This window comes from Pseudarthrobacter sp. 05T312, from assembly GCF_056396685.1.
Genome location: NZ_JBFTLY010000022.1, coordinates 113,695 through 169,076 on the forward strand (window position 1 = coordinate 113,695; position 55,382 = coordinate 169,076).

The window sequence follows — 55,382 nt, forward strand, 5'->3', positions numbered from 1 at the left end:
CGGCGGAGACACCGATCAGGGACAGCTGGTGGTAGGCGTCGGCCTCGTCGGCTTCGGTCAGTTCGGCGCGCTGGATGTTCTCCACTACCTGCGTGACGATGCGTTCGGCTTCCTCGGGTGAGTCGATGATCATTACCGGGATCAGGGGCCGTCCGGCTTCGACGGCGGCGCGGGTGCGGCGCTGGCCCATCAGGACGTGCACGGTGCCGTCGTCCTTGCGGTGGGCGATCACGGGTTCCATCACGCCGTGTTCCTTGATGCTGGCGATGAAATCGGCGGTCAGGGCGGCATCCTTGCGGACGTTGATGTCAACGGTGAGGGTTGCCGGGTCGAGCATTTCGAGCGTGGGTGTTGCGTTCATGGTTTTGTCCTTGCAGAGACGTGGGTGGGTTGGGGCGATCAAGGCGACCGGCCAGCTCCCCCTCTCCCTCCGACGCTTCTATGTCTGTCAAGCGGCTGGGAACGGGTGCGGGCGCGGACCAATTCGGTGCCGGGGGCGGCTTTGGTGACCGGCCAGCTTCCCTTCCCCCACCGTTGTTTTGGCTGCTGGCGAAGCTTGCGGAGCTGTGGCCGACGGAGGCCTGTCTACCCGCAGGGCAAGGGGTGGGAAATTCCCGGAGGAAATCAGCGACGAAGGAGCGCGGTTTAAAGGGCTGAGGCCGGCCCCTTGGGGCCGGCCTCAGTTTTCCCTCAGCAAAAGGAAAACCAGTGCTGCAGCGCCATTGCTGCATCAAGTTACAGGTCCAGAGGGGATTTCTCCCAGGAGATATCAACGATGGGGGCGCCTGGCTGCGGCATGGTCAACATCGAGAGCTCGAGGATGTCCTGGGCATGCGTGGCGTCGGCAGGTGCTGCGTCGTCGTCCGTCAGGATGTACTCGTGGCTCATGTGCTGCCCCCAGGCTCTTAGTGGATCGTGTTCCTTTTCCACTGTAGCCCGGCGTCCGTCCCGTTTCCGGCTTTGGGGCTGCGCCCGCGGCAGCGTGATCGGCGGCCGGAGGAGCGCATGCGGGGGAGGCCGCCACCGCACCCGAGGGGGCCGAACCGTTTTCCCGGCCCGGCCCCATCCGTTTAGCGGTGCCGCTTGTAGGCGGTTGCCTGGTTCTTTGCGACGGGGGCGATGGTTCCTCGGCTCACCAGCTGGTCCATGAGTTCCGCGAGCCGGTAGCCCGGCGTGTCAGTCAGGGCGAGCTTGAAGTGGTCTCCGGCTACCGACGACTGGCCTTTGAGGTACGCCAGCCAGCCGATCAGGGTCAGCAGGGGCGCCCGGTACCCTTCCGGCGCGGCGTCGATGAGGTCGCGGGCGGTTTCCTGCGCCCGGTCCACGCGGTCCCAGTCCGGGGCGATCCCCTCCCCCACGAGCAGATTCCCGCTTCCCTCGGCGTCTGGGGCCTCCGGGTCGATCACGTTGCAGAACAATGTGTCGCGCAGGTCCGGACGCTGGAAGCACGCCAGCAGCTCCACCGCGGTCTGCGGGTCCAACCAGCCGCCCCGGGTCAGGGTCCGGGCCCACAGTTCCCGGCCCGGAGTCAGCTCTGCGCCGAGCACTCCCGGGAGCGCGTGACGGATCTGCTCCTCCCTGTCTGCCGGGCCTGCGAACGGTGCGTAGCTGGTGCCGGGAGTCTTCTGGTAGCTGCTGCCACGGAACACCAGTTCCGCATTCAGTTGTCCGTCGGTGATGGATTCGAGCGGTTCGGGCGGGCAGCACCCGGCTTCGCTGTCACACAGCAGGTTTTGCCAGTGCGACGGTGTGACCAGCCAGGCGTCCTGCAGCGGGGTACCTGCGCTGTCCAGCGCCTCGATGACGGCCTCGACGTGGTCGTGGAAGGGGCGCTCCTTCCCGGGCTCGGGGATGGTGGCCGTGTAGATCGCCAGCAGCACCGCCGTGGCCTGCGTGTCCAGTGCGAGGTACTCCGTCATGGAGGCGGCGAACCCGGCAGGCTCCGCGGACGCGGGAGCGTCGACGCGCAGTGTCGCGCCCAGCGTCTTGCCCCGCATGGTCAGGAACACGAAGGATTCACGCGGTACGAACCCGAGGGAGTGCGGGATGAAACCGAGGATGTCGGCGGGGCTGGAAATGCGGATTGCATCAGTCATGGTTTTGAGAGTCCTTTGCTGAGGATGATCGTGGGTGGGGCGGCTTTGGTGACCGGCCAGCTTCCCTTCCCCCACCGTTGTTTTGGCTGCTGGCGAAGCTTGCGGAGCTGTGGCCGACGGAGGCCTGTCTACCCGCAGGGCAAGGGGTGGGAAATTCCCGGAGGAAATCAGCGACGAAGGAGCGCCAGCGGACGCCCTTTCCTGTGAGCCCTGCGAACCCTTCCTCAGCACCCCGGATCTGCTAACCGGTGTCCCAGACTTCGCCGGCCGCGCGCCCCCGGGCCGCCGGCACTACCTGTGCGAAACGGCGGTCCGGCGGCGCCAACCCACGGCGCAACCCGGCCATGACGGCGGACCGCCCGCGGTGACCGCCCCCTTAAAGGGGACGGCCACCTTCAAAGGAACTAGCCTGCGAGGAGTTCGGCCAGTTCGGCCGCATCGGCCACCAGCACCGCCGCCCCTTCTCTCAGGAGCCGGTGGCATCCTGCCGAGTTGGCGCTGTGCACGCTCCCGGGGACTGCCGCGACATGCCGGGCGATAGTCTCCGCGTGATGGGCCGTGTTCAGCGCCCCTGAGCGCCAGCGGGCTTCCACGACACAGGTCACCCCGGCGAGGGCGGCAATGATGCGGTTCCGCTGCAGGAACCTGTACCGGGTGGGGGCGGAACCGGGCGGCAGTTCTGAGAGCGTCAGGCCGTTGCCGCGGATCGCGGCCGCGAGGTCAGCGTTGCCGGACGGGTAGTCCCGGTCAAGGCCTCCGGCCAGCACCGCAAGCGTCGCAGGTCCGTCTCCCTGACTTCCGGCCAAAGCGGCCCTGTGCGCGTTCGCATCGATGCCGTAGGCAAGGCCCGAGACGATGCAGATTCCACGCTGCGCCAACCCGTATGCCATGTCCCCTGTCACGGAGGCGCCGTAGCTGGTGGAGTCCCGGGACCCGGTCAGGGCCACACACTTCGAAGGTGCTGGGATGCCGTTGTCGATGTTGCCCCTGTACCAGAGCCCGTATGGGGCGTCGGGCAGGTCGTCCAGGCCTTCCGGCCAGTGTTCATCCCCCGGGATAAGGAACCCTCCGCCCAGCCGTTCGATGGTGGCCAGGTCCTTCTCCGGGTCCAGGTCAGGCACGCGGGGCGCCCAGCGCTTCAACGCACCTGACAGTTCTTCGGCCGAGATGTCCGGGAGGGTGTGGGCGGGTTGGGCGCCGGTGGCAAGCCGCAGTGCGGCGTACGCGCCGAGCCTGCCCACGAGGGCAAGACCGACACGGTCGCCGGGTTCGAAGAGGCGGGTCAGGGCGGCGCGTGCAATGCGATCGTTCATGGTTTCTCTCGTCCTTTGCTGAGGATCCGGTGAGCGGGCGGCCTTGGTGACCGGCCAGCGTCCCCTCTCCCCCGGGCGTTTTTTGCCTGCTGGCGGAGCAACGCGTAGCTGTGCCCGACGGAACCGGGGCAACCCGAAGGGCAAGCAGCTGATGGCTTGTGGGAGGAAATAAGCGAAGCGCCGACACAAGGCATCGGCTGCGCAGCCGTCCGCAGGACGGTTGAGCCGGTGGAGCGGGCACGTACGATCCGCAGGACAGCAGCAAAAACAGAAAAACGCCTTTACAGCCCGAGCGAAGCGAGGTCCGAGCAGTAGACCCAGGCGCTGGCTAAGGAGGCCGAAAACCGGAACCTTCAGCGCGTGGACCCCGGTCTAGGTCGTGGTGCTCTCGCGTGCAGCATGGGCTTGCTGGTGGCGGTAGAGCGTTGCGCGGCTCCAGCCAACGAGACAGGCGGCGTCCTCGGCGGTGCGGCCCTTGGCGCGGGCATCCTGGGCGACCGCGAGTTTGTCCGCGATGACGGTGGGGTCGGACAACGGCCGACCAAAGCGGGTTCCGTTCTGCCGGGCGGCCGCGATGCCGGCGTTGACCCGCTCGGTGATCAGCTCGCGCTCATACTCGGCAAGGGTTGCGAGCAAGTTCAACATCAACCGGCCGGTCGAGCTCGCAGGGTCGATGCCATCGGAGATGGACCGGATCTGGACACCGCGGCCGCGGAGCAGGGCGACGGTGTTCAGGACGTCGATCAGAGACCTACCCAGCCGGTCGACCCGCCACACGACAACGGTGTCGCCTTCCTCGGCGTACTCGAGGAGCCTTTTCATTCCGGGCCGTTCGATCGCTGTCTTGCTTCCGGAGGTCACATCGGCGAAGACATCACGTTTCTGCACACCAGCGGCGACCAGTGCATCCAGCTGCAGCTGGGCGTCCTGGCTGGAAGTACTCACGCGGGTGTAACCCAATTGCCTCACAAAGAAATTCTGACTCGAAAAGCCCCCAATGCACCCGCGGCGGGACGATTTACCGCGAGACGCCTTTACGAGACGCCGGGTACCCGGTCATTCCGCCCGCTTGCGCGGCCGGCGCTGGCCCTCCCGAGACTCGGGGTCAGTGTCTTGAAAAGCTGTTGTTTTTCGAGACGTCGTCAGCTCTTCCCTCGGCCAGCACATGGCCACAACCGCAACTGAAGTTCTGAAAAAATGTGCGGGGCCAAGCACTGGAACCACGCTCGGCCCCGCCAGCAGGCCGCACGATCTGGCCTTTGGCCTACGCTTGGCTCATGAATAACTCCAAGAGAGCTACGCTCATTTGGTCGCTGGGGGCAGTTATTTTTTCTCTCCTAGGCGTCTATACCGCGATGGCTTCCGCCGGCACCTGGTATCTCGTGCTTTCGGCCGTCATTCTTCTTCTGGCAGGCGTTGTCTTTGCTTCAAAAGCAGTCCTGACCAACCGCGCGGCTGAAAAGCCCAGCCCTTCATAGTCAGGTAAGTCTTCACGGTCACTGCCGATTGTTGCCGTCATGTTTCCCTTCGCTGCCTTGGGCGTGCCAGCTTCGGTTGTCGTTGCGTCAGGCATCGAGACTGTTTAACCACTCCGAGAAGGAGAACTGTGCTTGCCAGCGACACCTGGAAGAAGATCCGAACGACGACCGCCTACAAAGGCTTTGTGACGATCAACCGTCAAACCTATGAAGAACCAAGTGGAGCCGTGACCGACTGGGACGTCATTGCCGGCCGTGACTCTGCAGCGACACTTGCATTCACACCCGCAGCAAGCCACGTCGTCCTTTCGAACAGTTCCGCGTTGGACCCGAGAAGTCACTCCTCGAACTCCCCGGGGGATACCTCAATAGCGACGAGCAACCCATGGATGCAGCGCTTCGAGAGCTAAGAGAAGAAACCGGCTACCACCCAGAATCAGCCTTCTACGCTGGTTCAGAATGGTTTGCTGCAAACTCGTCACGACGTAAGCATCTTGTAATCGCGGCTAACGCATCCGAAGAATTTGTAACGACTTGGGATGAGTCTGAATCCGGCCACGTGCACCTTCTTCCTATCTCGGAACTCATGGATTTTCTTGTCAGCGGAGAACTCACCGACGCTGGTCTTGCTTGCCGCGGCCTTGCAGCTCTCGCACGCAGCAATCCCAAAACGGAAGTTCTTGCAGATCTACGTGATTGCATCCGCCAACTTCTAGTGGCACCTTAGTAGCTGCGGCGCATCAGCCCTAACGTGCTCCGGCCCCAAAGAGGAAGCGTCCCGCGACCATTAACTGAAGGATCGGCTAACGGGCGCTTGAGATCGTTCGTGTTTTGCGGAGCTGGGCGATACCGAAGATTGTCATTGCCGCTGTGCCGAGCAGAACCAGGATCAGCAGCCCCAGGAGGGGTAGCTCATGGATGGCGAGCTGGGGAATGCGGCGCGATGGCACTGCGAGAACGCCCACGAAGGCTCCAAGCAGGCCAAAGTAGCTTCCGGTCATGAACCCCCGGTGGGCCCTGATGTTTCTCTTCCAGATGGCCCACAGTCCTGCCGTCAGTGTGCAGAACGTCAGCGCTGAGAGTGCGTGAAGCCAATTAAACCCACCGTCGATGGTCCTGATTCCGAACGAGGTCAGAACTACGACGTACATAGCTACAACCCAGATTCGACCCACGGTCCTATGAACGCTGTCTCCTTTCGTCCGTCGTAGCAGGTTCACGGCTCCGAAGATCAGCGCGTAGCTGGCGGCAATGGCGTGTAGAGAGATCAGAATAGTCCAGGGGGAAGGCATGCCCGGAGCCTAGCGGATCCCGATTCCTTTCACCGCCGACCTGACTCTTCTGAGGGTCCCCTGTTTCGCGACCTCCGCACCCACCCCGCAACAACGATGCGACAAACATCGCCGCGAAAACACCGCCACTTATCGCCGCGAGTCACAACCATGCGCGACAGAGCGAGTGGGACTTCTCATATCCCATGCGTTTCGAGACGGAGCCATGTGTTCGAGGCACCCGCTAGGTCTAGCGAGGGGGGAGCGTGGAGTCCACTCGAGTGACCTGGCGCTGGACGATGATGGCAGCGGCGACTAGGGCCAGGAATGCTGCTGTTGGGATTATGGGCGTCAGGTGGGTTAGTGCCAAGGTCAGAGTGCCGCTCAGCGAGAGTATCCACGAGAGGCGAACCATGACCGGCGCCATTTTGAGGTGCATCTGACGCCAGTTCGAGTCCGAAGCGAGGCTCTTAGTGGTCCGGAATCCGACCGAAGGACTAAGTGGAAGGCTCTGACGCCTGCCTGCTGCTGCAATACGTCCGAAGATTATCCCCAGAACAATGCAGGAAATCCCAACGACATAGCCGATCCAGTCCACACGGTCTCCCTACTAGGCCCTGGTGTCGGGCGCGTTCCCAATCCTATCGGGATGAAGCAGGCGTTTCCCTCCGTCGCGGAGGACTGCCTCTATCCCGTCGAGAGCATTCTGGGTTTTTACGTCGTCACGGGATCCTATATCCCCTACATCGGTGTCGTGAGTCGCAAGGCTTATGAGATACCGCTCTGTGAGCGTTTGTGCGCTTTACCGGCCAGTTTTCCGACAAGGATGGCGGTGAGGACTGTCGATTCGACTGCCTGCACGCCGGAGAAGAACGGCAGCACGGCCAAGGCCGCGGGAAGGATCAGCAACTGACCGGGCCTGACAGACCAAGTAAACCGGCAGTGGGTAACGGCAGCGACGGCAACGGCCATGCCGGCAAGCAAGAGAACCCCGGCGAGCCGGCGATAGAGGCTGCCTCATCCGGTGAAGTCATCCAGGGCAAGTGCGGCGGCCAGATTCACAGCCGCCGCAAGGAGGACCAGTGACAGCCCAGCTGCAAAGGACTCAGTCGCGCAGTTAACCTGCCGGCCTTAATGAAAAGGTTTCTGCCGGCACTGCTGCTCCTAAATTGAAGAGGCCTGCTGACATGGCGCAGGTGCCCCAAAGCTGTCCAGACCATCAGGAGCTCAACAGGGTCCAACGGCCTGATGGAATACGGCTTCACGGGGCCAGAGGAGTGCGACTGCCGTGTAGGCGCCGCCGCAGGAAAGCAAGCCGCCGAATGGGGGCAGGCATGCCTGCCCGCCCGTAGGGTGCCTTAGCGTGGACTGGTTGCTGCGTTCGTTGGCCCCGTAATGCGCGAGGTGATGAGGGAAACGAGTTCCTCGGGCGCAGCGCATGAGGCAATGATCGTGGTGTTGCCGCTTCGAATGCGGATAGACGGGCCGCCAACCAGGTAGCCCGTGCCTTCACCCGGGAGTAAGCGCAAACCCATGCCCTGGACAATTCCTGTGGTTGGTCCCACGGAGACGGCAGATATGTCCCTATAGGGGATGGTGGTTCCGAATACGGCGGCGACCCGGATCGACAGGCACGTTTGCTCCAGCCGAATCCGAACAGTCATCATCATGGCAGCAGCAAGGGCAGTGGCGATCACCACGGCCAACCCGGGCCACGGAGTCATGGTCACCAGAACCGACACGGCCGCGAGGCCAACTGCGGCCAGCAAGGCACGGTATCGGGCGGGCATCAGAGTCCGGACCAGTAAAGGTTTCGAGGTTGCCTCGGGCATAATTCCTGCAATCCTTCCCGGCACTTTCGTAGGAGGACAGCCCACATCCTGACGTAGAGGTTAGTAGCTGACCTCGACGTCGAATTCCGAAGCGGGCTTGCCCGTTATTTTGGCCGCGGCTTCCCTCACTGCTTCCGGAATGTCCTCAACCCTGTGGGCGGTGGCCTGCAACTCCGACAGCTCAAGCGTCCGAAGATCAAACCACCCATCTGCGGCGTCTTTGATGTAGGCAGTGAGTTTCATGTGCCTCCAGTTTCCGCAGTCATGGCTGCCGTTGCACCAGCATCCTCATGGAGGAAACTGGCTCCGGTTGGGCGGTGCCCGGAAGTAATCTTGAGCATGGAGTGGACCAAATATGCGCAGGAGATCGCCAGGGAGTTCGTGGCAATGCGCCCCGAAAACTTTGTGGACCTCTGGCGCAAGTACCAGGACTACGGAGGCCGTGCCGGGCCGTCGGAGTTTCACGCCCTGATCCACGGGGAGGGTGAAGCATTTGAAAAAGACCTCTTCCTGTTGAAAGCGGCGTTTGAAGACATTTCAAAGTAGTCCCCCAACGACCCATACCGCCGATAGAGGGAACGCGATCCCCATAGCTGCCGGTAAGGGCTTGGGGCCGTGTACCAGCCTTTGGGCAGCCAACCCCTTTTTCGGGCCTCAGGTGGTGGCCAGGTCTTTGCGGCGGAAGGTCCCGGCGATGGAGAGCTTGCGGCCGTACTCAATGGACCCGTACCGGAACAGGTGCACGGCCAGGCGCAGGATGAGGATCCCAACGACGAACAACTCGACGATGACGATCCCTGCCTCGAGCGGGCTGAGGGTGCCGAAGCCGTTGCGGAGCAGGGCGGTGACCGGGGCGGTGAGCGGGAAGTAGGTGAAGACCTGCACGATGAGAGCTTCCGGGTTGGAGATGACCATGCTGAATGTGTAGAAGGGGATGAACATCATGGCCATCAGCGGCCCGAAGATCGTGCCGGCTTCCTTGGCGGTCGGCATGATCGCCCCAATGGCCACGAGTACCCCGGTGAAGACGGTGAACCCGCCAATGAGCAGCAGCGCCCCGATAAGCATGGGCCCCGGCTCGAAGACCAGGGATGACAGGTTCATCTCCGGCAGGGCCAGGGAGTCGCGGAAGAACAGGTAGGCCAGCCCGACCGGGGCGAGGAACACCAGGATCTGCACGAGCCCGACCATGAATAGGGAGATGATCTTGCCCGTGATCAGGGTCGTCGGGTTCAGGGTGGTCAGGATCATCTCGGTGACCCTGTTTTCCTTCTCCTCCAGCGTGGAGTTCAGCATCAGGTTCGAGAGCAGGATCATCGACAGGTAGAACACGACCAGGAACAGCAGCGGCGGGATCACTCCCCCAACCCCGGCGGCAATCTGCCCATTTTTGTAGGTCTCCGAGTCGAACTTCACCGTCCCGGTCAGGGCAGCGGCCAGGCCCGGGTTCTTGACCTGGTACTGGGCCGAGGCCTCCAGCAGCTGCTTCGCCACCGCCTCGTATTTGCCGTTCTCGAACATGCCCTTGTCCGCCCCGTAGACCTTCACCGGTTCTTTGGCGGGGTCGGCCGGGTAGGCGAAGTAAGCCTCACTCGTTCCGCTCTTCACCGCCTCAATCGCCGCCGCCGAATCAGAGGCCAGAGTCCCGCCTGCAGCCTGGGCGCCGGCTGCGGGAATGATCCCTGAGGCGTCGGTGTAGGTGAAGGAGAACTTGGCGTTCTTCTGCGCGTCCGCGGTGGCGTGAGTGCTGGTGTTGGAAGCGTAGATGAGGGCGAACACCACGATCAGCAGGACCGGGATCGCCAGGGTCGCGATGGCGAAGCCGCGCTTCTTGATGGTCCTGACGAATTCGAACCCTATGACGGTTCCGAGGTTGTGCCGTGCCAGTGCCATTACTTTGCCTCCGCCAGTTCGTGCTGCTCGCCGTAAACCTTGATGAAGATCTCGTCCAGGGAGATCCGCGCCGGGGTGAAGGACCGTAGACTGACGCCTGCCTCGACGAGCTCGCGCAGGACCTTCTCCTCGGACGCCCCCTGCCCGGGTGTCAGTTCCGCCCGGCCGTCACTGGCGGCCATGACCTCGTACAGGTCAGAGGCGGGCAGGACGCCGTCGTAGCTCACCCGGTAGACGGTTCCGCCGAACTCTTCTTGGACTTCTTCGACGGTGCCGTAGGCGCGGGAGACGCCGTCCTTAAGCAGGATCACCCGGTCACAGAGCCGCTCTACCTCTTCCATCTGGTGGGTGACCATGATAACGGTCGCTCCGGCCCGTTTGTGCTCTTCAATGATGTCCATCAGCAGCCGCCGGTTCACCGGGTCAAAGCCCTTGGTGGGCTCGTCCAGGATCAGCAGCTCCGGGTTGTTCATGATGGTCACGCCCAGCTGGACCTTCTGCTGCTGCCCGCCGGAGAGCTTGTCCAAACGGGTCTTGGCCTTCTCCGGGATTCCGACCCGTTCCAAATAGTTCTCCGACCAGGACCGGGCGGCGGCCTTGGGAAGGCCCTTGAGCCGGCCGAAGTAGACCATCACGTCCAGGACCGGTTCCTTCTTATACAGGCCGCGTTCCTCTGGCAGGTACCCGAGCCGGGCCCCATCACTTGGTTCGAAGACTTTCCCGCCGATGTGCAGGATGCCGGCAGTGGGTTTGTAGATGCCCAGCAGGGCCCGCAGCGTCGTGGTCTTCCCCGACCCGTTACTGCCCAGGAAACCGAAGGTCTCCCCCGCATGGACATCGAACGACAGGTCCTTGATGACTGTCGTGTCCCCGAAGTCCATGCGGAAGTCCTGAATGTGCACAAGCGGCTCCGCCGCGTCCCCCAACGTCATGGAATCAGCCTATCTCTGGCAGTGCGTCCGGCGCTGACCGGCATGCGTAGAGGAGACTCCTACTGGAGTCTTGAGCGAACCTTGTGGCCAACGTGGGTGGTCGTTGCGGGAGAGGTTCTAGCGTGGAGAACAAGGTCCCGCGGTTGGGGGCAGGACCTTGCAAATGGGACAGGGGCCGGCAGCACGGGGCATTCATGAGACGGCGAATGCGGCCCTCCAACACCGCTGCCGGCCCTTACCCCTTGTGCCCAAACTCTGGCTTGGGCATCGCCAGGGTGTTGCCGAGGCATGTGCCCGTGCTTGAATATGGCCTGTGCCGCGCCGGCACTTTCGGGACCTAACGAGCGTCAGGAGAAGCTGTGGCTGGAATCAATGCGAAGTTCGATAAGGAATACCTGGACAAAGGAATCGATGAGCTGGCCAAGGCGCCGGTCGAGGCCTTGAAGGGGCTCTCCGAGGGCGACGCCCAGAAGCTGAAAGAAGCGCTGAACATCAAAACAGTCAAAGACCTTGGCACCAACAAGTTCTTCATCTGGGCCCAATCGGTGGCAAAGCTCGCCGAGTAACAGAAGACACACCGCTCAGGAGACGCCGGGCAACAACAGCTGGGGATCGCGTTGGCGTATAGCGACCTGTTAGCCGCCACCTGGTCTGAGCAGGTCGTGGGCAGTAAGGATTCGCTGGCCATCGGCGGTCAAGGCTTCGATGGTGCTGCCCAGGGCAGCGGCTTCCAGTGCCGCGGTTGTGAGATTTCCCTGGGTGACCAGCGATTGCAGGATGCGGCAGCGGTCCTCGGTGTCGTGGGCGCCGACCCCGGAACCAGCTACGCCTGGTCCAGCGATCCAAACCCCCTCACAGTCTGCCGACGGAACCTTGCGCAAAGCGGTTGCGAAGCATCGGGCCCGACCGTCCAGAGCCGGAAAAGGCACAAGGCCCTGGGGAAGGACAAGGTAGCGTTATGTGCCAGCCGGGCGGCAGTTGGTGCCTGTCCCGTAGTGCAGCCAGTCCGGCAGCGCAGCGGTGAAGGCGTCACGGATTGAAGGACTGTTGGTGACGGTCCAGTCGATCCTGCCGTTGACCTCCGCCTCGTTCTTGTCCCATTCGAACCAGTTGATCATCTTCAGGTTGGGGAACTGGGCGTGGGTCTGGGGGCTGAACACCTGCTCCCACCAAGTGCGTTTGATGTCCACCTCTGCAGCGCCACCGGCGGCGGGGTTGTAGAGGGCAGCTGTTTCGGGGATGGCCACCGGCTTGTTGTGGTCCTTGCCGTAGGTGCCGTAGAAGTCGGGCAGCAGACTGTCATCGCCGTTGGCGCCGTTGTAGGTTCCGGTGAGCTGTTGGGTGAACTTGTCCGCCTCCGGGATCTCGTTCTCGCCCCACGGGTACTTGGCACCCCAGTGGTACAAAGACATGCCAACCCAGTCCACCGCCTCATCACCCGGGTAGTACGGGGCGTAGGGATCGTCCGCCATGGTGAGGGCGCCGTCGTGGTCCGTGTCCAGGGCAGCGAAATCCGCAGTGCCGGGCTCGGCCTCGAACCCCCGGGCGTCCCTGTGCACGGCGTCCGCCACCCGCGTGAACAGTTGCTTGTACTCCAGCGGTTGTTGCGACCAGGGGTACCAGGAGCCGTTCATCTCATGGGCAAGGCGGACAATCACCGGCACCCCCTGGCTGTTGATCCACGCGAGGTCCTTCACCAGGGCGTTCACTACCTCGGGAGTGACGGCGGCCAGCCCCTGCTTGGGCTCAAGCGTCAGCAGCATCATGTGCCCGTCGCCGCGGATCTGCGCAGCGGCCTGCTGCAGGTGGGTCCGCTCCTGATCCGTGTAGGGGAAATCGGCGAAGGAAACGCTAACGGCGGGTTTATGGCCGAAATCAGCGGCGTACTGGGACAGCGGCTTGGCGTCCAGGTTCAGGTTCACCCCAAACAACGCGCCCGACGCCGGCACTAGGGTGTTCCGGTCCGCAGCCTCGCAGTTGGGGGTGGCGGCAGCGCTTTGGCTCGCCGCTGTTTCCTGGGCTTTGCGGTCGCGGTCCGCCAAGGCACCCGTGATGCTGGCAGCGCCCAGACCGGCGGCCACCACCGCCACACCAATCGGAAGTGCCCAGGACTTAAGCCTGTCCATCACGACCCCACGACGCGTGGTCATTGCGCGCCCTTTGTGCTGATCCCCCGTCACAGAAAAACCCCCCATTGACCTGCTGTTTTTCCCATCCTAAACGGCCCGGACAGCGCCTTCCGCTGTTACAGTCCTGTCGAAGACAAACCGTTCAGGACTCACGTGAGGGGGACACATGTCCTTTCAGGCTTATCTGGATGCGATCGAACAAAAGACCGGCCTGACGCCGGCCGAACTGGTTGAAAAGGCGCATGAGCGCGGACTGGACACCCCCAGTACCAAGGCAGGTGACATCCTGGCGTGGCTCAAGGATGACTACGGACTAGGCCGGGGCCACGGGATGGCGCTGGTACACGTGATTACCAAAGGACCCAAAATCAGCTCGAAGCACGTCGGATCCGACGGCGTACACCGCGATGCCTCCGACACGCTAAGCCTTGACGGCACCGCGGCACGGGAAACCACCACGGAGGCGTAATCGGCCGTCCATCGGGGCCTATGGCTCCCAAAAGACTTAACCGCCTCACACAAGCCTGATCGTGGTGATCTGGTCCGTGCTACCGTGAACGCGATTGGGGAGGCACAGTGTCATTACTCGGGTGGGACCTGTTGGAGCGTTTCGTCCACGTCGACGTGTTGATCCGCACGACCCTCAGCGCGGGTGCACCTCCTATGACAGCTCTCGCCGTGCTTGCGGTGGCTGTTGCCGTTGCCGTCTTCATGGCCTATACGTTCCAATCACTGCTGTACGCCCTGCGCGTCCCAACTGCCAGTACCTATCCTCAGGGTCCGGAAGACCAGCCCAAACCAGGCGCCCTGTCCTTACTGTTATCAACACCCGTCGGTGGGACCGGTCCCCGCGCTCCGGGCGTGACGTCACGTCGCCCCGGGAGCCCCAAAACAGCCCACTAGTACCGGCAAACCAGCCAAAAAGCAGCTGGACCCTGCCGATGCGCTTGTTTGCCCTTGCTCCCCTCGGCGACCTCAGGAAACTTTCTGACGCCGTTACCAGGAGCCAATACCCATGCACCGCAATACCCCCTTCCTTCGCAGCAAATCCCCGCGCTACCGCTCACTGCCCCAGCGGCACCTTCGACTGCTGTGCAAGCTCACCAATCGACTCACACGACGATGGGCTGTGCGCACCACCCTCTTCGGCGGGTGGGCCTGGCTCGCCGCCGGCTCGCTCATTGGATTCGAAGCATTCGAGATCATATTCGGAGCGGTCGCCCTGGCCCCCGAGCTGCTCCCGTTCATCATCCTCAGCCTCGCACTCACCTGGTGGCTGCGCAGGCGTGCTCGACGAATCCGCGCACGCGCCAGCGCTTATCGCCGCCTCAGGCGAATCAAACACAATCCCTCAACCATCGGATGTCCCGAGCGACGTGCGATTGCGCCAATAATGCCTTGCACCAGGTTGTTCTGGTGCGCATGGGCTCGTGCCAACGGACCAAGGAGTACGTGGCTAAACGCACGTCAGAGGGAAAGAGCAAACGCGAAATCATGCGCTGCCTCAAACGCTACGCAGCCAGAGAAATCTACCGTCAGATCACCAATCCCCGGCCCGCACCCGACAACTCCGACCTCCGCCGCAGGCGGACAGACCTCGGCATGACCTTAACGACCGTCGCCGGCGAACTTGGTCAATGGGTTTCCATCATTTCGCGTCTGGAACGCGGACATATCCGCAACGATGCCCTGGCCGGCGCCTACCGGAAATGGCTCATCGACCAGGCCGAAATGCCACGCCGCACACCTCCGACGACAGCTGCAGCAAGGACAAATGCGTTACCGGGCGCCGTTAGCTGAGACTCAAGGCTTGACGCTTTACTCAAACCAGACTTACTCTAAAACCATAAAGTTATATAACGACAAGGTTATGGTTTTGATGGTTGATGAATTGAGTGCAGTGTTCGCGGCGTTGGCCGATCCGACTCGGCGGGCTATTCTGCAGCGGCTCGCTGACGGTGACGCGCAGGTGTCCGACCTCGCGGCGCCTTTCAGGATCAGCCAACCGGCGATTTCGAGGCATTTGAAGGTATTGGAAAATGCTGGCCTGATCTCCCGGAACCGGGTAGCGACTGCCCGGTTCAGTCATCTGGAGCCCGACCGGCTTAAGGAAGCGAGCGAGTACATGGAGCGGTACAAGAAGTTTTGGGGTGAGTCCTTCGACAAACTCGACGGCGCGCTGGCCTCGTTTCAGCGCGACACCCCACCTACGGGAAAGGGCCGAGATGTCTGAGGGGCGCCAGCAGGAAGTCACAGAACACGATGTTTTCATTTCCCGCTCTTTCGCCGCCCCCAGGGACACGGTCTGGCGGTTCTGGACCGAACCCCAACTCCTCGCCTCATGGTTCGGGCCTGAAGGAGTTCACGTACCCGTGGACAGCATCATCGTGGAGCTCGTGGAGCAGGGCCGGTGGGAGTTGACCATGGTCGACAACGCTACCGGGGCCGGCCACCCCATCCGGGGGCGCATCACCGCCTTTCAGGCACCGGAATCCCTCGAGATTCAACTGACAGCGCTGACCGAGGCTGGGCCCGTGGACGACGTCGTGCTGCGGCTTCAGTTCCACGATCACGGCGACCGGACGCGCATGACCCTCCATCAAGGCCCGTTCACCGACGAGATCCGGGACATGACCCACGCCGGATGGATACTGTCCTTCACCAAACTCGACACCCTCCTCGAAAGGCCCACAGCATGAAAACCAGCGCCGCCCAAAGCCAGGTCACCCAGATCACCTCAGCGGACGGAACCCCCATCTCCGTCGAACACATCGGCTCCGGCCCCTCCCTGGTCCTGGTTGACGGCGCCTTCTGCGGCCGGTCCTTCGGCCCGGCGCGGGCCCTGGCCACCACGCTGGCCGACTCCTTCACCGTGTACTTCTACGACCGTCGCGGCCGCGGCGACAGCGGTGATACACGGCCCTACTCCGTGGAACGCGAAATCGAAGACCTAGCCGCCGTCATCACCCATGCGGGCGGAGACCCCTACGTCTATGGCATCTCCTCCGGTGCGGCCCTCGCCCTCGAAGCAGCAGCGGCGGGTATCCCGATGCGCAAGCTCGCCACCTACGAGGCCCCCTACACGGGAATCGGGAACGTCGACGGAACGCCCGTCGACCACGCCGGGCACCTGAACTCACTGCTCGCCCAAAACAAGCGCGGCGCGATGGTCTCCTACTTCTTGGTCAAGATGATCGGCGTCCCTGCATTTGTGCCCCTCATGCTGCGCCTCATGCCAAAGATCTGGAAGAGCCAAAAGGACGCCGCCAACACCCTCCCCAATGAAATTGCCGTTACCAACAACTTCACCGCACCCACCGGCCGGTTCGCCAAAATCACGGTGCCGACCCTTGTCATGGCCGGTGGAAAAGCCGCCCCGGTCATGACCTCAGCTCAAGCAACAACAGCCGCCGCGATCCCCCAGGCCCTTCACCGCACCCTCGAGGGCCAAACACACCAAGTCTCAGACGCAGCAATGGCAGCCGAACTCCGCGGGTTCTTCACCAACTGACCCGTTGACCACTCTCACCAAATTCATTTCGCCCACAGACCGGAATAGACCATGCCCAAAATCAGCTATCAGACCGAACATCAGGGATCCCAACGACGCCCGCCCGCCTCCTCTGCCACGCGGGTATTGCTGGCCTGTGGCATCACCGCCGGCCCCCTATACCTTCTGGTCAGCTATGCCCAGGCGTTTCTTCGCCCGGGCTTCGACGCGGCACATAACGACCTCAGCGTCCTAGCCAACGGCGACCTAGGCTGGATACAAACCACAAACCTGATCCTCACCGGCGCCCTAACCCTCCTGACCGCCGTCGGATTCCGTCGCGCACTCAACCCCGGACGAGGAGCCACCTGGGGGCCGGTTCTCGTCGGAATCTACGGTGCCGGATTAGTGGGTGCGGGGATTTTCACCGCCGATCCCATGAACGGATTCCCTCAAGGCGCACCTCCCGGACCCCCTACCTCCGGGTCCCTCCACGGGTTTCTTCACTTCGTTACCGCAGGGATTGGCTTTGCCGCCTTCATCGCTGCCTGCTGCGTTATGGCCCGCCGGTTCTACACATCCGAAAACCGGAGGCTCGGAGCATTCTCCCTTGCTACCGGAATCCTCTTTCTCGCCGCCTTCGTCGGCATTGCCAGCGGGTCAACGTCAGCCGTCATCGTTCTTAGCTTCACAGCAGCCGTAGTCCTCGCTTGGACCTGGCTGGCAATAACGGCCGCCCACCTACGACGCAGCCAACCCCTGCCTCCCACCGTCCGCACCAGCTGAGCGAGCCAACCACTAAAAAGCACGATCAACAGCAATTTGACGACTATAGGAGCATCGTCGTAGACACACCAGGGCCAGGGRCGGCGGAGCCCTGCGGAGCCGGCACTGGCCCTAACAGCCGGCCGCGCCAGCGGACGACCGGCAGGGTGAAGCGCAGCGAACCCCAAGCGAGGGGCACCGAGCGCACAACCAGCGCAAAAATCCGGTGTCACCTAGGCTGGTGACCGGTTGACGGGCTCGTGAGGGGAGAACTGGAGTCGATGACGGACAGTCGGCGGGTGGCACCTGACCCTGAGTTCGTCCAGCTGTACCGGGAGGGGACGCCGACATCGAAGATCGCGGCCTGGGCCGGCGTCGCGGAAACGACGGTCCGGTACCACCTGCAGCTCGCAGCGAAGCAGGACCCGGGTATCCGGGGCGAGCACAAAGCGGCGTTGGCGGCGCCGGCACCGCGGACCTCCGAGGCCGGGTTGCGGAACCTTGCCGCCATCCTGGACTTTTATGAGAGCCAGGGGCGGCTGCCGGTCGGGCACGGGAAGACGGCCCGGGAGCGGGCGCTGGGATCATGGCTGGCGAACCGTCGCCGGCAATCCGCCCAAGGGACCCTCTCCCCCGTCTACCGGGACGCGCTGGCCGTCATTCCAGGCTGGGATACGCCCTCGACCCGTAAAGCCCAGGATGCGCAGCGCTGGAAGCAGCGGCTGAAGGAGCTTCAGCGGATCCGCGCCGCCGGTGGCGAGTGGCCCCGCCACCAGAAGACGGACGACCGGGAAGAACGCACCCTGGGGGTCTGGCTGCACCAGCAACGGATCGACTACCGCGCCGGCAGGATGGATCCGGCAAAGGAGGACAAGCTGAACCGGCTCGTGCCGGGCTGGCGGGACGGCCGTGGTCACCGTGGCGGCCGCAGACGCCCGGTCCTCCCCGCCTAGGAGTCGCGGGCGCCTGGCGCGGGCCTGACCGGTTCGGCCAGGCCAGCCCGGGCATGTGGCTTAGGTTTCCTGGTCCTTTCGGGTCTTGGAGGTGGCGCGGTAGGCGGTGATGGAAGCGCCGAGCGCTGCCAGGGAGAGCACGAAGTTGATGATGGTCAGTGGTTCCATGATGGTTTCCTTATCGTTGAGCAGGACTTAGTCTGGGAAGGAGCCGGTGGCCGCAGCCTTGCGGTTACGACCACCGGGTTCGTAGCTACACCTGCTTCCTTGCTTTACGCTTACGCTTCCGAGTTGCCGCTCGGGAGCGTTGGCTCGTTAAGAGCGCGTTCCGCGTGGAGAGCAGAGCGATGAGAGCTGTCATCAGGCTCACGACCGCTGTCGCGAGCTTGATCGCTTCGTCGATGCTCATGTAGCCACCTCCTTCCTGCCCCGCCGTGCGAGGCCCCCGCTGTCGCAGCCGGTCGAGGGTGGGCCGTCAACCCCGAAGAGTGCGCGGGGAATCCCGCGAAATAAGGGAGCCCTGGCGACCGCGTGGGATTGTCCGTGTAAGTGGGTTGATGGGTCGGGCCCCCCGGACGGCTACGATGAGCGGCCTTGTACGGAGAACAACCCAGCCAGATGTAAGGGGAAAAACAAGCATTTACAGGCCGGAGCGCAGCGAAGGACCATCTCCTGGATGCAGCGCAGCGGAGACCACGGCTCTTGGCCCCGGGTTATGCCCATTGGCGGGCAGGTGGAGCCCTCCGCACAGCTCAAAGCTGTCCCCACTGGGTAAAATCCGGTGCCTCGTTGTCGTACCCATCGCCCATGATGGGAGCCGGCGGCCAGCACCATGGCCGCCTTCTATTGGCGTGTCTATTCGTATATATGTTCTAAGGTTGTGGTATGTCCTCCGAAGGTTTTGCGGCCGCGCTGCAGGCGCAGTACGCACGGCGGGCCGCCCCAATCGGGCTGACCGTGGAAGAGCTCGATTTCGAGCACTTTCCGGTCAAGAACGGGCATCCGGGTATCCCGGTGAAGGCGTGGATCCGGTTCCCGAACTGCGCTGAGCTGGTGGACGGTGAGGTCTTCGCCTGGACAGCGAAGGCAGCTGAGGTCACGTGGAAGGACGGGCCGGTGACATACCGAACTTGGGTGTGGAGTTCGGCGGTTACCCGCCGGGAGGAAATGATGAACAGGAATTTGGGAGAGCGGACCCGTGGCAAGAACAGCAAGTGATGAGACCCTGGACGTGCCAGTGCAGGTCCGGTTCACGGCAAAAGGTATTCCCCTGGCCGTCAGGTACGACGGGCGGATTTGGGCTGTCGCCGCGGAACCGGTGCGCTGGTTCACCCGTGCGGACTGGTGGAACACCGCCAAGCGGGCACCTGTCGGGTGCGGTGACCTGGTGAGTGTGGAGCATTGGCAGGTACAGGTCCGCCTAACCTCGACGTCTGCGCTGCGCACGTTCGAGCTGCGCCGAAAGCCGCTGTCGGAGCAATGGTTGCTGGCTGGCATCACAGACGCGGGGGCGGCAGCCGCCTGAACCCCCTTGTGAACGGCTGAAATTCCGACACCAGCGTTCTGTCCCCGTCACGAGTAGGCGTCACACGGTGACGCCTACGCGCCTCTAGAGTTGTCCGGACCTCTCAGCCCACCTTTCATGGGCCGATTGAGCGGTTCAAGCTAACGCGTGGCCAGTAACCAATGCTCGCACCAATGTGGCAACATCCGAGAAGGTCTCCCTAGCCGCCCGTTCGAAGTACCACCGCTGCTCAGGGTGTCCTCCCCCGCACGCGCAGGTCGTCAGAACGGGCTCAGTTGGCAAAGCGATCGCCCGGCCTGGATAACGTGTACATCGCACGTTGGCTGATCCATTTTGCGGTCACGTCGGCGGGGCGGGCTGGATCTCAGAGGTGCCCCCGCATCTCCACAGCCTCTGGCGCCGAAGTGGCTAGTGGCTGAGAATTCGCACAAGTGGGTTAACTGCCCACTCCCCCGGCGGCCTGCCCCTGCACACGCCAGCGACTACCATGGGGGCTGCAGCCGCAGGACCAAACCGTATTCCCTAGTGCTCCCTGGCCGCCGGGCGTTTCCCCCCAATAGCACTTATGCCATAAGACATGCCATAAGTGCTATTGGAGACCACCGCTGGAACTATGGCAGGTAGTACCGCGTGTTGCCACGCTCTAAACATCACCTTGACTCATGTAAACCACCAAGCAACACCCCTAGTTGATGACCATACCTTTCCTCCAACTAAAAACGTTGGCAGGTAGTCACGTTGGTGTGAACATAGCGCGGTGAACCATTCGGGCTGCCTAAATGCACATGGCGGCGCACACGACTGGTCCAATCCGTAGGTCAACTGTTAGATCAACGTCGGCCACAACAGGAGGCAGCGTAGGCGCGCACGTGTAGCGTCCGCTCGCATATATAACGTGACGCGCAACGGTGGGACGCATTCGATAAATTGCGGTGGGCCAAATGCGTGTCACTGCCATCATTCCCGCGGAAGTGCACATAGCGTTGAAAGCAGGACAATATGCACCACACTAAGTAGGAGAGTTACCGGCCGATGGCACGATCTCTGGAAACCCCCGCACCGCCGAAGTCTCATGCAACGCGCGCCATTGACCGTGTGGTCTCCCTAGCGAACGGCAAGGGCGGAGTGGGCAAGACCACGACAGCAGCCAATGTTGGCGGGTATGTGGCCCTGGCCGGATCCCGTGTGCTACTGATCGACCTTGACCCACAGGGCGATTTGGCTCGTGACCTCGGATACGAGCGCCAGACAGGCAGGGAATTTTTTCAGGCCCTCATAACCGGCACGACGCCGATGATCCTACGTGACGTGCGGGACAACCTAGACGTCATCCCCGGCGGCCAAGATTTGGAAGACATTCAGGGACTTATGGTGTCCCGCTCCAGCCGCTCCGATGCAGGCGACTTCGGTGACATGCTCTACGCCGTCCTAGCCCCGTTGGCGGACGATTACGACTTAATCCTGATCGACACCCCGCCGGGGGAGCGGATCCTCGTGGAGGGCGCCTTCGCGATCTCCAGCGCCGTCGTCATCCCTACCCGCTCCGATGATGCGAGTATCGACGGAGTCGAACGCATCGCCCGCCGCTTCATGGCAGTGCGTGACCGCAACCCATCGCTGCAATTGGCCGGCATCGTCCTTTTCGGTGTTGGACCGCGCTCCCTTCGCTTGGAGCGCAGCGTGCGAGAAACTCTGGAAGAAATGCTCGGCACCGTCGCCCCGGTCTTCGAAACCCGCATCAGGAACCTGGAAAGCGCAAGCGCCGACGCCCGTCGTAAGGGCCTGCTCTTTCACGAACTCGAGGGGGCCGTTACCGACGCTCAGAAGAACCGCCTGAAGGCGCTCCGAGCGGGGGAGAAGCCGGCAGACGGCTTCTTTTCACGCAATGCCGGCGGACTGGCTGAAGAGTACGAGCAGTTGACCGGGGAGATCCTCGCCCGCCTGAACGAGATCGAAAGCGGGAACCAAGCATGAGCAGCCGACAGAGTCTTGCCGGGGCATTCGCACCTGTAGCGCCTGCCCGCGGCGCAGCATTGCAAGGGTTGCTGGCTCCAAAGCGGGGGAGGGGCGCACCTACCCCGGAACCCAACCCCAAGGAGTCCCCGGAGGTGCCGGCCCGGGAACCTTCACGGGTGCCGCCAGCGGCCGCACCCGAGCTCGCAAATGCACAGGTGCCTACTGAACAGCCGCGGGCCGATACTCCGCCTGCTGAACAGGCAACTGTTGAAGAGGCGCTGCTTGAGGTAACAGGGGAGCGGGAGGACCCCAAGCCTTCGTCCGTTCAGACCACTAAGGCTACCGCTCGGCAGCGGCCTGCTCCCAAGGAGGCGACCACCGCGGCCAAGGCCTCCGAGTTGGTTCCCGGGGCACTGCGCAACGTAGGGGTGTACCTGCCGCCGGTACTCCTCGCGAAGGTCAAGGATGCCGTCTACCAGGAGCGCACCACATACGCAGACCTGTTGATCGATGCATTCGAAGCCGTCGACGACGAACAGATCGCTAAGGAATTCACTCCCGTGACCACGCTGACCAACTCTGGCATGCCCAGGCGCGCACCACGGAAACGGGGAGAAGCGGGCATTCAGATCCAACTGCGCCTCGACGGAGTACAGGTTGCCTGGCTGGATGAAAAGGTCGCTGAATTTGACGCACCTTCACGTAGCGCGCTGGTATCGACCGTCTTCAAGCTTCATATCCAAGCGGGACGAACTGTAACGGAGTAATGCTGCCTCGAGCGCTATGGCATGCCTTCCAATAGTATTTATGGCATACCTTCTGGCATGAATTGGGCAGCGCAAGGTACTTGGCAGGTATAAATACGACAGCCGACCGGCTGCAAACCTACCGAGTAGGCGACCACCCAAACAGACTTACGCCTGACCACCATGATCCTGGCCTTTACCCCATTCTGTTGAAAGCCATGTCGGACAGCGACCATTCATCAGGGGGCCCCTCAAACCGTTCCCAGGGATAGTCATCATCGGGGGAGAGCAGCTGCGGAACGCAGTCGACGTTCTTTGCGAGCCATTCCCGCCAGATAATCCGGTCGTTGCGATACCGCCGCAACTGGAGGGCCACAGCTTCGAGGACCCCGAACTGTTCGGCGAGCTGCCTTAGCGAGGTGCCAGCGACGATTGACCAGGCCCGGCCTGCACCTCGAGAGACCAAGTTCCAGGCGGCAAGAACCTCCAGGGCTTCGTGCACAGCGGACCGGGACAACCGGGTGACGCGCACGATGTCCGCTGTCACCATGACGGGGGAGTGTTCCAGGGCCTCGTAGACGAACGCGGCGGGCAGCCCCAGTTCCCGAAAAACCGGGCGGAGGGCGTGGATCTTCCCCTTCTGCCAGGAGGCGTATTCGGCGGCTGTCTTCAGCTCTTCCGGAACGGTCAGCATGTAAAGATCGCCCTTGGTTCCACGGGCTTCTTCAACGAGGGTGATCAGGGGATCCTTTTCGCCACGTAGTTCCCGCAGGTGCAGGCCGACTGTGGTGTGGTCGAGGCCTGTGGCGACCGCTATAGACCGGACGCCGAATTCGATAAACCGGGAAGCTGTCATGTGTGCTGCTTCCCCCAACGCCCTAAGCACCATCCGTCGTGCCATTCCTGTCCTGGATTCCTGGTAGCTCACCTCCCTAATGCGCAGGGCATTGCGCCAGCTTCGGATGAACCGATGCTCCGCATCGGGGTTAGAAATTGGAGGAATCCCTTTTACCCCTGCCGCCTGTGTATTTAGCTGGCTTGTGGGGGATCTACGGACATTGTTATTCCGGTCGGTTTCTGCGGGCTTTTTTCTCAAGTAGCTGAGGGCTTTCATCCAGTCCCGGCGCAGGGCCGGGAGCCGGTGACGAGCTGCGTACCGGGCGTAGAAGGAGGCGAGTCCAGGCCAGGTTCCCTGAAGCATGCGGCGCTCCACGTCGACGAGCTCGAGGCCTGCGGCCGCGGCGCCGACGATGACTGCCTGGCGCGCGTGCGAGTCTGAGGCGTACCGGTTGGTGTCGTACATGCCGGTCTGGGCGAGTACCTGCATGGCACGGGACATGCAGCCCACGGGGTGGTCCACGACGGGTGCAGAGAAGGTTCCCGGGGCGAAGGTCTCTTCCTGGCGGAGTGCCCTGACGGCTTTGATCTCGGCGGACAGATCCTTGGTCATAGCGGCCCACACCGCTGCGCCGTTCGGCCGACGGGCGACGTCATAGGCCATGGACAGGCTCATCGCCAGTTCCTGGTGGCCGCCTCGCTTGTGCGGTGAGCCGGGGGTTCGCATGCAGCCGTGGAGCAGGTTCTGGTGCGGGGTCTTGTCCAGGGTCCGGTACCGGGTGCCCAGCGCCTCGACAAGATCACGCGCTTCGGAGAAGGTGACCCGCTGCGCCAGCGGGACGTAGACGTGGCGGCCGCCGTTGGGGGAGTAATCCTCAATCCACCGGGCCCCGACCGAATGCAGCCAGGTCTGGACGGCGCGGACGTCCGCCTGGACCCAGTCTGTACCTGCTACCGAGGAGTCAAAGTCGAGGAAGATCGCCGCACAGGTGCCGTCTTTGCCAAAAATTCTCACGGCCGCGGGCAAGGAAGGGAGTGTTTCGGTTAGGTTCCGTTCGTGGCGTTGCGGGTAGGTCTTGCCCCCATCCCGCGACAACCGTACGCGCGGCTGACCGGCCAGTAATGGTGTTAGTGCTGCCCAAAGGGTGGCTGGGTCATCTTGCTGTCCTGACACGCCAGAAGTGGTGTGTGATGGCAGCACGGAGACGTGCTGATGTACGATGTCAGTAATCCTTTCGGGGATTGAGGTACGAAAAAGGATCGATCCTGCCAGATCGGTTTTATAGCAACACAAAGGATGGCCGTTTTAGGCCTTCCACGACTTACAATCTGATCCGCCGGCAAGCAATCCAGAAGGTAAGTCTCAAGCTTCGAAGGCCCGCCTAGTGCGGGCCTTCTTTTGGTTATGAGGCCATGCGGATGGGCAACTCCTGCTGATAGTCATCCCGGTCGAGTGCGGCCAGGTCTTCCTTGAGCTGTGGCTCGACAACGGACAGAAGGTATTCCGTAACGGTCAGGCCCTTGTGCGCTGCTACCTTGGCGATACCGTCAGCGGTTGGTTCCGGTGAGCGGAAACCAATGAACTTACGCAGCCCCTTGCTAGGACGCCCGCCGCCTCGATTTACTGCTACTGCCGTCATTTGCTGTGTCCTTTGATTTTGTAGCCGCCTAAGCCGCTACAGCTTCATCGTTGTGGTGCCCGCCCCGCAGAATCACAGGATGATCCTTCGCGACTGCTCCGAAACTATCACCGGGCTAGCAGCCGTCTGGGGATTTGTTTTCAGAAAACGGCAGCGTGTCGCTTGTGTGACTTTGACCGGGCCATCCGTTCCTCCCATCAGCTCCATGCCATCCATACATGACTCACCTCCGCAGCCATCTTAGACATGTCTAACGCAATGGTTAAAGCAGGCGGCTCAATCGGTGACAATGGAAGTATGGAAAAATTTGAGCGACGACCCCATGTCGATGCGGCTGGCAGCTACAGACGTGCAGTCATGTTCGACCTCGCCGAAGAATTTGAGATCGGCTTTTTCCTCTCGTACTACCGAAACTTCTCCATTCCACACATTGCTCAAGTACTTGCCCAGACCGGGGAGGTACATGCGAGGCCTTCCAAGCGCTCGATGGACACCGCGATCGTGATGTACGAGCTGATCGAGGATGGATTTGATGGAGCTCGGGGGCAGGCAATGGTGGACCTACTCAATAGAGTCCATAAGGGGATCAGAGGAACAAACGATGATTTCTTATATGTCCTGACGACGTTGCTGGTCGTTCCCATACGCTTCTGCGATGCTCACGGCAGACGGCGAACGACTATGGCTGAACGCCAAGCAGCAACTGATTTCTACGCAGAGTTGGCCAGGCGCATGCATATCGGTCACCCGTTTACCACATACGAGCTGGCAGCCCAGTTCCTGGACGACTACGAGGAGCAGTATTCTGCACCAAGTGACGCGGGCGCGAGCCTTATGGCTTCCACGATGAGCCTATTTAGAGATCGCCTCGCACGCCCACTCGCGCCGCTGGCCGCGCCGGTTCTGTCCACACTGTTCGATGACCGCCGATTAAGCCGTTCGTTGGGGCTTCCGGTACCCCATCCGGTTATGAGGATTGCAGTCACCTTGGGCCTTCGAGCCCGGGCCGCCCAGCTTCGTCGGCGCCCACCTCGAAGGCAGTCTCGATTTAATCCTGGCAAGGCAGGCAGTGGCGTATACCCTAGTGGCTACTCCCTGACTGAACTGGGACCGCACCGCCGTGCCAACTAGAAGCAAAGCCTTCCGTTGTGCCAAACAGGCTGCGAAACGGCGGCTTCAGGAGCTACCCCTACCGCAAGAGCTGTCACTGGAGACGCTTCAAGCAGTAGTGGAGCGGGAGCGAGACATCAGCATCGCACTAAGGCCGGCTGACTCCAACAACGACCCCCTCATAACAGGAAGTGTCCTCTTCACGGACAGCCACGCGATCATCACTTATCCGGGAGATGCAAGCCCTCACCGTAAAATCAAGATCCTCTGCCACGAGTTCGCGCACCTTTTGTTCGCTCATGAACAAATGGGTCCAGCGGGACGAGTACCGGACGATATGGCGAGGATGCTCGAATTGCTGGACCCGGAGATGATACAGGCGCAGCTGCTTCGGCGTCGCTGCTTCGATAGTCCGGATGAGCTTGAAGCGGAAGTTTTAGCTGACATGCTATCGGTACGGCTTACATGGTCTTCAGCTCTTCGCGCGGCCACTCCCGACTCATTTGGCCGTGTCTTTGGATGAACGACTGGATTCCTGCAGTCATACTTTGGTGTCTCACCTTAGTTCGACTTCCGACTATTCGAATTCGCGAGGCACTTCCTGCCTTCCTTGGAGCACTGTTTGCCTCGGTTGCCTTTACTCTTTACGTCCCCTCGGTGTATCTGGCTGTTGATCACGTGCTCGGTGGAGGCAATGCGGTTGCCGTCGTCCTGTCGGAATTCGTAGTTGCGGCGCTCTGGCAAATCCAACGGTCACTCCAAGTGGCTACTTCCCCTTCTACTGCAGCATGTGGCAAGGCGTGGCGCGGCTGGTGGGCGATCTGCTCTACCGCGATGCTCCTGACATTTCCCTGGTGGAATGCCCCGCATTCCACCCGTTGGGTTGTAAGCGTATACGGCGCCCAGCCGGCGCTTCTTCTCTTCCAAGCATTCGCGGTGGCCTTCATAATGACCGTGAGCATCAGTGCGCTGAAAATTTGTCTGCCCCGGCTAACGCAAATGAGAGGTCTTTTTCGCTCAGGCTTCAGCATGGTACTTGCAGGATTCGCGCTGGCTCTCGCGTTAGGAGGGCTGCGACTGTTTGGAAACTTTCTCGAACCAGGTTCCGAGCCAAAGGCGGCAATCGAATGGCTCTATGAAACGGCCCAGCAAGTGATTGTCATCCTGGTTTCGTTGGGTCTCTCCTTGCCTCGCCTTGCAGCCGTAGTACAGCGGCTAGCCCTTACCCTGAAGGCGGCAAAAATGCTCCGTCGGATTCAACCGATCTGGTGGAAGCTTGCATCGTCCGAGATGGACCTGGTGATTGATTCAAAGCGGTACTCCAGAGCTGAGTTCTTGACAATCAAAAGCGTCGCGCGTTTGCAACGACGCATATCAGAGATCCGGGACAGCGAGATTCGGGCTCTGACCCGAGGCTACGTAATGGATACTCAAAGTGCAGAAATAGTTAGACAAGCTGAGACACTTTTGTACGACTACGCCGATGGCGCCACCAATAGCAAGAAAGCAGCGATGCGTTGATAGCCAGGAACAGCCCCTACGCAGAGCAACGCCGTGCCGAGCTTGCCCGTCGGCTCCGAGTGCTGCTGGACGTTGTTGTTGCAGAGGGTGGGAGGCCCTATGAATTCGTAGACATTCAATCAGCTTTGGCGGCCAAGGGGGTAAAACTCTCACGCGCGCGGTGGTACTACATGCGTGATGGGGATGGTCCTTTAGTTACCGACACCGCGCTGCTTGAGGCTCTGGCAGAATTTTTTGGTGTCCCTGGTGCATATCTCACGGATCCCGGGTCAGAAATGCCGGCGCGGGTGGAAGCTCAACTGGAGCTCCTGAAGACCATGCGGAAGAACCAAGTGAAATCCTTCGCTCTCCGAGCGCTCGGTGAGGTCTACGACGCAGAAAGCGTAAGGTCTCTCGAAAAGCTCATAGACAGCGCCTTAGACGACAAAAAATAGCTTCTTTCCTAGAAATATTAGGCTCCTATGCATGGTAGCGTTAGACATGTCTACAGACATGAATAAGTGTAGGGGTCGCTAGCTGGAGCTGCTCTTCAGCTCTTACCTATGAACAGATCAGCGATAGGCAAATGAGGTTTGCTGGATTCTGCTAATCGGGCCATCTGCAACATGTCGGAAGCGATTGCCACCGGCAAGGGGCTCCCGCAACGCGATCACTGCACTACGGCACAAGAAGGGGCTCGAAGCCGTGGAGACCAAAGGACTGTCTATTGGCCTTATCGTGCTGGTTCCCGTCATCCCCCTTGCGCTCGTCTTTTCCGTCCTTTTACTGCTTTCACCAGCGAGGGCCGCCGCTGCCGACTGTGGCCCGACAGTCTCGGTGGCGATCAACGGCGATACAAAGGTCGATGGTTACTCCCAGGAGCAGTTGAAGAACGCTGCGGTGATCATGGGTGCTGGCAAGGCGCTGAATCTGCCTGTGAAGGGCCAGATGGTCAGTGTCATGGTCGCCTTGGGGGAGTCCGGCCTGCGTGTTCTCGACCGCGGCGATGCCGCCGGGCCGGATTCCCGCGGTTTGTTCCAGCAGCGCGGGAACGGTGCGTGGGGCTCGTACGCGGATCGGATGGACCCGACCATCAGTGCGACGAACTTCATCAAGGCGCTGCAGAAGGTTGACGGCTGGGAACTGCTGGAGCCGACCATTGCCGGTAACAAGGTCCAGCGCAACGCGGACCCGTACCACTACCAGAAGTACTGGCCCGAGGCCGTGAAAATCGTCCAGGCACTCTCTAACGGCAAGTTCTCCCTGGAAGGCAGCGGCTGCGCCATTCCCGGGCAGTCCGGTGCCGGGGATGACTACCCGTGGAAAAACTCACCGACCTGGGTGCAGGCCGGCACGGGCCCGGCCGTGTCCTCGCCGCTGGGCATGTTCTACCGCGAATGCGTGGACTTTGCGCTGTGGCGGGTGAACCAGCAGATGGGGTCCACCAGCGCACCGTTCAAATTCCTCAACGGCACCTTCCGCCCGGACGGTCAGAAGCTGGGTTCTGCGCTGACGTGGAAGGCCGGCTGGGACTCCAAGGGCTGGGCCACCGGCAATACTCCCCGGGTCGGCGCGGTCGTTTGGTACGGGCCCGGGGCTGGGGGAGCGGACCCGACCTATGGCCACGTCGCCGTCGTCAAGGAAGTCAAGGACAACGGGACCTACGTCGAAGAGGGCTACAACGGCAACCCGCCCCCGGATGACCACAACTACTACACCCGGACGGTCAGCAACACGGTCCCGTCAGCCTTCCTGTACCTGCCCATCCAAGAGGAGAAGAAGTGAAAAAATCCACGGCACTGACCGCGGCGGTCCTGCTGTGCACGGCCTGCGCACCGGCAGCGAACACCACACCGGCCCCGGCGACCAGCACGGCCGTCACAGCCTCGGCGCCGGTCTCCCTGAGCGCGGGCAGCGGCCCGCAGGCCCCCGACGGCACCGTCCCGGCAACCATCGGCATCAGCTGGGATCAGGCCAGCAAGGAGGCCGCCGTAGACACCGCCCAGAAGGCCATGTCGGACTTCGCCCGCCCGGGCGTGGAGGACAGGAAGTGGGCCAATGACCTCGCCCGCTGGCTCACGCCGCAGGCGACCGCCGACTACGCCGCTGTGGATCCGGCCAATGTACCCGCCACCCGGGTCACCGGCCCTGCGACGCTGACAGTCGATGAGGCAAACGGCTACGGCGTTCTTGCAGCCGTTCCCACCGATGCCGGGACCTACGCCGTGCAGCTGCTTCGCACCGGCCCGCAGGCCCCGTGGAAGGTCAATCGGCTCGCCCCGCCCGCCTCGTAACCGCCCGCACCTCGCCAACCCCGTCAACGTAAGGAATCAGGTTTCATGAGCACTACACCAACAGAGGTCCTGGCCTTTCCGAACATCAAGGCCATCATCAGCGGAAACGGCACCGCCGAGGTCGTCGTCGCCGGCAACTCGCGCCTCGTCCCGGCAGGGGAGACGCTGCAGGATCTGCGCGACAACGCCCTGGCCCTTGTCGTGTCCGAAGCCAGGACGTTGCAGCGTCCCGTCCGGGTCCGCATCGAGGATCCGGAAGGCCATGGCGAGCTGATCGTTCACCCGGGCGGCAGCGTCGAATCCGTCTCCTACGAACCTCGGGTCGCCCGCCGCCGCACGGGCGGACCCGCCAGCACGCCCGGTGCGGCCGCCGTCGAATCCACCGACACCACTCCAGCGGCAACGCCTGCCGTGAAGCCTGAACCCGCCCAGCGAACTGTGGAACGCCAGCCATGGCCGCCCCTTCCAGCAGAGACAGCGTTGGCCGAGGATGTGGCTCCGGCCGTCGACGCGGCACCCGAGCAGGCTGTTGCAGCAGATGCGCCGGTGACCCGACGTAGTTTGAAGGAGACCTCCTTCCTCGTCAGCGCCCCGGTACTGGAGCCCGCCACGCGGGGCTGGCGCGGGACCCTGACCCGGATGGGCTTCCGGATGGATCCCTCGGAGGAGGAGCTGTCCGAGCGGGAAGACATCCGGGCCGTCAGCCAGCACTGGCCCGGCCCGCGGACTATCGCCGTGGTCAACCGCAAGGGCGGGGCCAACAAGACCCCCACGGTGGTCATGCTTTCGGCGATCCTTGCCCGCTACAGCGGCGCGGCAACGGTGGCGTGGGACAACAACGAGTCCCAGGGCACCCTGGGATGGCGGACCGAGAAAGGTGCGCACGACCGCAGCGTCCTGGATCTGATCGATTCCTCCACCGAGCTGCTGTCCCCGTCCACGAACGCGGCCGAGATCGCCAAGTTCGTCCACCACCAGACCGCCGACAAGTTCGACGTGCTGCGCTCGGATGAGAACGAAGAAGGCGACCACGAGGTCACCGCCGAGGAAGTGGACATCGCCCACCAGGTCCTCACCCGCTACTACCGTCTGGTCATCATGGATTCCGGCAACACCGCCCGTGCAGCGAACTGGCGGCGGATGATCGACCACACCAACCAGCTCGTCGTCCCGGTCACCGCCATCGAGGACCGTGCAGAAGCAGCACGGCTGACGCTGCAGACTCTCGAATCCCGTGGTAGCCACGACGCCGAGCTGGCACGCAACGCGGTCGTGATCGTCTCCGAATCCACCGATGCCAAGCGCAGCATGACCGGAGACGCCCTGAAGCGGGCCAAAGCCGAGGCACAGCGCATCGCGGACGGCTTCGAGCCCTTCGTCCGCGCCGTCGTACGTATCCCGTACGACCCCGCCCTGGTCAATGGGCCCATCCGTTACGAAGCCCTCCAGCCCGCGACCCAGCGGGCATGGCTCGCGGCGGCGGCCGCCGTCGCCAAAGGCTTCTAGAACGGTCCCACGGAACGTACGAGTTGAGAGGAGGAACCGTGCAACAGACGCTGAACCCTTGGGTTTCCCGCCCCGCAGCGGGTGAACCGGCACAGGAAACACTGGCTGTGGCTGCTCCGCCGGCGGCGCCCATCAGCGCGCCGCTGCGGGGCATGGTCCAGCCAGACGCGGCAGACCGATTGGCGGCCCGCAGCATGGCTGGCACAGCCCGTCTCTGGGTTGTTGGCACCCATGGGGGAGCGGGTGAAAGCCGGATCGCTGACCTTATCGAGTTTGCCCGGTCCACGGATCATTGCTGGCCTGTTCTTACGAGCGGCGGTAAGCCGCGGGTGCTGCTTGTCTGCCGGGCAGACATGCGGGGCCTGACAACTGCCAGGAACGCGCTCACGCAGTGGGCGTCAGGCGCGGCCCCGCAGACGGACCTGCTTGGACTCGCCGTCCTGGCAGACGCCCCGGGAAAGACACCCAAAGCACTCCGGGACTTTGCCGCCCTCGTAAGCGGCGGAGCACCCCGGCTCTGGACTCTGCCCTGGGTTGACGCATGGCGGCACACCGACGCCACCGAACTGCCAACCGTCCGCGAGTACCAGCGCTTCATTACCGACGTGACCGCCCTGGGCACGGCAACCAATCACTGAAAGGTCTCACCATGAACACGTTCACTGCACTCCCCATCAGCGTCATTCCCAACCCCACCCCCGTTGTCCCCGCGCAGGCCGGCGGCCTGCTGACCATCCTGAACTGGGCCTCCGGCATCGGCCTGGTCCTCGGCGTCCTGGGCGTCATCATCGTCGGCATCGGCATGGTTATCCAGCTCCAGCGCGGTGAAGGCGCACAGGCTATCGGCAAGCTCGGCTGGGTCCTCATGGGCTGCATCATCATCACCGGTGCCGCAGGCATCGTCCGCGCTTTCGTCTAAACCAGCACCATCAACGGGAGGTTCCGCATGAGGCAGTCAACAGAGAGCACCACCGAAAGCAATCCGTTCACCAGGCCCGGATTCATTATCGCGGCCGCACTGGTGGTCGCACTGGTTGCGGCAGGGATCGTCATCTTCCTTCTGCCCAAGGGGCAGAGCGATGCCCGCCCCATACCGGACACGGCGGAATCCGCTTCAGCTGCAGCAAGTGTCAGTCCCGCACGTGCAGACAAAAGCATCTGTGGGCTGCCTTCTTCTTTTGACACAGCCCTAGGAAAGGCTCCCCAATCCAAGTGGGAACTGGTCGGCCGCATGGCTGCACCGACTGAGCCCACGACTTCCGGCCCAGGTTTGACCGACGCCAGCGGCTTCCGCTCATGCTTTGCACACTCACCGACTGGAGCACTCTATTCTGCGGCGAACGCCGTCGCTCTCGGTTCCTCCGCTCAGGACGAGGTCAAGCTCGCGGAGCGGCTACTGGTACCGGGCCCTGGCAGAGATGCGGCCATCAAGGCCGCGACAACACGAAGTTCATCGACTGAATCCAATCAAAGCGCACAAATCAGGGGCTTCATCATGAAGTCCTACAGCCCCACTGAGGCCGATGTTGATTTGGCCTTTCAGCTCCAAAACGGGGCCTTGGCGCACAGCGTCCTCTCGCTGCGGTGGGTGGACGGGGATTGGAAGGTTAAAGCCTCAGATGATGGCCAGATATTCACCGGCACCGCCCAGCTCACTGATCTGAGCGGCTTCATTGCCTGGTCTGGGGTATAAGCGATGGCTGACTGCAAACTGGGGGACATCACGTGCGTTGCCGGCAACGTGGTATCGGGAGCCGTGGACGACGCTATAACCAACCTGGGAAAAGCCATCACTGAAGGCATGAGCCAGATGGTGACGACGTTATCCACGTTCTGGGTTTCCATGCCGACCGTGAACCTGACCAGTGAGGACGGATCAGCAGCGAGTCCTGTGGTATCCGCCGTGAACAGTGAACTGATGCCCTGGACTCTGGCCCTGGCCGTCCTTGCCGTAATTATTGGCGGCATCCGGATGGTTTGGGAACAGCGCGGGGCGCCCTTAAAGGATTTGCTTCGGTCACTTCTCACACTCACCCTGGTTTCAGGACTCGGTCTGGGAGTCATCGCCATATTGGTGATCGCAGCCGATGTCTTCGCGGCCGCGATCATCCAGCGGTCCACGGATGGTAAGGGTTTTGCCGAGGCAATGAATGGCCTGGTTATGACCGGTCAGAGCGGTATCGCCCGGTTCATTCTGATCGTTCTGGGCCTGGTTGGTCTGATCGCATCTTTGGTTCAGATAGTACTGATGGTTGTCCGCAGCGGCATGCTGGTGATCCTGGCGGGCATCCTGCCCACCACGGCCGCATTCACGAACACAGAGATGGGCAGGCAATGGTTCCAAAAGGCCGTCGGGTGGACTATCGCCTTCATCCTTTACAAGCCTGCAGCGGCCATCGTGTATTCGGTCGCGTTTCTACTGATGGGCAACACCAGCGGCCGTGACGCTCTGGTGGGTTCCATCAGCGGGTTCACGTTGATGATCGTGGCGTTGTTCGCGCTTCCAGCCTTGATGCGGTTCGTCACCCCAATGGTCGGAGCCGTTGCCTCCGGCGGTGGCGCGGCAGCTGGGGCCGCGGTGGGTGCTATTGCAACCGGGGCTGTCTCCATGGGCCGTCCCGGCAGTGGGCGAGGTAACGCAACACCGATGCCGGCCAGCAGCAACAGCACGACCAACACCCACACGGGCCGCTCTCCAAAGGGCAGCGCTGGTTCTTCGGGCCCACGGGGTGGGGGAGGGCAGCCGACGCCCGGCGCTACAGGCCCGGGCGGAGCGGCCGGTAAAGCCGGCACTGCGGGAGCGGCAGCACCCGCCGGAAACGCTGCAGCCACGACCGGGGCCGCAACTACCGGCCCGGCAGGCATGGCCGTAGCCACGGGTGTACAGGTGGCGTCCAGGACATCAGAGGCAATCAAGACGACCGCGCAGGATTCAACGGGGGAGGGCCCCAGTGGCAGCAATTAACACCGAATACAAGGAACGGTCCTACGGTAACTGGCGCGTTCCGCGTTCAGCCGGCCTTGCAAACTTTAGTGCCATCGCGACCGGCATCGCTGTGGTGGGCCTCCTCTTAACCATCATCAGCTTCATGATCTGGGGGCTTCTAACGGGCCTGTTTGTCTTCTTCACAGTCGAGGGGTTGGCCTTGCTCATCTCCGTTAAAGACAAACACGGCCAATCAGCTGTGGATCGGTTGGCCACCAAAATGAACTTTCGACTCGCTCGGTCCTACCGGACGAACCTCTACCGCTCAGGCCCTCTCGGTGTGACGGAGTGGGGTATGTACCAGGTCCCCGGCCTTGCTGCGAAGTCCACCCTGTACGAGTTCACGGACTCTTACAAGCGCCCCTTCGCAATGCTGCACGTACCGGCCACCAGCCACTTCACCGTGATCTTCTCCACCGAACCGGACGGGGCTTCGCTAGTGGACCCGGAGCAGGTTGATGCCTGGGTAGCGAACTGGGGCGGTTGGCTCGCCGGTTTGGCCGACGAGGCCGGCCTGGACGCCGCGGCCGTCACCGTTGAAACCGCTCCGGACTCCGGGTACCGGCTGCGGAACGAAGTCATGATGAACATCGACCCGAACGCCCCGCAGTTCGCCAAGGACATGCTTCACGAGGTCGTCCAGACCTACCCGCAAGGATCGGCCACGGTCCGGGCCTGGGTGTCCCTGACCTTCAACGCCTCCCTACGAGCAGGGGCGAAAAAGCGCACCCCGGAAGACGTTGCCCGCGACCTGGCCTCCCGGATCCCGGGCCTGTCGGCACGACTCCAGTCCACCGGCGCGGGGATCGCCAGTCCCATGTCCGCACAGGAACTCTGCGAGGCCGTCCGGATCGCCTACGACCCGCCCGCGGCGCTGATCATCGACGAGGCCCATGCGGCCGGCAGCCCGGTATCGCTGACCTGGGACGAGGTCGGCCCGACCGCGACGCAGGCCAGCTGGGACGACTACCGCCACGACTCCGCTTTCTCTGCCTCCTGGACCATGACGGGAGCACCGCGCGGGTCAGTGAACTCCTCCGTGCTGTCACGGCTGCTGGCCCCGCACGGTGATATTGACCGCAAACGCATCTCCCTGCTCTACCGCCCGATGGACTCCGCCAAGGCAGCAACCATCGTTGAAAGGGATCAGAACAACGCCAACGTCCGCATCACCTCGGGCACCCGGCCCACGGCCCGCGCCCTGGTCGATGCCCGCTCGGCCGTGCAGACCTCTCAGGAAGAAGCTCAAGGTGCGGGATTGGTGAACTTCGGCATGGTCGTCACCGCCACGGTGACCGACAAGGAACGCCTGTCGGACGCGGTCGCAGCCATTGAACAGGCCTCCGGTACCGCCCGCGTGCTGCTGCGCCGCGCCTACGGCTCACAGGACACCGCCTTCGCCGCGTCCCTGCCCCTGGGGCTGGTCCTGCCCAAGCACAGCATGGTGCCCACCGAGATAAAGGACGCACTCTAATGGCCCACCTGAAGCTTTTGACAGCAAAGAAGGCAAAGACAGTAAAAGCCCCGGTAAAGGAAGCAGGGCCGGGCTCGCGGGGCTGGACCGGGCGGGGCGGCGGTATGGCGCAACTGCTCCCGGCCGTCCGGGAGTACCGGGGAACGACGGTGCAGGTCTGCGGGCTGTGGCCGTTCTCCTCCGGCGCATCGTCTCCCATGATTGGGGTGCCGCTAGGCCGGCATGAGGAAACCCAGGCCACAGTCTGCTGTGACCCAATCAGCTGGTTCCAGCGCGCACGCCTGATTTCCAACCCCTCTGCGTTCATCCTCGGCAAGCCTGGCCTCGGGAAATCCACGGTGGTGCGGCGGATGTTTATCGGGCTCTCCGCCCAAGGCGTGCATCCCCTGATCCTGGGAGACCTCAAAGGCGAGCACGTCAAAGCCGTCAAAGCCCTCGGCGGGCAGGTCATCAAGCTCGGCCGCGGAGTCGGCTACATGAACATCCTCGATCCCGGCCAGGCCGTCGAAGCGGCCCAGCTGCTCGAAGACAGCGGCCACCACGAGGATGCGGCCAGGGTCCGCGCCGACGCCCACGGCCGGCGCCTCACCATGGTCGTCTCCCTCATCACCATCAGCCGCAACAACCCGCCCACGGACCAAGAGCAAACGATCCTGGACCGTGCCCTGCGCGTCCTCGATGAACGCTTCGAGGGCGTCCCGGTTCTGAAAGACCTGCTGGACGTAATCGTCTCCGCCCCGGACGAGCTGCGCCAGGTCGCGCTGGACCGCGGGGACATGAACATCTACCTGCAGGAGACCCGAGCCCTTGAGGCAACGCTGCTGGGTCTGACCGGGGGAGGGAAGCTGGGCGAAATCTTCTCCCGGCAAACCACCAACCCCATGAAGCGTGACCGCGCCGTGGTCTTCGACGTCTCCAGCATCGATGAGACCGAAACCGATCTGCAGGCAGCTGTGTTGCTGGCCTGCTGGTCCTACGGCTTCGGTACCGTGAACGTCGCCAACGCCCTCGCCGACGCGGGCCTGGAGCCGCGCAGGAATTACTTCGTTGTCCTGGATGAGCTGTGGCGGGCACTGCGGGCCGGCAAGGGCATGGTTGACCGGGTGGACGCTCTCACCCGTCTCAACCGGTCCGTCGGCGTCGGGCAGATCATGATCTCCCACACCATGTCCGACCTGCTGGCATTGCCCGCCGAAGAGGACCGGATGAAAGCCCGGGGATTCGTCGAACGCTCCGGCATGGTTATTTGCGGCGGCCTGCCCGCCTCCGAAATGCCGCTGCTGACCTCCGCCATACCGTTGTCCCGGCAGGAACAGCAAAAGCTCATTTCCTGGCAGGACCCGCCCGCCTGGGACTCCCGGGGTATTGACGTCGAACCGCCAGGGCGTGGGAGGTTCCTCATCAAGGTCGGCGGCCGTCCCGGAATTCCGGTCCAAGTGGGCCTGACCTCCGTGGAGCACGGCCCGGACGGGGTCAACGACACCGACGGGAAATGGCACGGATCCCCGGAAGCCATCCTCGACCCGGCCACACCCATCATGCCAACTGAAGGAGGCTCGCTGTGAGCGCACCGAACCGCAAAGGCATGGGGCTCGGTGACGCCATCCTCGTATGGCTGGCCATCGGCTTTATCGTCGTCTTCGGCGGCGGCACGTACGCCGCTGTGCACCTCGGGTCTTGGATGGCCGGCATCGACGCGCCTCCTGCCCACCCCGTTGACCTGATCACTGGGCTCATCAAGGGCAAGGTGCCGTGGCCGCCCCAGGCCACCGTCGTCGTCTGTGTGTTGATCGGACTGGTCCTGGCGCTTGCCGTCGTCGTCCTGATGGCGTTGCGGCAGGGTTCGTCCAAGCGCGCCCGCGTGGACAAGGCCGCCCGCTACCTTGGCCGGGGCAAGTCCCTGGCCGCGTTCTCCGACAAGGGAGCCCAAGCTAAGGCCGAACGACTGGGCATCAAGGACAACCCCGGCATCGTCGTCGGCAAGGTGGTCTCCACCGGGCAGAAATTCGTCCAGTCCTGGGAAGACCTCAGCCTCGACATCTGGGGACCACGGACCGGCAAGTCGACCTCCCGGGTGATGCCCGCGATCCTGGACGCCCCCGGCGCTGTGGTCTCGACATCCAATAAGCGTGACGTCGTGGACGGAACCCGTGGCGTCCGCGAGGCCACGGCCGCGGTGTGGGTGTTCGATCCGCAAAAGATCGCCCAGGAAGAACCGGACTGGTGGTGGAACCCCCTCTCCTACGTCACCGACGAAGAGAAGGCGTACAAGCTCACCCAGCACTTCGCGGTGGGTTCCCGGGTGCCGGGGTCAAAGCCCGATGCCTACTTCGACCCCAAAGCAGAAGACATTCTTTCCTCCTACTTCCTCGCGGCAGCACTGGGCGGCCTGCCGATCACGCAGGTCTACCTGTGGGTGACGGAGCAGGTCAGCCAGGAACCCATCGAAATCCTCCGTGAGCATGACTACGAGCTGCAGTACAAGGGACTGGAGTCCACGCTGAAACTCGCCGACAAACAGCGAGACGGTATCTTCGGCACCGCCGAGAAGATGATCCAGTGCCTCAAGAGCCGCAACACGCTCCGCTGGGTCGCCCCGACAGGCGGCGCAAGCGTCGCAAGTGATGCGCGACGTCAGTTCAACCCACACGCCTTCGCTGCCTCCCAGGAGACCATCTACATCCTCTCCAAGGAAGGGGCAGGCTCAGCCGCCCCACTCACCACGGCACTGACAGTAGCCATTGCCGAAGCGATGGAGGAACGGGCCGAGCGCAGCGGCGGCCGACTGCCCAAGCCGGCCCTGTTCGCCCTAGACGAGCTGGCCAACGTAGTTCGCTGGGCCGGCCTGCCGGATCAGTTCAGCCACTACGGCTCCAAGGGCCTGATCGTCATGGGCATCCTGCAGTCATGGTCCCAGGGCGTCGAACTCTGGGGAGAAGCGAACATGCGCAAGATTTGGTCCGCCGCGAACGTCAAGGTCTACGGCGGCGGTGTCGCCGAAGAAGGCTTCCTCCGCGCCCTCTCTGACCTGATCGGGGATTACAGCTACATCAACGTCTCCGTCTCATCCGGGAAGTCCGGGTCCAGCCGCTCCCGGCAGGAAAGCAAGGAACGGATCTTCGACGTCTCCAACCTCGCCGAACTGGACCGCGGCCGCGCCGTCGTCCTAGCCTCCGGTGCACCAGCCACATTGGTCCGGACAATGCCCTGGTACACGGGGCCGCACAAGGACGCTGTGGAAGCGTCCATCACGAAGTACAGCCCGCAGCCGGAGCAAGAACAGGTACCGGTGGCAGCGGCGGCGGCCGCGAATCCGTCGGTGACCGGATAGGGGAGTAGGCCATGACGATAGACATCGGGCGCTTCGGTGAATCTCCCAGTCCGGACGCACAGGAGGCTAGCCCTGATGGCGGCGAGCAGCAGAAGCCGCCGGAGCTTGTCTACGGCTCGGCCGAAGAGTTCCTGCACGAGCAGCTGCTGCCCACCTATGTCCGCGATGTCGACGGTCGGGCAGCGAAGTGGTGCCTCGAATGGTATTTCCACCCGGAGGCTGTCTGCCGTGTGGAAGCGCTGTGGCGTGCCTGGGAACATCTCAGGCTCGACGGGGCCACTGGCATGAGCGTCTGGTTCAAAGACCACGCAGACCACCACATGAGCGTGCTCCTGGATCCGCGCGGGCCGTTCTACAAATGCGACATGCAAAAGCACCGCGGCCCCGAACACCTCGAACCAAAGAAGGCCCCAGCCGGCTGGTTTCCGGACGTGCGGAGTATTCCCACCTAGAAACGGGCAGCTACAGGATGAGGGCGGCGCAATAAATTAAGTCGAGGCTGGAATCTGTTATAGATCCCAGCCCCGACTTTTCTTTGTTTCGGCCCTAGTGAGCGGCTTCGTACTTCTCTACGACTTCCGCTTGAATACGGCCACGAGTATTGACCTGGATCCCGTTCTCAACTGCCCACATCCGTACCGCTTTAGCATCCGGCCCGCCCTGGGGGGACTTCGTCCTGCCCACCGCCGCCGAACGACCACGTCCACCGGATACCTTGCGTCCAGCGTCGGTAAAACGGCTCAGGGCTCCGCGGAGTTCATTCGCGTGCGCCTCGTTTAAATCAATCACGTATTCACTGCCGTCGAGGGCGAAAGATATCGTTTCGCTCGCTTCCGAGCCATCAATGTCATCTTCCAGAACCACGACTGTCTTTTTCGCCATAAGCCAAGGTTAACAGCATGATGAACGAACGGATGCTTCACTCGAGAGAGGATCATTCGCTCAGCCGATCAGACCAATCACGACGACGGCCGACTTGCGAATTCGATGGGCAATAGTGAAGACGCCCACACGGCCTATCGGCTCCCAGGAAGCGAGCAGTTTGGGTCAACCGGGTAACGGCTGTGGACGCCTATGGCGCCCTTTGCAAGCTCTCCAAGAGTTGAACGGTATGTAGTGGCAAGCGTCCGTCCTTTGGGCCCTGCAATTTGCAGCCTGGAGCACGGGTTGGTTTCAGGCGGCAGTCTTATTTTTCTACTGAGGCCATGTAGCTCTTGAGTATCCGCTCGCGCTTTTCGAGTTGCTCCTGCAGCTTTTCACGAAGCGCAGGTGACCCACTCAGCGACTTTCGGTACTCATCAACGGCTTTCCGAATCTCCGCTGCGAGGCTTGTCTCATTCGCCTCCGCAAAAATTCTTAGCTCAGTTAGGGCTTCTTCGCTGAGACGCACACTCGTTAGCTGATCAGCCATCCGGGGTTCCTCCATTCCTAATTACCTGCATGCGGGACTAACTGGGATACATAGTACATCGCATGCTCGTGCAGCTCAACACTCGCGATTTCTGTAATCGCGGCATCGCACATGTCACAACCAGAGGCCTTGCCAAGCCGATCCCTTGGCTACAGAATCAAAACTGTTGTTACTCATGCTGACGGTGGTGCGGATGGGAAGGATGCTACGTGGCGAGTGTCGAGTTTGAGGAACTTCTTTTGGAGGCCGCTGAGACCACCGTTCGGCACTTGCAGGCAAGTGATGGCATGGAACGCATCACGATCGCTGAGGGCCAATTTCACAGCGGGGACGATCCCATTCGGGTGGACGAGGAGGCGCACTCCGTTTTCGATAACGCATTGCTCCGCGCGGAGGAGCGGTATGGAAGACGGACAATCTATGCCATTGCTGGCGAAGAGAAGCTAGCTACCATTCCAGACGACCTTAACCCTGGAGTTCGGGTCGTAATCGTGGATCCACTCGACGGCTCTGCACAGTGGTCCATGCTTCGCTCTGCATTTTGCGTGGCAGCCTACAGTCTCATTGCTGACGGCAACGGCAAGTTGCGCCTAGAGTGCGCCGTCATCACCGACACCAGCCGATACTACGTATGGAGCAAATTCAGGGGAGTGCGCATGGGATTGCGCGGCGACAGTCCTGATCGACGCATTCGTCTAGATGCGATCGTCGACGAGAATGGGTACGACACGCCAAGCATTGCTTTTACGGGCTTCAAACCAAAGGATAGAAGCGCGCTCCTCAGCGTAGCGACATCCTTCGATGAGTGGAACATAATTACAATTGGCGGGAATCCTGTCACCCCATATGTTCTTACGGGAAGCCTTACTGCAGCTGTAACGCTTCGACCCCAAGCCACTTGGGACGCGGTGGCAATCTTAATGGCTACCCAAACTGATGCTGTGGTAGGTGCGCTAGACGGAACAATAGCGAACCCATATTCATTTCAGGACATATTCCAAGAGGTAGCACTGACTGGGAACGTCCGGCGAGTGCCTGCGATGATTGTTGCCAAGAACCACCGCAGATTTGAGGAGGTTGTTGAACGACTGGGCCCTCTCGCGGATGAAGGACTAATTGTCTCGCCCTTCTCGGGAATTTGACGGACGGAAAGTGCTGCCATGACTGATCCCGGAGAAATCTCCGATCTTCTTAGCACATCGTCTAACTTCGTCACTACGTCGGAGGGCGCATTTAAGGCGGGCAAGCAGTTGTGGACCGCTGTGAACACACTCAGAGCCCTTCGTAGACCCGCATTCAATCCCTCCGCTGAGCGGCTACGGAGAGCACTTAGGGTTGACATCAGCTCGACAACCAGTTTTAGGTTATCGGACAGTCATCCAACCCTGGTGCCGAATCAAGCGCCCTCCGCCGACCTCAGAGCGTTCATTGCCTTAGTTGGCGAACAGTTTACGGAGGCGATTGGCGAGATTTCTGCCTATAGTGAATCCAACTCGGTAGTAGACATAGAAGAAGACTTAGTTCTTTTTGGCTCTCCCGAATCGGAAACGTTCACCCGTCACTTGTTTGGATATAAATACTCCCCATTAGGGGATAAGCTAGTTCACCTTGGCAAGATACCCCTACCCTTTCGATGGGACGAGGACCCCACTTCAGTTGTTGTGCGTTGTCTTCAATATCGGCATGGTGGTTCTATCGCGATCCGTCCTAATTGGCCGCTGTTTTGTAGCGACCAAAGCAGGCGAGTTTTCCCGCTTCTCAAAGACGGATTTCTTGCGGAAGACTACCTTTTGATCACTCGAATCCCTAATTACGCAACCGTGCGTTCCCATCAATCCGGTCGCGCCATTCTTAGCATCTCCGGTCTACACGGGATCGGCACTAGCGCAATAAGCCTGGTACTGGAGAATTCCGACATTGCCAACCAAATTGCTGATGCGGCTGAGCGCGACATGTGGTTCCAAGCGGTAGTTAGAGTGTCCGCGATAACGCACGACGAAGTGGAAGGGTCGATTCCTGTAAGGGTGCAGCTTGATCACCTGGTCAACCTCGCGATTCCCGATACAGTCCTCGAGGCCGCGCGTCGATCGTTAGTGCAGCAGGTCATCGCCGATAAGCCGGAGGATAGGCGCCGCGACTTGGCATTTGGCGTGGAAATTTCCAAGCCATTTACCCCAGAAAAATACGGATTACTCGAAGCAGTGCGAAAGCACGGCTCTGCCTTCGAAGCCGCTATGCAGCGGCTTGTTGATCAAGGCTGATGATTGGACGGGACAGGACGCCAGGACGCCCTCAGCCCCGAGTCAGCTTAGGGTCTAGAACTTTGGCGGCTGGAGAGTAAGGATATCTTCCGCCCACTCTAATCTGACGGCATTTTGCGCGGCCGCTTGACGTCAGATTGAGGTGTAGCCCAACTGGGCCCTTCCCGTGGCAGTCTCCAGGCGATTCTGTCTGCCGCCGGACAACCCACCAGTGCCGACGGCATTGTCATCAACATTCACAGTGTCCGAACAACTGGGGTCGGTTGGAGAGCCCCAGCTTTCCTTGCAGGTACCCGGCGGGCACCAGCGGGTCAAGGGCTGCCTCATAACGCCCCGCAGCCAAAAGTGTCACCGAAATACCAACACCCTGCCCAGCAGCGGTGGTACGCGACATGTCCACTGCCCGGTCCAAAGCCATGTCAAGCTCCTTGCGGGTTTGAACACTAACGATTAGACGCTCACGTTGTTTGTGCATGACGGATCCTTGCTTGATTCACACCCGAAGCAAGGTGCCGGGTGTTGAGGTGAGTCTTTATATTTGTTGTTCGACCGGAGAGGGGCCCGAGAGGCGGCACGTCGGCACTTGATTCTGCTAGCGCGAAGTCCAGAGCTTCATTGGAGAGCAATTGATTTTTGTCGCCGCGCATTGCGACAGACCATTTAATCAGGGTACGAAGCCGTTCATTTGCCTGCTCCAGCCATCACGGACTTGGGCTCAGCAACTGACGCATTCTGGGCCAGTAAGCATGGTGAGGCGGTCTACTCAGGACCGATGACTAATAGTCACGCTACTGCCCACTCTGAGCAGGACTGCCACTTGCAGTCGTCGGCGAGGGCCTCGATTGGTGCTGCCGGAAGCCGTTGCGGTTGATGAAGCGGCCCACGGCCCCGGGATCATGGAAGCCGTCCGCATCGAGGACCACCCGCCCGTTGGAAACAACGACGGCGGGCCAGCCCGTGAGTGCCTTCCCGTCGAAAGGCGAGAAGTCCGTGCCCATGTGCAGGGCTGACCCGTTCACCGTGCGTTCCTCGGCGGGGTCGAAAACCACCAGGTCGGCGTCGGACCCCTCTTCAATGCGGCCCTTGCCGGGCACGGCGTTGATCCGGGCGGGGGCAGCAGCGAAGGCCTCCACGAACTGCTCAACGGTGGCGCCGGCGGAGGTCATCGCAGTGAACGTGACCGGCATCCGCGTCTCCACCCCGGGCAGGCCGTGCGGCATGGCGCGCACGTCATCGGTGCGCTCGCGCTTCTGGGACAGGTCATAGCAGGAGTGGTCCGAGGACATGGTGTGGATGGAACCGGAAGCCAGCCGTTCCTTAAGGGCGGCCACGGTTTCCGGGCTGCGCATGGGCGGGCAGCAGGCGAACCACTCGGGGAAGGTAGAGGCGTAGACGGTGTCGTCCAGCGTGACGTAGTGCGGGCAGGTCTCGGAGTAGGCCTCAAGCCCGCGTTCCCGTGCCTGCGATACCAGGTCGACGGCGCCGGGCGTGGACTGGTGGACGAAATAGACCGGCGCGCCGGTGTATTCGGCCATGGCCAGGGTTTCCTTGACGGAGATCTCCTCGGCCAGCTCGGGTCGGGTCCGGTGCAGGTGTTCGATGCCGATCCGGCCGTCCTGGGCGTGCTGCCCGGTGCAGTCGGCAATGATGGGATCGTGCTCGGCGTGGATGTAGGCCAGTCCGTCCAGCCGCACCATTTCCCGCATGACCTTCAGGATGGTGTCACCGTCTGCCATGGTGGTGCCCCGGTTGGTGGTGTACATCTTCACCGAGCGGATGCCTTCCGCTGCCAGCTGCTCAAGCTGCCACGGGACTGTTTCGTCCCAGCTGACCACGGCGCCGTGGAGGGCAACGTCGCAGCGGGACTGCGTGGCGAGTTCCTTTTTGTGCAGAGCGGCAGCGAGAGGGGTTTCCTGGGCATCGCGGGGAATCCCGAAATCGATGATGGTGGTGGTCCCTCCCCACAGCGCTGCCGTCGAGGTGGTCCGGTAGTCGTCAAGGGTGCGGAAGCGCCCGGTCACCTGGGCCACATGGCAGTGGCCGTCCACGCCGCCGGGGATCACGAGTTTGCCCGTGGCGTCGATGGTCTGGTCCGCCGCGGGGACGGGCAGGGCGGCGTCGACGAGCCGGGCAATCCGCCCGTCGTGCACCACGATGTGCGCTTCCCGGCGGCCGTGGCTGTTCACCACGGTGGCGTTGGCAATGACAAGTTGTGGCTGGTGGGACATCGGTGTCCTCCTAAGATTGGTTGGCTTTGGCTAGGCGGCGGGCCGGGGAGTGCCGGCCTGCTCCTGGCGGGCGGCAAGGGCCCCGTCCAGGTTCCCCGACAGGCCCTTCCGGTCCTTGGCCGGGGGCGGGGCGAAAGCGCCGGCGCGGTGCGGCCCGGACTGCAGCGCGGCAACGGCCTCGGCCATCCGGACCCCGGCGGAGATGCCATCCACCACAGGGACGGGAATCAGCCCCCTGAGTTCGCGAGCAAGGCCGGCCAGCGGGGCGCCGGCAAGGATGACGACGTCGGCGCCGTCCTCAGCCACGGCCTGCCGGCTGAGTGCCAGCAGGGTCTCCCTGAAGTCCTGTTGCACGGAGCCGATGCTGTTCAGGGAGTCATTGATCGAACGGATGGAGGCCAGCCGGCCTGCCAGGCCGAACTGCTCCACGCACTCCCGGTACCAGGGCTTGATCCGGTCCGAGATGGCAATGATGGAGAAACGGTGGCCCTGCAGTGCGGCTGCGCACAATGCGGCTTCGGTGATGCCGATGACCGGCACGTCCGCCAGTTCCTTGAGGGCCGGCATGCCAGGGTCGCCGAAGGCGGCCACCACCACGGCGTCCACCTTGTCTGCGTCGGGAAGAGTCTGTTCGGCGATGATTTCCGCGACGGCGCCGGCAGCAATCAGCGATTCGAAGCGGGTCTCGATGTATTCCACGCCGTGGCCGGCAGTACGAACCAGCAGTTCGGTGCCGGGGGACGCGGATCGGAGCGCCTCGGATTCAATCAGCGCTGTGACATCGGCGCTGATGTTGGGGTTGATGACCAGGAGGTTCATTTTCTCTTCCGGTTGGCTGTGGATGTGTAGGGACGGATCGTGGTGAAAAACTGATTGCGATACTTGCTGATGTGGGCCAAAGCCTGGTTTGCGGCTGTCTGTTGGTCGCTGGCAATGGCGGCGTAGAGCTCCCGGTGTTCGCGGATCAGCTCGGGCAGATCGCTGACATGCCGGAACAGCCAGTGCATCCGGCCCTGCAGGGGTTCCAGGGCCGATTTGAGGAAGTTGTTATCCGCGATGACCGTAATGGCGTCGTGGAACTCGCTGTTGGAGCGGTGCGCCTCCATCACTGCCCCCTTGGCCAGGAAGGCCTCAGCGTTGTCCAGCAACCCCTTCAGGTAGTCAAGATCCTCCAGCGTGGCCCGCCTGGCGGCGAGCCGGCAGGCCAACACCTCGAGGGACTGCCGGACGTCGAAGAGGTCCTCCACGTCCTTTGGGCTGAGGCTGCTTACTTCAGCCCCGCGGGCGCCGCGGTCGCTGATGAGGCCTTCCTGGCGGAGCATGCGCAGGGCCTCGCGCACCGGCAGCCGGGAAACGGAGAATTCGGCTGCCAGGTCGCGCTCCACCAGCCGCGTGCCGGGAGCATAGTGTCCTTCAAAAATCCTGGTGCGGAGGGTGTCCCGGACGGTCTCGCGGAGGGGGCGGTCCTTGTCCTGGGTCTCTTCGGCGGTCAGCATGATGCTCCATTCAGGATGCCTGATTCTCACTCGTTTGGGATACAGGATCCCAGCTAACGGGCAGTAGCGCGAGATTGTCAATAGCCGCAGGGCGGAGCTGATCAGTCACAATTCGCTGAATGTATACGGGATACAATCCTATTGACGGGCGTGAGCAGTCTCACATAGCATCCTGGATACAAACTGAATGAATTCCTGTCCGCGGCCACAGTCGCTTCATCACCGGAATGCCAGGCTGTCCTATCTGTTCCTTGCGCGCACTTCAACTTCAGCTGATCCTAGACATGCGGAGCTCTGGCTCCTGCCCATGTCGTCTCGAAAATGCTTTGCCAGCCCTCAGACGCATCGCCCAGTCCACTTTAGGCACGGGCATCGATATGGAGTTCTCATGAATGCCGAACCCAGTTCTATTCCGCTTTCCGTCACCGACCCCCCGAAAAAGCCCCAAAGCTCCCTAGCCAGAGTGGTAGGGGCAAGCGTCGCGGGGACTACGTTGGAGTGGTACGACCATTTCATTTACGGCTCAGCCGCCGCCCTGGTCTTCCCGAAGCTGTTCTTTCCTGTCAGCGATCCTCTGACCGCCACGCTGTTGTCGTTGGCCACCTATTCCGTTGCCTTTGTCACGCGCCCATTGGGAGCGGCCATTTTCGGTCACTTCGGTGACAAGTACGGAAGGAAGTCTGTACTCATCTCCACGCTGCTCCTCATGGGTGTAGCGACTACTCTCATCGGTGTCATCCCCACCTATTCAACTATTGGCGCTTTGGCGCCGGCTCTTCTGGTGATCCTGCGGGTCATTCAAGGAATTGGACTGGGCGGCGAATGGGGCGGTGCCGCACTCATGGTGGGGGAGCACAGCTCCGGTGGACGCCGGGGTTTCCTCGGGGCCTTGGTGCAGATCGCCAGTCCTGCCGGCTTGCTGCTGGCCAACGGCGTCTTTGCGGTTTGTACGTTCCTATTGTCGAACGATGCGTTCTTTGAATGGGGCTGGCGCATCCCGTTCCTGCTTAGCAGCATCCTCGTCGCTGTCGGGCTGTGGATACGTTCCCAGGTTCATGAGTCGCCGTTGTTCGAAGAAGCACAATCCTCCCCTCAGCAGGCCCGCACGCCCTTGGCAGAGGTCATGATCAAGCATTGGCGCCAAGTCGCCATCGCAGTGGGATCCCGCATCGGCAGTGACGTGGCGTTCTATGTTTTCAACGTTCTGGTGCTCGTCTATGGAACGGTTCAGCTCCACATGGAACGGCAACAGCTACTCAACGCGGTTCTGTTCGGGGCTGCCGCCCAGGCCGTCAGCATCCCGGTCTGGGGCTACCTGGCAGATCGCCTCGGCCGACGGCCGATCTTGATCATCGGCGCTGCTGGCACTGCCCTATGGGTGTTCGCGTTCTTCCCCCTACTCCACACCCAGTCTCCAGTTTCTGCAGCGTTGGCAACCGTCGTCGGTAACGTCTTTATCGCCGCGATGTGGGGACCCCTCGCTTCCTACGTTCCAGAGCTGTTCCCAACGAAAATCAGGTACACAGGTGCCGGCATCGGCTTCCAAACAGCCGGTGTACTCGGCGGCGCCCTGGCACCGCTGATCTCCACTTACCTCCTGGCCCAGTACAACACCTGGATACCGATCGCGATCTACCTAGTCGCCATGCTCGTCATCCTCATCATTTCTGCTTCAGTCGCACGGGAAACGTCGCGGGTCGAACTCAGCGACGTCAGCTAGCGCCAATCCGCACAGTGCCATCCGGATCACCCCGCCACCAACAAGCAAGCAAAGGAAACAACAATGACAAGCACCAACAACGCCCTCCTAATGGGAGAAGCACTTGGTGAAGCGAGGAAGGCCAGGCGGCGGGGTGATCTTGGCGTCGGCGCCGTAATAGTGGCGGACGGGCTGATCGTTGGCCGAGGCGGCAATCAGGCAAAGTCCTCAGGTGATTCCACGGCTCACGCTGAAGTGGTGGCCCTTCAGGACTTTCAACGACGCCACCCCGGCCGCACCCTTGACGGCGCAACCCTATACACGACCTACCAGCCCTGCCCCATGTGTCTGGGCGCCTGCTTGGTAACACAACTGAGCAACGTCGTCATCGGCGCATCGCCCCATCCCGGGGAGTCACTCTGGGGAGGCTACACGCCGGATCGGCTGCTCGGCCTCGTCCAACCATCAGGACACCGAATCGATTTTCTCAGCGGAGTCCTTGAACAGGACTGTCGTGAGATGCGAAACGGGATACCGAAATGACTCACTGATCATCTTTCCAGCAGTGCCCAACAGCGCTCCCAAAAATTCACCGAAAAAGGAACCAACCTATGATCTTGACACCCTCCGACGGCCACCAGCGTGACTTCATTGGATACGGCCGGCACGGACTGAACACGGTATGGCCGAATAAAGCCAGGGTAGCCGTTTGCATCGTCATCAACTACGAAGAAGGCTCCGAGTATTCATTCGCCAACGGCGACGGACGGAACGAGATCCCCCAGGAGTTCGACTATCCGCCCCTGCCCGTCCGGGACTTCGGAAATGAGTCGATTTTTGAGTATGGCTCCCGCGCCGGCATCTGGCGGCTGCAGCGTCTACTCGATGGATTAGGTGTGCCTGCCACCATCCAGGGATGCGCACAGGCCTTCGAACTTAATCCAGAAGTAGGCGCATGGATCGCCGAATCCGGAAACGACGTCTGCTGCCACGGCTACAGATGGGAGAACGTCAGCCTCCTGGGACGGGACGAAGAACGTGAACGGCTCAAGATGGCCATCGACTCCATCCGTGAGACCTGCGGGCACCGGCCACGTGGCTGGTACAGCCGCCAGCCATCATCCCCTAACACGCGCGAACTCCTGGTAGAGGAGGGCGGGTTTATCTACGACAGTGATTCCTTCGCAGACGATCTCCCCTACTTTGTCCCGGTTCAAGGCACGGAACACCTGATCATCCCCTACTCGTTCACGCTGAACGACGGACGTTTCCTGCCCGGGCAAAGCTACACCGGTCCCGACGTCTTCCTTGACCACTGCAAGCGGGCCTTCGATTACCTCTGGATGGAGGGGGCAACACAGCCCAAGCTCATGACCATCGGGCTGCACCCGAGGATCATCGGACAACCAGCCCGGGCACATGCCCTACGTGAATTCCTGATGTATGCCCAGGATCGCGGTGACGTATGGTTCGCCAAGCGGGAAGAAATTGCTGAGTGGTGGCTCGCGAACCACGCGCCCGGCACGGCCGCATCCTCATCCGACTGGACCGAAGAGATTACCGGCACCCTTCTTGAGCTGACTGGCGCCAGCAGGACCACGATCAGGCTCATTGATGATGCCGACCAGCTCTATCTTGCTGCCGAAAAGCTGGCCCCGGGCATCCAGACAATGGTCCAGGGGCCCGAAATCAACCCGCGCCAGCACCCGACTTACCAGTACCTCGAAAACCAGCAGGAAATTCTCATCCAAGAGGACTGCAGGACCGCACAGATACTGCCCCCTTCGACGCTCGTCGACCACCATAAGGTTTTCGCGCAAATGCTCGCACCCGTCGTTGTGGATGGGCGAGTGCGAGGGACGATTTCCGTCCACCAACAGGACCGGCCCCGGGCCTGGACCCCGGCGGACGTCGACGCTCTGAAGGCTGCCCGGGCACAAGCCGAAGCACAACTCCGATAAATAGACGCGCAATGTCGCACCCCTGGTATGCAGGGACAACCTCGTAAGGAACTTTCGTGACGAAGACAAAGATCATCAGCGGCGCAACCGTAATAACAGTGGATGCCCAGCGAACCATCATCCCCCGCGGTTCAGTAGTCATTGAGAACGGAAAAATCGCGGCGGTCGGAAAAAGCGCTGACATCGATCACCAGTATCCGGAGGCTGAACGAATCGACGCCAAAGGCCAGATGGTCGTGCCCGGATTCATTAACCTTCACGTGCATTCAGCACTCGCCGTAACCCGAGGATTGGGCGATGACCTCGGTGGCGCCCCCGTCTACCGGAAGGACATCCCTCAAGGGGTAATGCTCGGCCCTGACGACACCTACGTCATGTCCCGCCTGGGCGGCCTCCAAGCCCTGATGTTCGGGTCGACAACAATTGTGGAGAACTACATACACTCCCAATCCAATGTAAAGGGGCTTGCAGAACTGGGCATCCGCGCAGTGATCAGTGAGCGGGTCCACGATGCAGATCTGTTCAGTGTCAGGGACGGGGATTACAGCTACGACCCCGACCGGGGCAAGCAGCTGCTGGAAGCAAACATCCAGCTCATCGAAGAATGGCACGGCTACAACGACGGGCAGATCACATGCCACGTGGGCCCGCACGGCCCTGACACGGCATCCCCTGCACTGCTCGAACAGGTGATGCAAGTCGCCGACGACTTCAACGTGGGGATTTTTACCCATCTCGCTCAGACCGCCGGTGAAGTGGCGCAGGTACGCAAATTGACGGGACGAAGCTCCGTTCAGCACCTTTCCGACATCGGGATGCTCAGCTCCCGGCTTATCGCCGGACACTGCGCCTTCCTGGAGGAAGGCGACGCGGAACTTCTCGCCCAATCCGGGACACAGGTGTGCCAGCTTCCTGTCGTCAACGCCAAAAGTGGCTGGATCGCCCCAGGTGCGAAACTTCTCCGGCTTGGCGCGAACGTCGGTCTTGGAACAGACCACATGATCCACGACATGATCGAAGCAATGCGTTTCGCGCTGTGCGTCAATCGAATTTCAGATGGAGGACCGGCCAACATCAAAGCCATGGACGTCCTGGAAATGGCAACAATCAGAGGAGCCCGAGCGATAGGCCGAGCCGCAGAGCTGGGCTCCATAGAGCAGGGAAAGATCGCCGACCTTGTCTTCATCGACCTGGAACGGCCACACCTTGCCCCTGTCCTGGACCCCGTGGCCAACCTCATCTACGCGGGCCAGTCTTCGGACGTCTCAAGCGTCATGATCAACGGCGAATTCGTCGTCCGGGAACGTGAGGTCCTCACCCTCGACACGGCAGAAGTCGTTGCTACTGCGCAAGAGAGGGCTGAAAACCTGTGGCGCACAGTTGCAGGCTGGACACCTGCCGACGGCCCCACCGGCTGCCGCTGCTGATAAAGGAAAACGACAAATGAGCCACCCCGCAGATTTGGGCCAAACCACCGTCACCGACGCGGCCACAATGATCAGGGAAGGACGCACAACAGCAGTTGAGCTGATGGAGGCAGTACTCCAGCGTGCCGCAAACACTGAACCTGCCCTCCATGCCTACTCGCACCTTGACTACGACGCAGCCAGATCCGCGGCCAGAGAAGCTGACCTCGAGATGGCCCAACACGGCCCCAAGGGACCGCTTCACGGGATCCCTATCGGGGTCAAGGACTTAATCGAAACCAGGGATATGCCAACTGAAGCGGGATCAGCCGTCCTGAAGGGCAACCGTCCTCTGCAAGACGCGCCCGTCGTAAAGACACTCCGGGACGCCGGAGCGATCATCGTAGGCAAGCACCAGACGCACGAATTTGGCTTCGGAAATGATGAACCACCGACAAGAAATCCATGGGATTCCAGCCGGTATGCCGGAGGTTCTACAGTCGGTGGAGGCGTGTCCGTCGCAGTGGGATCATCACTTGCCGCCCTCGGTACCGACGGGGGAGGTTCCATTCGAAAGCCGGCGGCTATCAACGGCCTGGTAGGTCTAAAACCCACCTTCGGCAAAGTCAGTACCGACGGGGTCCTTCCGGGTGCAACTTCGGTGGACCACATAGGGTGGCTCACTAAGAGCGTGGCTGACGCCAAGCTGCTACTGTCACTGTTCGATGAGTCAGGGTCCAAGCTCCCGAACGGCGTTTCAGGGCTTCGCCTGGGCTGTGCATCCTATTTCTTCCAGGGACTGGATCCTGACATTGAAAGCAACGTACGCCAATGCCTGGACGCGCTGTCACTCGGCGGCGCTGACATCGTCTGGTTCGACCTCCCAGAGCTGAACAACGCCGTAGAAATCCACGGCACTATCGCTTCATTCGAAGCAAGCACAAAGCATGCCGTCCTCATGCAAACGTCCGGAGATCTCTACCACCCGGCAAACAGGCAGCTGTTAAAAACCGCTGCAGGCATAGAAAAAGATAGGCTCCGGGATGCCCAGAAGACACGGGGCGAACTGCGGCTCGCCGTGCAAAACGCGATGAACGCCTACCATCTGGACGCCCTATGCACACCGACCATCGGCTTGCCGCCGGTCTTGGTGAATGACATGAATCCTGAAATCATGCTGCCGAAATACTGCCGCTTTACGGCCCCGTTCAATTTGACCGGGCAACCGGCAGTCAGTGTCCCCTGCGGACTAGACGGGCGTGGTCTTCCCGTAGGGTTTCAAATTGCCGGTAGATTGGGGCATGACGCGATGACCCTGCGGATCGCCGAAGCGGTTGAAGCGGCACGTCTCTGGACTCCGCCCAAGTCCGTAGGGGAACTGCCTCACGTTCGCTTCTCAGATACCGAGGGAGGGCAGGACATTTTTGTCAGTACCGGGCTCTGAGGAGATGCAATGGCGGAAAGGCCGACACGGCCCCCACACGTACTTGGCCAGCAAGATTACCCACTTAGGGACCAAGTACGCGATGTTCTCCGTGCCCGTATCGGCGATGGCGTGCTGGCGCCAGGAACCCGACTCATCGAACAGGTTCTTGCCGACGAACTTGGCGTGTCCCGGATTCCTGTTCGTGAGGCACTCCGGATGCTGCAGACCGAAGGTCTCGTCAAAACCTTGCCACGCAAAGGAGCAGTCGTTACAACGCTGAGCCGTGAAGACCTCGAGCACCTATACGACATCCGCGAGGCTTTGGAAGTAATGGCCTTCAGGCTCGCAGCAGTACATGCCACCGCTGAAAACATTAAGCACTTGGAAAGCATCCTTTCGGAAGCTGAACAGCTGGGAAGCGCCGATCATGCAAAAGTCAGTCGGTTGAATTCCGACTTCCACGACAGCGTCTTCGTCATGACTGGCAATCCCTTCCTCTCAGGGATCCTCGAACCCCTGGGAGGAAGGCTCCGGCTCATGATAGGCCAGAGCTACGACCATGACCGGCAACTGGCCGAACATGCCGAACTGCTCGCAGCCTTGAAGAAGCAGGACCCAGATCAGGCGGCAGCAGCGGCCCTGGCACATATCCGAAGTAGCCGTCAGCACGCGTTAGCTCATTACGACGACCTGCAAAGTGAGCGCGTGGACGCAAGCTAACTGAGTGACCTGAAGGGCCGGGCAATGAAAGAGGGTGCGGCCTGGCAGGTGCGTGGTCTCGATCTGGCTATTTCGTACGGGTTAGGTTCAAGAGTTCCTGAAGTGCGGGGCGCACTTCGCGCCGCAGTTTTATGTGTTGTGGCAGGCCCTCCACCGTAGTCAGATCCTTGGTGATGTCGATGGTGAGCCTACTCCCGGCAAAGGGCACGTTGTCAACCCGGAACTGCCCAAAGCCCTTTGGAAGTTCAGGTGCGACCCATAGCTCATCCCACGGGAGGGCGGGATCGAACCGCATCAGCATACGGATCAGGTGGATTGGCGCCGCTGCAGCCCACGCTTGGGGTGCGCATGCCGCGGGGTACGGGACGGGACTTGGAAATCTCGTCCTGTCCATTCCGCAGAACAGCTCCGGTAACCGGCCGCCGAAGTGTTCGGCCGCTTCGAAGAGTCCGTAGGCGATTCTTTGGGCCTCCTCTATGAATCCGTACCTCATCAACCCGTGCGCCGCCAGCGTGCTGTCGTGCGGCCAGACGGAACCGTTGTGGTAACTAAGAGGGTTGTATGCACCCATGGTGCTGGCCAGAGTGCGGATACCCCAGCCCGTGAACATTTCCGGGGACATCAGGTGCTCCGCTACCTGCGTTGCTTTGTCCGTGTCCACGATGCCCATCCAAAGGCAGTGCCCCATATTGGATGCGAGAGCATCAACGGGTTTCTTGTCGCCGTCCAAGGCAATGGCAAAATAACCCCGGTCCGGCAGCCAAAAGCGTTCATTAAACGCTTCCTTCAACTGGACAGCCTTAGCCGTCCAGCGATCCGCGGCTTCGGCGTCACCGTCGTGCAGCGCCATCAGAGCCCGCCCTACATACGCCCCATACGTGTACGCCTGAACCTCACACAGCGCTATCGGCCCTTGGGCGAGGGAACCATCAGCGAAATTTATTCCGTCCCACGAATCTTTCCAGCCTTGGTTTATCAGCCCGTGTTCGGTCTGCCGCTGGTATTCAACGAATCCGTCGCCGTCACGGTCGCCGTAGTTCTCAATCCAGGCCAGCGCGCGATCTGCAGCCGGCAACAGAGCGTGGACAGCGCCCGATTCCAGCCCCCAGCGCCCCAGCTCACCGAGGATAGACACGAACAGCGGGGTGGCATCGGCGGTTCCGTAGTAGATACTGCGGCCGCCCAGGACGGACTCGGTGCTGGTACCCAGGCGCACTTCATGGAGGATCCGGCCGGGCTCTTCTTCCGTCAGGGGATTCACTTCCCTGCCCTGGTGATCCGCCAGCGTCTGAAGGGTACCCAGTGCCAGGGAAGGGTCAAGTAGGAGGGACATGAGGGATGAGAGCAGGCTGTCACGCCCGAACAGGGCCATGAACCATGGGGCGCCGGCCGCGGCCACAACCCGATCGGGGTGGTCCGGATCAAAGATCCGGAGTGAACCCAGATCCTCTTGACTGTGCAAGATCGTATTCTGTACGGACGCATCGCCCAGATTGGGAATGGGCATGGACATTCGCCAGGAGAAGAGGCGCTGCCGGGAATCGACGGGATCTCCAGCAGAACCATAGGTCGCAGTCGAAAGAACGGGCTGCCGATTGAGGTAGGGCGTGGCCGTGAACGTCTGGGTCCACACGCCATGACCCGGAATAACGGGAGTAAAGACGAGCTCATGGCCCCTCAGGGCAGCGCCGGGCGCATATACGGCAAGCCCTTCAAG

At 61.8% G+C, this 55,382-nt stretch carries 61 protein-coding genes (2 of these 61 only partly in view); 40 read left to right on the forward strand and 21 right to left on the reverse strand.

Features of this window, described 5'->3' with window-relative positions:
* The 5 genes from AC1DIP_RS20120 to AC1DIP_RS20140 all read right to left on the reverse strand — a co-directional run.
* Positions 1 to 361: the beginning of a ParB/RepB/Spo0J family partition protein gene (locus tag AC1DIP_RS20120; RefSeq protein WP_477734863.1), read on the reverse strand. It extends 986 nt beyond the left edge of the window; 361 of the gene's 1,347 nt are visible here — the first part of the coding sequence; it begins with the start codon at positions 359 to 361; the stop codon falls past the left edge of the window.
* A gap of 374 nt (positions 362 to 735) precedes the next feature.
* Positions 736 to 888, reverse strand: a complete 153-nt coding sequence (locus AC1DIP_RS20125) for a hypothetical protein (RefSeq protein ID WP_171059168.1) — start codon at positions 886 to 888, stop codon at positions 736 to 738.
* Between the two features lie 182 nt (positions 889 to 1,070).
* Complete coding sequence (locus tag AC1DIP_RS20130; RefSeq protein WP_477734864.1) at positions 1,071 to 2,096, reverse strand: DUF4192 domain-containing protein; 1,026 nt, start codon at positions 2,094 to 2,096, stop codon at positions 1,071 to 1,073.
* A gap of 404 nt (positions 2,097 to 2,500) precedes the next feature.
* Positions 2,501 to 3,409, reverse strand: coding sequence for a DNA-processing protein DprA (dprA, locus tag AC1DIP_RS20135; protein WP_477734865.1), 909 nt, complete (start codon positions 3,407 to 3,409; stop codon positions 2,501 to 2,503).
* 372 nt (positions 3,410 to 3,781) lie between these two features.
* On the reverse strand, positions 3,782 to 4,378 hold the full coding sequence (locus AC1DIP_RS20140; RefSeq protein WP_477734866.1) for a recombinase family protein: 597 nt from the start codon (positions 4,376 to 4,378) through the stop codon (positions 3,782 to 3,784).
* Positions 4,379 to 4,686: 308 nt separating this feature from the next.
* Here AC1DIP_RS20140 and AC1DIP_RS20145 point away from each other — a divergent pair, with 308 nt between their 5' ends.
* The 3 genes from AC1DIP_RS20145 (at position 4,687) to AC1DIP_RS20155 (ending at position 5,614) form a co-directional block, all read left to right on the forward strand.
* Positions 4,687 to 4,887 carry a hypothetical protein gene (locus tag AC1DIP_RS20145; RefSeq protein ID WP_441859903.1) on the forward strand — a complete coding sequence of 67 codons (201 nt, stop codon included), beginning with the start codon at positions 4,687 to 4,689 and terminating at the stop codon, positions 4,885 to 4,887.
* Between the two features lie 128 nt (positions 4,888 to 5,015).
* Entirely contained in the window at positions 5,016 to 5,297 is a 282-nt protein-coding gene (locus AC1DIP_RS20150) for a hypothetical protein (RefSeq protein ID WP_441859904.1), read from the forward strand.
* Positions 5,273 to 5,614 (forward strand): NUDIX hydrolase, encoded by a 342-nt coding sequence (locus AC1DIP_RS20155; RefSeq protein ID WP_477734867.1) that lies wholly within the window; start codon positions 5,273 to 5,275, stop codon positions 5,612 to 5,614. The genes AC1DIP_RS20150 and AC1DIP_RS20155 overlap by 25 nt, the downstream gene beginning before the upstream one ends.
* Before the next feature lie 76 nt (positions 5,615 to 5,690).
* Here the strand turns inward: AC1DIP_RS20155 and AC1DIP_RS20160 are convergent, their stop codons facing one another.
* Together AC1DIP_RS20160 and AC1DIP_RS20165 are read right to left on the reverse strand one after the other, a co-directional pair.
* Positions 5,691 to 6,179, reverse strand: coding sequence for a DUF2306 domain-containing protein (locus AC1DIP_RS20160; RefSeq protein ID WP_441859906.1), 489 nt, complete (start codon positions 6,177 to 6,179; stop codon positions 5,691 to 5,693).
* A gap of 229 nt (positions 6,180 to 6,408) precedes the next feature.
* Entirely contained in the window at positions 6,409 to 6,756 is a 348-nt protein-coding gene (locus AC1DIP_RS20165; RefSeq protein ID WP_441859908.1) for an SdpI family protein, read from the reverse strand.
* Between the two features lie 51 nt (positions 6,757 to 6,807).
* On the opposite strand from AC1DIP_RS20165, the gene AC1DIP_RS20170 reads away from it, so the two are divergent.
* Positions 6,808 to 7,071 carry a hypothetical protein gene (locus AC1DIP_RS20170; protein ID WP_441859909.1) on the forward strand — a complete coding sequence of 88 codons (264 nt, stop codon included), beginning with the start codon at positions 6,808 to 6,810 and terminating at the stop codon, positions 7,069 to 7,071.
* 29 nt (positions 7,072 to 7,100) lie between these two features.
* Entirely contained in the window at positions 7,101 to 7,244 is a 144-nt protein-coding gene (locus AC1DIP_RS20175) for a hypothetical protein (RefSeq protein ID WP_441859911.1), read from the forward strand.
* 272 nt (positions 7,245 to 7,516) lie between these two features.
* On the opposite strand, the gene AC1DIP_RS20180 is transcribed toward AC1DIP_RS20175, so the two are convergent.
* Both AC1DIP_RS20180 and AC1DIP_RS20185 read right to left on the reverse strand, forming a co-directional pair.
* The gene (locus AC1DIP_RS20180; RefSeq protein ID WP_441859913.1) at positions 7,517 to 7,990 is read right to left on the reverse strand and encodes a hypothetical protein; all 474 of its coding nucleotides are present in this window, start codon (positions 7,988 to 7,990) and stop codon (positions 7,517 to 7,519) included.
* 60 nt (positions 7,991 to 8,050) lie between these two features.
* Positions 8,051 to 8,233, reverse strand: coding sequence for a hypothetical protein (locus tag AC1DIP_RS20185; RefSeq protein ID WP_441859915.1), 183 nt, complete (start codon positions 8,231 to 8,233; stop codon positions 8,051 to 8,053).
* A gap of 96 nt (positions 8,234 to 8,329) precedes the next feature.
* On the opposite strand from AC1DIP_RS20185, the gene AC1DIP_RS20190 reads away from it, so the two are divergent.
* Complete coding sequence (locus AC1DIP_RS20190) at positions 8,330 to 8,536, forward strand: hypothetical protein (RefSeq protein WP_441859917.1); 207 nt, start codon at positions 8,330 to 8,332, stop codon at positions 8,534 to 8,536.
* 108 nt (positions 8,537 to 8,644) lie between these two features.
* Here AC1DIP_RS20190 and AC1DIP_RS20195 read toward each other — a convergent pair whose 3' ends face one another.
* Both AC1DIP_RS20195 and AC1DIP_RS20200 read right to left on the reverse strand, forming a co-directional pair.
* Positions 8,645 to 9,883, reverse strand: coding sequence for an ABC transporter permease (locus tag AC1DIP_RS20195; RefSeq protein WP_441859919.1), 1,239 nt, complete (start codon positions 9,881 to 9,883; stop codon positions 8,645 to 8,647).
* Positions 9,883 to 10,815: an ABC transporter ATP-binding protein gene (locus AC1DIP_RS20200; RefSeq protein ID WP_441859920.1), complete on the reverse strand. Its 933-nt coding sequence runs from the start codon at positions 10,813 to 10,815 to the stop codon at positions 9,883 to 9,885. The genes AC1DIP_RS20195 and AC1DIP_RS20200 overlap by 1 nt, the downstream gene beginning before the upstream one ends.
* 359 nt (positions 10,816 to 11,174) lie before the next feature.
* Here AC1DIP_RS20200 and AC1DIP_RS20205 point away from each other — a divergent pair, with 359 nt between their 5' ends.
* The gene (locus AC1DIP_RS20205) at positions 11,175 to 11,381 is read left to right on the forward strand and encodes a hypothetical protein (protein ID WP_441859922.1); all 207 of its coding nucleotides are present in this window, start codon (positions 11,175 to 11,177) and stop codon (positions 11,379 to 11,381) included.
* A gap of 390 nt (positions 11,382 to 11,771) precedes the next feature.
* On the opposite strand, the gene AC1DIP_RS20210 is transcribed toward AC1DIP_RS20205, so the two are convergent.
* Entirely contained in the window at positions 11,772 to 12,965 is a 1,194-nt protein-coding gene (locus AC1DIP_RS20210) for a glycoside hydrolase family 26 protein (protein WP_477734868.1), read from the reverse strand.
* 145 nt (positions 12,966 to 13,110) lie between these two features.
* Here AC1DIP_RS20210 and AC1DIP_RS20215 point away from each other — a divergent pair, with 145 nt between their 5' ends.
* From AC1DIP_RS20215 to AC1DIP_RS20245, 7 genes are all read left to right on the forward strand, one after another.
* The gene (locus AC1DIP_RS20215; protein WP_441859925.1) at positions 13,111 to 13,413 is read left to right on the forward strand and encodes a DUF4287 domain-containing protein; all 303 of its coding nucleotides are present in this window, start codon (positions 13,111 to 13,113) and stop codon (positions 13,411 to 13,413) included.
* Positions 13,414 to 14,396: 983 nt separating this feature from the next.
* Positions 14,397 to 14,744 (forward strand): hypothetical protein, encoded by a 348-nt coding sequence (locus tag AC1DIP_RS20220; protein ID WP_441859927.1) that lies wholly within the window; start codon positions 14,397 to 14,399, stop codon positions 14,742 to 14,744.
* A 10-nt stretch (positions 14,745 to 14,754) separates the two neighbouring features.
* On the forward strand, positions 14,755 to 15,177 hold the full coding sequence (locus AC1DIP_RS20225) for an ArsR/SmtB family transcription factor (protein ID WP_441859929.1): 423 nt from the start codon (positions 14,755 to 14,757) through the stop codon (positions 15,175 to 15,177).
* Positions 15,170 to 15,643 carry an SRPBCC family protein gene (locus AC1DIP_RS20230; protein ID WP_284987857.1) on the forward strand — a complete coding sequence of 158 codons (474 nt, stop codon included), beginning with the start codon at positions 15,170 to 15,172 and terminating at the stop codon, positions 15,641 to 15,643. Before AC1DIP_RS20225 ends, AC1DIP_RS20230 begins: the two co-directional genes overlap by 8 nt.
* Entirely contained in the window at positions 15,640 to 16,455 is an 816-nt protein-coding gene (locus tag AC1DIP_RS20235) for an alpha/beta fold hydrolase (protein ID WP_441859931.1), read from the forward strand. The genes AC1DIP_RS20230 and AC1DIP_RS20235 overlap by 4 nt, the downstream gene beginning before the upstream one ends.
* Positions 16,456 to 16,506: 51 nt before the next feature.
* Complete coding sequence (locus AC1DIP_RS20240; RefSeq protein WP_284987855.1) at positions 16,507 to 17,220, forward strand: DUF998 domain-containing protein; 714 nt, start codon at positions 16,507 to 16,509, stop codon at positions 17,218 to 17,220.
* A 278-nt stretch (positions 17,221 to 17,498) separates the two neighbouring features.
* On the forward strand, positions 17,499 to 18,152 hold the full coding sequence (locus AC1DIP_RS20245; protein ID WP_441859933.1) for a helicase associated domain-containing protein: 654 nt from the start codon (positions 17,499 to 17,501) through the stop codon (positions 18,150 to 18,152).
* 253 nt (positions 18,153 to 18,405) lie between these two features.
* Here the strand turns inward: AC1DIP_RS20245 and AC1DIP_RS20250 are convergent, their stop codons facing one another.
* Positions 18,406 to 18,561: a hypothetical protein gene (locus AC1DIP_RS20250; protein WP_441859934.1), complete on the reverse strand. Its 156-nt coding sequence runs from the start codon at positions 18,559 to 18,561 to the stop codon at positions 18,406 to 18,408.
* A gap of 476 nt (positions 18,562 to 19,037) precedes the next feature.
* On the opposite strand from AC1DIP_RS20250, the gene AC1DIP_RS20255 reads away from it, so the two are divergent.
* The 4 genes from AC1DIP_RS20255 (at position 19,038) to AC1DIP_RS20270 (ending at position 22,400) form a co-directional block, all read left to right on the forward strand.
* Positions 19,038 to 19,370, forward strand: coding sequence for a hypothetical protein (locus AC1DIP_RS20255; RefSeq protein ID WP_477734869.1), 333 nt, complete (start codon positions 19,038 to 19,040; stop codon positions 19,368 to 19,370).
* Positions 19,351 to 19,677, forward strand: coding sequence for a hypothetical protein (locus AC1DIP_RS20260; protein WP_477734870.1), 327 nt, complete (start codon positions 19,351 to 19,353; stop codon positions 19,675 to 19,677). The genes AC1DIP_RS20255 and AC1DIP_RS20260 overlap by 20 nt, the downstream gene beginning before the upstream one ends.
* 1,032 nt (positions 19,678 to 20,709) lie before the next feature.
* Positions 20,710 to 21,651: a ParA family protein gene (locus AC1DIP_RS20265; protein ID WP_477734871.1), complete on the forward strand. Its 942-nt coding sequence runs from the start codon at positions 20,710 to 20,712 to the stop codon at positions 21,649 to 21,651.
* Positions 21,652 to 21,848: 197 nt separating this feature from the next.
* Entirely contained in the window at positions 21,849 to 22,400 is a 552-nt protein-coding gene (locus AC1DIP_RS20270) for a hypothetical protein (protein WP_477734872.1), read from the forward strand.
* 175 nt (positions 22,401 to 22,575) lie between these two features.
* Here AC1DIP_RS20270 and AC1DIP_RS20275 read toward each other — a convergent pair whose 3' ends face one another.
* Together AC1DIP_RS20275 and AC1DIP_RS20280 are read right to left on the reverse strand one after the other, a co-directional pair.
* On the reverse strand, positions 22,576 to 24,417 hold the full coding sequence (locus tag AC1DIP_RS20275; RefSeq protein WP_477734873.1) for a MarR family transcriptional regulator: 1,842 nt from the start codon (positions 24,415 to 24,417) through the stop codon (positions 22,576 to 22,578).
* Between the two features lie 202 nt (positions 24,418 to 24,619).
* Positions 24,620 to 24,856, reverse strand: a complete 237-nt coding sequence (locus AC1DIP_RS20280) for a hypothetical protein (protein WP_026264817.1) — start codon at positions 24,854 to 24,856, stop codon at positions 24,620 to 24,622.
* Between the two features lie 297 nt (positions 24,857 to 25,153).
* Here AC1DIP_RS20280 and AC1DIP_RS20285 point away from each other — a divergent pair, with 297 nt between their 5' ends.
* The 14 genes from AC1DIP_RS20285 to AC1DIP_RS20350 all read left to right on the forward strand — a co-directional run bounded on the left by AC1DIP_RS20285 (position 25,154) and on the right by AC1DIP_RS20350 (position 39,509).
* A complete protein-coding gene (locus AC1DIP_RS20285; protein WP_477734874.1) occupies positions 25,154 to 25,987 on the forward strand; it encodes an oxygenase MpaB family protein in 834 nt (277 codons plus the stop codon).
* Positions 25,988 to 26,485: 498 nt separating this feature from the next.
* Entirely contained in the window at positions 26,486 to 27,487 is a 1,002-nt protein-coding gene (locus AC1DIP_RS20290) for a hypothetical protein (protein ID WP_477734875.1), read from the forward strand.
* Positions 27,484 to 27,921 (forward strand): hypothetical protein, encoded by a 438-nt coding sequence (locus AC1DIP_RS20295; RefSeq protein ID WP_477734876.1) that lies wholly within the window; start codon positions 27,484 to 27,486, stop codon positions 27,919 to 27,921. Before AC1DIP_RS20290 ends, AC1DIP_RS20295 begins: the two co-directional genes overlap by 4 nt.
* 250 nt (positions 27,922 to 28,171) lie before the next feature.
* Positions 28,172 to 29,251, forward strand: a complete 1,080-nt coding sequence (locus AC1DIP_RS20300; protein WP_477734877.1) for a CHAP domain-containing protein — start codon at positions 28,172 to 28,174, stop codon at positions 29,249 to 29,251.
* Positions 29,248 to 29,760 (forward strand): hypothetical protein, encoded by a 513-nt coding sequence (locus AC1DIP_RS20305; protein ID WP_477734878.1) that lies wholly within the window; start codon positions 29,248 to 29,250, stop codon positions 29,758 to 29,760. Before AC1DIP_RS20300 ends, AC1DIP_RS20305 begins: the two co-directional genes overlap by 4 nt.
* A 45-nt stretch (positions 29,761 to 29,805) precedes the next feature.
* On the forward strand, positions 29,806 to 31,266 hold the full coding sequence (locus AC1DIP_RS20310; protein WP_477734879.1) for a MinD/ParA family ATP-binding protein: 1,461 nt from the start codon (positions 29,806 to 29,808) through the stop codon (positions 31,264 to 31,266).
* A 38-nt stretch (positions 31,267 to 31,304) separates the two neighbouring features.
* On the forward strand, positions 31,305 to 31,904 hold the full coding sequence (locus AC1DIP_RS20315; RefSeq protein ID WP_477734880.1) for a DUF6668 family protein: 600 nt from the start codon (positions 31,305 to 31,307) through the stop codon (positions 31,902 to 31,904).
* Between the two features lie 11 nt (positions 31,905 to 31,915).
* The gene (locus AC1DIP_RS20320) at positions 31,916 to 32,185 is read left to right on the forward strand and encodes a hypothetical protein (protein WP_477734881.1); all 270 of its coding nucleotides are present in this window, start codon (positions 31,916 to 31,918) and stop codon (positions 32,183 to 32,185) included.
* 27 nt (positions 32,186 to 32,212) lie between these two features.
* The gene (locus tag AC1DIP_RS20325; RefSeq protein WP_477734882.1) at positions 32,213 to 32,959 is read left to right on the forward strand and encodes a DUF8175 domain-containg protein; all 747 of its coding nucleotides are present in this window, start codon (positions 32,213 to 32,215) and stop codon (positions 32,957 to 32,959) included.
* Between the two features lie 3 nt (positions 32,960 to 32,962).
* Positions 32,963 to 34,231 carry a TrbL/VirB6 family protein gene (locus AC1DIP_RS20330; protein ID WP_477734883.1) on the forward strand — a complete coding sequence of 423 codons (1,269 nt, stop codon included), beginning with the start codon at positions 32,963 to 32,965 and terminating at the stop codon, positions 34,229 to 34,231.
* A complete protein-coding gene (locus AC1DIP_RS20335; RefSeq protein ID WP_477734884.1) occupies positions 34,218 to 35,726 on the forward strand; it encodes an SCO6880 family protein in 1,509 nt (502 codons plus the stop codon). Before AC1DIP_RS20330 ends, AC1DIP_RS20335 begins: the two co-directional genes overlap by 14 nt.
* Complete coding sequence (locus AC1DIP_RS20340) at positions 35,726 to 37,291, forward strand: helicase HerA domain-containing protein (RefSeq protein ID WP_477734885.1); 1,566 nt, start codon at positions 35,726 to 35,728, stop codon at positions 37,289 to 37,291. Before AC1DIP_RS20335 ends, AC1DIP_RS20340 begins: the two co-directional genes overlap by 1 nt.
* The gene (locus tag AC1DIP_RS20345) at positions 37,288 to 39,057 is read left to right on the forward strand and encodes a type IV secretory system conjugative DNA transfer family protein (RefSeq protein WP_477734886.1); all 1,770 of its coding nucleotides are present in this window, start codon (positions 37,288 to 37,290) and stop codon (positions 39,055 to 39,057) included. The genes AC1DIP_RS20340 and AC1DIP_RS20345 overlap by 4 nt, the downstream gene beginning before the upstream one ends.
* A gap of 11 nt (positions 39,058 to 39,068) precedes the next feature.
* A complete protein-coding gene (locus tag AC1DIP_RS20350) occupies positions 39,069 to 39,509 on the forward strand; it encodes a DUF4913 domain-containing protein (protein WP_477734887.1) in 441 nt (146 codons plus the stop codon).
* Between the two features lie 94 nt (positions 39,510 to 39,603).
* On the opposite strand, the gene AC1DIP_RS20355 is transcribed toward AC1DIP_RS20350, so the two are convergent.
* Both AC1DIP_RS20355 and AC1DIP_RS20360 read right to left on the reverse strand, forming a co-directional pair.
* Positions 39,604 to 39,939: a histone-like nucleoid-structuring protein Lsr2 gene (locus tag AC1DIP_RS20355; RefSeq protein WP_477734888.1), complete on the reverse strand. Its 336-nt coding sequence runs from the start codon at positions 39,937 to 39,939 to the stop codon at positions 39,604 to 39,606.
* Positions 39,940 to 40,243: 304 nt separating this feature from the next.
* The gene (locus tag AC1DIP_RS20360; RefSeq protein WP_477734889.1) at positions 40,244 to 40,468 is read right to left on the reverse strand and encodes a hypothetical protein; all 225 of its coding nucleotides are present in this window, start codon (positions 40,466 to 40,468) and stop codon (positions 40,244 to 40,246) included.
* Positions 40,469 to 40,677: 209 nt separating this feature from the next.
* Between AC1DIP_RS20360 and AC1DIP_RS20365 the strand changes: the two genes are divergently transcribed.
* Positions 40,678 to 41,610: an FIG domain-containing protein gene (locus tag AC1DIP_RS20365; RefSeq protein WP_477734890.1), complete on the forward strand. Its 933-nt coding sequence runs from the start codon at positions 40,678 to 40,680 to the stop codon at positions 41,608 to 41,610.
* An 18-nt stretch (positions 41,611 to 41,628) separates the two neighbouring features.
* Complete coding sequence (locus AC1DIP_RS20370) at positions 41,629 to 42,729, forward strand: hypothetical protein (protein ID WP_477734891.1); 1,101 nt, start codon at positions 41,629 to 41,631, stop codon at positions 42,727 to 42,729.
* A 788-nt stretch (positions 42,730 to 43,517) separates the two neighbouring features.
* On the opposite strand, the gene AC1DIP_RS20375 is transcribed toward AC1DIP_RS20370, so the two are convergent.
* Genes AC1DIP_RS20375 through AC1DIP_RS20385 form a run of 3 tightly spaced genes read right to left on the reverse strand, consistent with a single transcriptional unit; the run spans position 43,518 to position 46,453 of the window.
* The gene (locus AC1DIP_RS20375; RefSeq protein WP_477734892.1) at positions 43,518 to 44,957 is read right to left on the reverse strand and encodes an amidohydrolase family protein; all 1,440 of its coding nucleotides are present in this window, start codon (positions 44,955 to 44,957) and stop codon (positions 43,518 to 43,520) included.
* 30 nt (positions 44,958 to 44,987) lie between these two features.
* Complete coding sequence (locus tag AC1DIP_RS20380) at positions 44,988 to 45,776, reverse strand: aspartate/glutamate racemase family protein (protein ID WP_477734893.1); 789 nt, start codon at positions 45,774 to 45,776, stop codon at positions 44,988 to 44,990.
* Complete coding sequence (locus tag AC1DIP_RS20385) at positions 45,773 to 46,453, reverse strand: GntR family transcriptional regulator (protein ID WP_477734894.1); 681 nt, start codon at positions 46,451 to 46,453, stop codon at positions 45,773 to 45,775. The genes AC1DIP_RS20380 and AC1DIP_RS20385 overlap by 4 nt, the downstream gene beginning before the upstream one ends.
* Positions 46,454 to 46,841: 388 nt before the next feature.
* Here AC1DIP_RS20385 and AC1DIP_RS20390 point away from each other — a divergent pair, with 388 nt between their 5' ends.
* The 6 genes from AC1DIP_RS20390 to AC1DIP_RS20415 all read left to right on the forward strand — a co-directional run bounded on the left by AC1DIP_RS20390 (position 46,842) and on the right by AC1DIP_RS20415 (position 53,665).
* Complete coding sequence (locus AC1DIP_RS20390; RefSeq protein WP_477734895.1) at positions 46,842 to 48,173, forward strand: MFS transporter; 1,332 nt, start codon at positions 46,842 to 46,844, stop codon at positions 48,171 to 48,173.
* Positions 48,174 to 48,236: 63 nt separating this feature from the next.
* Complete coding sequence (locus tag AC1DIP_RS20395; protein ID WP_477734896.1) at positions 48,237 to 48,695, forward strand: nucleoside deaminase; 459 nt, start codon at positions 48,237 to 48,239, stop codon at positions 48,693 to 48,695.
* A gap of 68 nt (positions 48,696 to 48,763) precedes the next feature.
* Positions 48,764 to 50,113, forward strand: a complete 1,350-nt coding sequence (locus tag AC1DIP_RS20400; protein WP_477734897.1) for a GAF domain-containing protein — start codon at positions 48,764 to 48,766, stop codon at positions 50,111 to 50,113.
* 56 nt (positions 50,114 to 50,169) lie between these two features.
* On the forward strand, positions 50,170 to 51,540 hold the full coding sequence (locus AC1DIP_RS20405; RefSeq protein ID WP_477734898.1) for an amidohydrolase family protein: 1,371 nt from the start codon (positions 50,170 to 50,172) through the stop codon (positions 51,538 to 51,540).
* A 16-nt stretch (positions 51,541 to 51,556) separates the two neighbouring features.
* Positions 51,557 to 52,963: an amidase gene (locus AC1DIP_RS20410; RefSeq protein ID WP_477734899.1), complete on the forward strand. Its 1,407-nt coding sequence runs from the start codon at positions 51,557 to 51,559 to the stop codon at positions 52,961 to 52,963.
* A 9-nt stretch (positions 52,964 to 52,972) separates the two neighbouring features.
* Positions 52,973 to 53,665 (forward strand): GntR family transcriptional regulator, encoded by a 693-nt coding sequence (locus AC1DIP_RS20415; protein ID WP_477734900.1) that lies wholly within the window; start codon positions 52,973 to 52,975, stop codon positions 53,663 to 53,665.
* Between the two features lie 67 nt (positions 53,666 to 53,732).
* Here AC1DIP_RS20415 and AC1DIP_RS20420 read toward each other — a convergent pair whose 3' ends face one another.
* Positions 53,733 to 55,382: the 3' portion of an amylo-alpha-1,6-glucosidase gene (locus AC1DIP_RS20420; RefSeq protein ID WP_477734901.1), read on the reverse strand. It continues 498 nt past the right edge of the window; only the last 1,650 of its 2,148 coding nucleotides appear in the window; its start codon lies beyond the right edge, outside the window — the gene reads right to left on this strand; the stop codon is at positions 53,733 to 53,735.

Bases quoted from the DNA above. Each gene is read 5' to 3' on its own strand.
- AC1DIP_RS20340 (WP_477734885.1), top strand. From the start codon at position 35,726: ATGGCCCACCTGAAGCTTTTGACAGCAAAGAAGGCAAAGACAGTAAAA.
- AC1DIP_RS20410 (WP_477734899.1), top strand. From the start codon at position 51,557: ATGAGCCACCCCGCAGATTTGGGCCAAACCACCGTCACCGACGCGGCC.
- AC1DIP_RS20280 (WP_026264817.1), bottom strand. From the start codon at position 24,856: ATGACGGCAGTAGCAGTAAATCGAGGCGGCGGGCGTCCTAGCAAGGGG.
- AC1DIP_RS20195 (WP_441859919.1), bottom strand. From the start codon at position 9,883: ATGGCACTGGCACGGCACAACCTCGGAACCGTCATAGGGTTCGAATTC.
- AC1DIP_RS20125 (WP_171059168.1), bottom strand. From the start codon at position 888: ATGAGCCACGAGTACATCCTGACGGACGACGACGCAGCACCTGCCGAC.
- AC1DIP_RS20290 (WP_477734875.1), top strand. From the start codon at position 26,486: ATGAACGACTGGATTCCTGCAGTCATACTTTGGTGTCTCACCTTAGTT.
- AC1DIP_RS20370 (WP_477734891.1), top strand. From the start codon at position 41,629: ATGACTGATCCCGGAGAAATCTCCGATCTTCTTAGCACATCGTCTAAC.
- AC1DIP_RS20160 (WP_441859906.1), bottom strand. From the start codon at position 6,179: ATGCCTTCCCCCTGGACTATTCTGATCTCTCTACACGCCATTGCCGCC.
- AC1DIP_RS20235 (WP_441859931.1), top strand. From the start codon at position 15,640: ATGAAAACCAGCGCCGCCCAAAGCCAGGTCACCCAGATCACCTCAGCG.
- AC1DIP_RS20350 (WP_477734887.1), top strand. From the start codon at position 39,069: ATGACGATAGACATCGGGCGCTTCGGTGAATCTCCCAGTCCGGACGCA.
- AC1DIP_RS20255 (WP_477734869.1), top strand. From the start codon at position 19,038: ATGTCCTCCGAAGGTTTTGCGGCCGCGCTGCAGGCGCAGTACGCACGG.
- AC1DIP_RS20185 (WP_441859915.1), bottom strand. From the start codon at position 8,233: ATGAAACTCACTGCCTACATCAAAGACGCCGCAGATGGGTGGTTTGAT.
- AC1DIP_RS20395 (WP_477734896.1), top strand. From the start codon at position 48,237: ATGACAAGCACCAACAACGCCCTCCTAATGGGAGAAGCACTTGGTGAA.
- AC1DIP_RS20190 (WP_441859917.1), top strand. From the start codon at position 8,330: ATGGAGTGGACCAAATATGCGCAGGAGATCGCCAGGGAGTTCGTGGCA.
- AC1DIP_RS20215 (WP_441859925.1), top strand. From the start codon at position 13,111: ATGTCCTTTCAGGCTTATCTGGATGCGATCGAACAAAAGACCGGCCTG.
- AC1DIP_RS20380 (WP_477734893.1), bottom strand. From the start codon at position 45,776: ATGAACCTCCTGGTCATCAACCCCAACATCAGCGCCGATGTCACAGCG.
- AC1DIP_RS20170 (WP_441859909.1), top strand. From the start codon at position 6,808: ATGAAGCAGGCGTTTCCCTCCGTCGCGGAGGACTGCCTCTATCCCGTC.
- AC1DIP_RS20320 (WP_477734881.1), top strand. From the start codon at position 31,916: ATGAACACGTTCACTGCACTCCCCATCAGCGTCATTCCCAACCCCACC.
- AC1DIP_RS20155 (WP_477734867.1), top strand. From the start codon at position 5,273: ATGGATGCAGCGCTTCGAGAGCTAAGAGAAGAAACCGGCTACCACCCA.
- AC1DIP_RS20240 (WP_284987855.1), top strand. From the start codon at position 16,507: ATGCCCAAAATCAGCTATCAGACCGAACATCAGGGATCCCAACGACGC.
- AC1DIP_RS20130 (WP_477734864.1), bottom strand. From the start codon at position 2,096: ATGACTGATGCAATCCGCATTTCCAGCCCCGCCGACATCCTCGGTTTC.
- AC1DIP_RS20210 (WP_477734868.1), bottom strand. From the start codon at position 12,965: ATGACCACGCGTCGTGGGGTCGTGATGGACAGGCTTAAGTCCTGGGCA.
- AC1DIP_RS20415 (WP_477734900.1), top strand. From the start codon at position 52,973: ATGGCGGAAAGGCCGACACGGCCCCCACACGTACTTGGCCAGCAAGAT.
- AC1DIP_RS20285 (WP_477734874.1), top strand. From the start codon at position 25,154: ATGGAAAAATTTGAGCGACGACCCCATGTCGATGCGGCTGGCAGCTAC.
- AC1DIP_RS20375 (WP_477734892.1), bottom strand. From the start codon at position 44,957: ATGTCCCACCAGCCACAACTTGTCATTGCCAACGCCACCGTGGTGAAC.
- AC1DIP_RS20400 (WP_477734897.1), top strand. From the start codon at position 48,764: ATGATCTTGACACCCTCCGACGGCCACCAGCGTGACTTCATTGGATAC.
- AC1DIP_RS20250 (WP_441859934.1), bottom strand. From the start codon at position 18,561: ATGAGCATCGACGAAGCGATCAAGCTCGCGACAGCGGTCGTGAGCCTG.
- AC1DIP_RS20385 (WP_477734894.1), bottom strand. From the start codon at position 46,453: ATGCTGACCGCCGAAGAGACCCAGGACAAGGACCGCCCCCTCCGCGAG.
- AC1DIP_RS20145 (WP_441859903.1), top strand. From the start codon at position 4,687: ATGAATAACTCCAAGAGAGCTACGCTCATTTGGTCGCTGGGGGCAGTT.
- AC1DIP_RS20330 (WP_477734883.1), top strand. From the start codon at position 32,963: ATGGCTGACTGCAAACTGGGGGACATCACGTGCGTTGCCGGCAACGTG.
- AC1DIP_RS20390 (WP_477734895.1), top strand. From the start codon at position 46,842: ATGAATGCCGAACCCAGTTCTATTCCGCTTTCCGTCACCGACCCCCCG.
- AC1DIP_RS20180 (WP_441859913.1), bottom strand. From the start codon at position 7,990: ATGCCCGAGGCAACCTCGAAACCTTTACTGGTCCGGACTCTGATGCCC.
- dprA (WP_477734865.1), bottom strand. From the start codon at position 3,409: ATGAACGATCGCATTGCACGCGCCGCCCTGACCCGCCTCTTCGAACCC.
- AC1DIP_RS20230 (WP_284987857.1), top strand. From the start codon at position 15,170: ATGTCTGAGGGGCGCCAGCAGGAAGTCACAGAACACGATGTTTTCATT.
- AC1DIP_RS20265 (WP_477734871.1), top strand. From the start codon at position 20,710: ATGGCACGATCTCTGGAAACCCCCGCACCGCCGAAGTCTCATGCAACG.
- AC1DIP_RS20325 (WP_477734882.1), top strand. From the start codon at position 32,213: ATGAGGCAGTCAACAGAGAGCACCACCGAAAGCAATCCGTTCACCAGG.
- AC1DIP_RS20355 (WP_477734888.1), bottom strand. From the start codon at position 39,939: ATGGCGAAAAAGACAGTCGTGGTTCTGGAAGATGACATTGATGGCTCG.
- AC1DIP_RS20360 (WP_477734889.1), bottom strand. From the start codon at position 40,468: ATGGCTGATCAGCTAACGAGTGTGCGTCTCAGCGAAGAAGCCCTAACT.
- AC1DIP_RS20310 (WP_477734879.1), top strand. From the start codon at position 29,806: ATGAGCACTACACCAACAGAGGTCCTGGCCTTTCCGAACATCAAGGCC.
- AC1DIP_RS20200 (WP_441859920.1), bottom strand. From the start codon at position 10,815: ATGACGTTGGGGGACGCGGCGGAGCCGCTTGTGCACATTCAGGACTTC.